This window comes from Robertmurraya sp. FSL W8-0741, from assembly GCF_038004005.1.
In the GTDB taxonomy this organism is placed as follows: domain Bacteria; phylum Bacillota; class Bacilli; order Bacillales; family Cytobacillaceae; genus Robertmurraya; species Robertmurraya siralis.
Window position 1 is genome coordinate 3,993,077 of sequence record NZ_JBBOQG010000001.1, and the last position, 57,671, is coordinate 4,050,747.

A 57,671-nucleotide genomic window follows, 5' to 3' on the forward strand; every position below is an offset into this window, starting at 1 on the left:
TCAAGAAAGCCGAAGTTTATTAAAACTGTTTGGGGGGTTGGCTATACCATTGAATAATCAAGAGGTAAGCACAGGATTAACAGGAAAAATGTTTTTGCGTTTTTTCATTGCGATTACCGTTTTTACAGTAGGATTGATCTCACTCTTTATTGGATCAGCTTATGTATTAAGCTTCTTTACTTGGTATCAAGACGACTTTTTATATCGTATTCTTAACCTTATTAATCAGAACCGAATTGCATTCATCTTAACCGTTTGGGTGATTGGTTTTCTGTTCATTTTCCTTTATTATTGGAGAAAGACATTAGCCTATATCGATACCGTTGTCAACGCGAGCAATATGCTCGTTTCTAATAATGATGAATACATCTATCTTCCTGCTGAGTTAAGACAAGTTGAAGAACGAATGAATTCGATTAAACAGGAGTCTATTCGCAATGCCAGATTGGCGAAAGAAGCAGAACAGCGCAAAAATGATTTACTTGTATACTTAGCACATGATCTAAAGACTCCGTTGACCTCTGTTATTGGCTATATCACATTGCTGAGGGATGAGCAGCAAATCTCTCCAGAGCTTCGAGAAAAATATTTAGCCATTTCTTTAAACAAAGCTGAGCGACTGGAAGATTTAATTAATGAGTTTTTTGAAATTACAAGGTTCAATTTAACTGAGCTTAGCCCAGAAATGAGTCAAGTTAATTTAACAAGAATGCTTGAACAAATAACGTATGAATTTAATCCACTTTTTGCTGAGAAGAACTTAACTTATCAATTAGAAATTGAGGCAAATCTTGAAATTGCATGTGATATCGACAAAATGGAGCGGGTCTTCGATAATTTAATCCGTAATGCGATTAACTACAGCTATGAGCATAGCACGATCTTGATCCGCTCAACGAAGGATGAGAAGTTCGTCCAGCTCCATTTTATCAATCATGGGCGAACAATTCCTCAAGATAAGCTCGCTCGCATCTTCGAACAATTTTATCGCCTCGATACTTCCCGCGCCACAAAAACGGGGGGAGCGGGGCTTGGTCTTGCAATCGCTAAAGAAATTGTTGAATTACACGGAGGCACTATCCTGGCCAACAGTGAAGATGAAAAAGTCGAATTTATGGTAAAACTGCCTATCGAATCGTAAGAAATTCGTAAGATTTTTTTCAGAAAAACGTATTAATTCCTTGATAATAAACGAAAAAATAACACTTTATGTTTTAGTACGATAAATGTGCGAAACATAAAGTGTTTTTATTTTTAGGAGGAATGAATTCAATGGAAAAAATAAGTGTAGCAGTTATTTTTGGCGGCTGTTCAAATGAATACGAAGTATCCCTTCAATCTGCCTATTCGGTCCTGTCCCATATGGATCTTGATAAGTACGAACTGACTTTAATCGGTATTACGAAAGCTGGAGCTTGGTACAAATATAACGGCAGCTTAGATAATATTCAGCAAGATAAATGGTGGAGCGATAAAGAAAATTGTATATCCGTTTCCTTCTCACCAAACAGATATGACAATAAATTAATCGAATATAAGCAAGGGCAATTGATAGAAACAACGATCGATATCGTTTTTCCAGTTCTGCATGGTAAAAATGGCGAAGATGGTACACTACAAGGATATTTAGAATTAATTGGAATTCCGTTCGTTGGTTGTGATACCTTCTCGTCTGCATTATGTATGGACAAGGATAGCGCTCATAAATTAGTGGAACATGAAGGAATTCGCACACCAGCCTCCATCGTTTTTACAAAAAGGCAAATAAAAGAGCAGATCGCCACAGCAACTAAGAAGCTTCATTATCCACTTTTTGTTAAACCAGTAAAATCTGGTTCCTCCATCGGGATCACCCTTGTGAAGGAAGAGAAAGAATTACCTAAAGCGATCGCGGCCGCATTTTGTCATGATGAACGTGTTATTGTTGAAGAATTGATTGAAGGGTTTGAGGTTGGGTGTGCGATCCTAGGAAATGATGAACTGCTTATTGGTGAAGTCGATGAAATCGAATTAGAAAAAGGCTATTTTGATTTCAATGAAAAATACTCGCTTGCAACTTCCCGTATTCACATGCCCGCCCGCATTGACGCTGATACTGCATTAAAAGTTAAAAGAACAGCGAAAAAAATCTATCGCACTCTTGGATGTAGAGGATTAGCGCGGGTAGATATGTTTATTACAAAAAATCAAGATATTGTCTTTAACGAGGTCAATACATTTCCTGGCTTCACAGACCATAGCCGCTATCCAAATATGATGAAAGGAATTGGATTAACGTTTTCAGCCATCATTGATAAAGTGATCCAATTAGGGTTAGAGCGATGAGAACATTAACATTGCATAAAGCTGATGTCTTCAACGGATATTTAGTGTTAGTCAATCGCGCTCACCCCATTAAACCTTCACGACTAAAAAGCGCAAACACTCTCGCACCTTGTCTCGCAATGAACGATGAGGTTTTGCTTGAAAGAAGAGCCGCCGCCTCCCTCAACCAATTAATCGATGAGGTAGGCTGTCGAAAACAAATCGTTTCCGTCAGCGGATTCAGAAGCAAAGAAGAACAGGAAGCACTATTCTCCAATTCTCTCAGACAAAATGGCAGGACATTTACTGAACAATATGTTGCTTATCCGAATTGCAGTGAACACCAAACAGGGCTTGCGATTGATTTAGGAGAAAATCAAGATGTCATTGATTTTATACGCCCTTCTTTCCCTTATACTGGAGTTTTTGCGCAATTTCGAACACTTGCTCCAGATTACGGATTTATAGAAAGGTATGGACAAGGAAAAGAAGCAATAACAGGAATATCTCACGAACCGTGGCATTTTCGCTATGTCGGCTATCCACACGCAAAAATTATCAAGCAACATGATTTTTGCCTTGAAGAATATATTCAGTTTCTTTATGATTATCCATTCAGCGGGCAGCCTTATACATTTTCAGAAAGAGAAACACAATTTGATATTTCTTATATTAGGGCAATTGAACCATTTACAACCATAGAGATACCGGAACGCAGCTTATACCAACTCTCTGGCAATAATGTTGATGGCTTTATATTAACAACTTGGAGTGCACCGCAATGAGATTGAAAAATGACACAGGTGCATTGGATCCATTCAGATTAATCGCTGCTTTCCTAGTGATCGCAAACCATACCTCCCCCCTTCTTTCATTTGGGGAGAATGCTGATTTTATTTTAACGCGAATCATCGCTAGAACAGCCGTTCCATTTTTCCTTATGGTGAGCGGATATTTTCTCTATAAATATATTAAAAATGGAGACAACTCGTATATTCTTGCCTTTTGTAAAAAAATTGCCCTGTTATATGCTTTCTCCATTATATTATTTTTACCGCTTAATCTATATGCTGGGCATTACAAAGGAGAGAATTGGTGGATCACCTTCATAAAAGATCTTTTCATTGACGGCACTTTCTATCATTTGTGGTATTTCCCAGGCTTGATCCTCGGAATATTGATCGTTCGTTTATGTATGAGAAGGCTTGGGCTCCAATTAACCTTTCTATTGTCAATTTTTCTTTATTTGCTCGGATTATTTGGAGATAGCTACTACGGCATAGCAACACAAATCACGTTCATTGACACGTTTTACGATGGCATTTTTTCTATCACAGATTATACAAGAAACGGTTTATTTATGGTACCAATCTTTCTAACAATGGGAATGCTGATCTATCAAGGGCGCAAATCTTCATCATTAAAAAATAATTTATTATTGTTCATTGTATCTTTTGTCCTGTTAGTAGTTGAAGGGCTTTGGCTTCATGCTCATTCCTTGCAACGGCATGATAGTATGTATATCATGTTAGTTCCAACCATGTACTATTTATTTCTCATTCTGCTTCAATTAAATGGAAAAAGCAGTAAAAACCTGCGGAACATTGCAACTATTATGTATATTATTCATCCTTGGATGATTGTCGTCGTACGATTCACTGCTGATCTTTTTAAATTGGAGCACTTATTTATTGTTAATAGTTTCGTGCATTATTTGACGGTTAGTGTGCTTTCTTTTGTTATGGCTGCCTTTTTAAGTTGGGGCATTAAGTGGAGAAAACAAACTCCATCCCCAACCGGTAGGGCTTGGATTGAAATTGATTTACAGGCATTGCGAGAAAATATAGAGATTTTGAGAAAGCTCCTGCCGGGAAATACAAAATTGATGGCAGTAGTAAAAGCGAATGCCTATGGTCATGGCGCAGTTAAAGTAGCAAAAGAATTAAACAAGAACGGAATTAACTCATTTGCAGTCGCTACTTTGGCTGAAGGTATTCAGTTAAGAAAAAATAGAGTCAAAGGGGAAATCCTCGTTCTTGGTTATACCAATCCACAGGATATCCGCTTTCTTAAAAGGTACCGATTAACGCAAACAATCATCGGACTTTCTTACGCTAGAGAATTAAACAAATATGGAATCGGGCTAGATGTTCAGGTGAAACTGGACACGGGCATGCATCGACTGGGTGTTGATGCCTCACAGCTTACCGAACTAAAAAGAATTTATCGCTGTCAGCATTTAAAAATTAAAGGGATTTACTCGCATTTATCTGTATCCGATAGCTTAGAGCCGGAAGATATTAACTCAACTAACGAACAGATTGCTAAATATAATCAGACGATTGAATGGCTGCAATCCCAACAGCTGCGTATCGGCAGACGACATATTCAGGCTAGCTATGGTTTATTGAATTATCCCGATTTGCAGTATGATTATGTTCGTGCCGGCATCGCGCTTTATGGTATCTTAAGCAATAACGATGAGGTCGTTTCCAAAGTGGAGCTGAAGCCCGTTTTAGCTATCAAAGCAAGAGTTGCGATGGTAAAGCACGTCCCACCTGGCGAGTTTGTCAGTTATGGCAGAACATATGAAACTAAAGAAATGATGATAACAGCAGTTGTCACGATTGGTTATGCAGATGGACTGCCGAGAAACTTAAATCATGGACATGTTCTCATTCACGGTCAAAAGGCGCCTATTATCGGAAGAATCTGTATGGATCAGCTCATTGTCGACGTAACCGATCTAGCCAATGTCCAGACCAATGACATCGTTACCATTATTGGAAAAGACGGATCAGAACGGATAACTTCCGAAGAGGTTGCCAATAAGTGTGGTACTATTACGAATGAGCTATTAAGCAGACTCGGTTCTAGACTGAATTATATATACAAGAATCCCTTCTTCCATTAAATTGCTTTATTTGTCGGGGTACTGAATTCGTCTTCCATTTATATGATGAATCAAAGTATAACTCAAATTCTCAATTGTTTGGAAAGATCAGTAAAAAGAATACTTTAGTACCTCAACTTTAATTGTTTCTTGTCTGCAAGCTCCTAAGAAATATAGATGTTCTGCTATTTTCAAGCTCATTTTAACTCTGATTTGATGAAATGATAGGAGAAGGCTCGCTTTCTCTTTCATTTCATCTTAGACAGAGCCATCAGCATAGCTGAAAGGCGTGAGAAACCATGTTTTTTTGATAAATGAGCCAGAATCATATACATGGCCTATATAAGAAGAGGTGACTTCGATTAACATTCACTCTCGTCTTCTATATGCGAAAAGGGAAAATCGATATGATAAAAACAGGATTGCACAACTTATAAAAAAACCACCAATAACAAGAAAAACTTGATGTGACAGTATAGTTTCAACAACCCCCGACAATACGGACGTAAAAGATGGGATAATCAGTAAAGCCAATATACCTACAAATGGAATCATTGTCCATATTTTCGCTTTTGTATAGCCCATTTTGAAAAACATAGGAACCTGTATTCCTATAATAAGGGAATAGACCAATAATGACATGCTGAATCCCAATAGAATGTCAAGCAATTCCAAAGCTTTGATTTCTAGTAGTATCATAAAGACATATATAATCGAAATAGTTATGAAAGATATGACGAAACTAAAAATATAAAAAATATACCTCCCCATGACAATATTGCTCAAACTGATGGACACTGATCCATATAAACGATGAAGTCCATTCTTTTCCTGTATAGCGAATATATTAGACGATAGCAGAGCTGTGAACCAAGAACCGGTAATGCACATAATCATAAAGGATGAACCCATAAATCCAAATATCATGACAATAGCTGCTAATGTCAAATAGATAATGACTTGAGACTTCATCGTATAATAATCAAGTCTTGCCATTTTTAGATATCCTGCCATGCATGTCACTTCCTTTTGCCAATGTGTATCATAATATCGTCAATCGATGCTGCATCAAGGACCAAATGTTTATATTTAGTAGCTTCCTTAATATCGATAAGCCCTTCGAAACCCATATCCGTAATACGTAAACCGATAATCCTTTCCTGTAGAGCCGATGTCAGCTCTTTATGCCTTCCTTTGATAAGGCGAAATCTTCCCAGAAAGTCATCCATTTTCCCGGAGCATACGATCTGCCCTTGATGAATGAAGGTAATATAATCGGCGATTCTTTCTAAATCTGACGTGATATGCGTAGAAAACAATACACTTCTCTCACCATCCTGGATGTATTCTTGCAGCATTTCCAAAAGTTCATCCCGAGAAACGGGGTCTAGCCCACTAGTCGGCTCATCAAGTATAAGCAGTTTTGGATCATGTGACATCGCGCAAGCAAGCATTAATTTCATCTGCATACCACGTGATAATTCGCCCACTTTTTTTTCCAGAGGCAGATCGAAGCGTCTTAACATTTCGTTGAAAACATCATGTCTCCAATTATGATAGAAGGAAGAAATAGCTCTTTCCGTATCCTTAACCGTCCAACTATCCACATAGAAAACATGGTCAAATACAACACCAATATATTGTTTGGCAACATTTTCATATTTCACGTGGTCATGACCAAATATCTGTATTTGTCCACAATCCATTTTAAGCATATTAAGGATAAGCTGTATTGTAGTTGTCTTACCAGCTCCATTAGTTCCAACGAGACCCATGATATAGCCTTTAGGCAAGGAAAAACTAATGTTGTCCAACTTGAAACCAGAAAAAGTCTTACTCACACCATTTAACTCCAAATAATGATTAGTCATTTTCAACCTCCAGCAAAAGCTGTAATAATTCGAGCATTTCTTCATTCGTCATTGATGCTCGTTGCGCTGCTTGAATAGCATGGTTCAAATTAAGCTCCACTTCCTTAATAAGTTGTTCACGAATCAATTCAGAGCCGCTCGACATTACAAAGAAGCCCTTGCCGTGCTGGCTTGTGATGTATCCCTCCTGTTCAAGTTCATTATATGCTCTCGTAGTTGTTAACACGCTTATTTTCAAATCCCGGGCCAATTTACGGAGAGAAGGAAGCATTTCATTTTCCTCTAATTCCCCTGATAAGATCTGATCTTTAATTTGATCTTTAATCTGTTCATAAATCGGCAAACCAGAACTGTTGGAAATAACAATGTTCAACCTATCACCCCAAAACTGTATTACTATCAACATATACAGAATATACAGTTTTAGATGTACTTGTCAATAAGTAATCATCATAGTTTCATGATTCCAAAAAAATCGATCCCCATTTATTTTTATCTTAGTTTAAATGGAGTCACAGGTTTTTTAAAGGAGTTCACCACTATACAGATTCCCCCTTGCCCCCGCCGTTACGTCATATGCTACGCTGTATATGTAAGTACGAAAAGGAGGCTTTTAACTATGAAAAAACAGGAACCTGTTTATACGATTAGTGAGTTTGGACAGAAAGCACGAATTACGGTACGGACGCTGCGATTCTACGAAGAACTAGGTTTAATCATTCCAGCGCAAAAAAATAGTGCCGGACATCGGCTCTATGGGCTGGAGGAATTGGCAAAGCTTCAGCTGATTCAATCATTAAAATTCATCGGCTACTCTTTACAGGAAATCAAAAACTTACTTGAAGATGATGTTAAAGGATTACCACAACTAGAAAAATCTTTAGCGTGGCAACATCAATTATTGACTGAAAAAAGGAATGAGTTAAATCGGGCAATTGAAGCGGTAGAACGTATTCAAATGCTAATGTCGGAAGGGAAGCCCATCACTTGGGCACTATTGCGTTCACTACTTTATGAAATGGAGCATGAGCAAGAACAGGAGCAATGGGTTAGAGAATATTTTTCCGAGGATATCGTAAACCATTTCTTTTCACTTTCAAAAGAGCAACGAAAACAGATTGATTTAGAAATGTTAGAATTGCTATCCACAATCAAAGAATTAATAAAAAATGGAGCATCTCCTCAATCCCCTGAAGCGTTTGATGTTCTCACAAGATTGACAGAGATGGTCACTCGACATATCGATGATCATGAAGCATTCGCGGAGCAACTCGAAAAAGCACAGCAATCGATGGAAACCGAAGAATTAGACTTTAAGTTTCCTAACTTCTTCACAGAAGAAGAAGAAGCTTTTTTGACAGCTATCGGAGAGGCGATGGAGGAGATGTACAAAGAGGAGAATAATCTTTAAGGCATATAGTCTCTAAAACGAGGGAAGTGGAGAAAAACAAGTTCGTTTTTTCCACTTCCCAATCCTGCATCGACGTTAACCGTTTCAGGCATGGGGAAAACTAAACCCTAATCTCTCAAAAGCAGAATAAAGCAACGAACATCGTTGGTCGTTGATAGGGTGTAAACGAAATAAACGGGTTTTCCGATTTAGGGAAATCCGGAATATCTTCAAAAATACCACATTAATTGGAAAATCCCCGCACCCAACTAGTAAATTCCTTTTATTCTTTGCAAAATCCTCGCATTAACCAGATCGTCGAAAAAAATGTTCTCTTTTTAGAGAGCCTTTTAAATAGTATAAGTGAATCATTTTGAATTTTTTGTTACATTATCTCTAAAAATGCTTGTAGCAAAATAAATGGATTATAATAAAAATAAGTATGTATTGTCGTTTTAAATACTGGAAGCACTCACTTAACGGACCTCATCATTATCATTCTCTTCATATTTTAAGTGGGACCTTAAAGGAGTTCAAATTATGCCATTAAAAACTGGACGATTCTATGAAAGTGCTGACGTTGTGATTGATGGAGACAAATGCATTACCTGTGGGCTTTGTGTAAAGGTGTGTAAAGGGGCGCCTTTATTTGTTGAAGATCAAATCATCAAAGTTGACCAAAATCGTGTCTTTGGCTGTATTGCTTGCGGTCAATGTATGGCAGTTTGCCCAACGAAAGCAATTAAAATAAACGGCAGGGGCATGACCCCAGATGATCTCATTGAGCTTCCGAAAATGGAAGAGATCGCTAATTACGAGCATTTAATGTCATTAATGCTCTCCCGTAGAAGTGTGCGAAACTTTAAAAATCAACGAATAGAGCGAGAGAAAATAGCAAAAATTTTAGAAGCAGCAGCAACTGCACCAAATGGACTTGGAAGTTCTGATGTCGAAGTTTTAATTTTAGATGGAAATGATAAAGTTGAAGAATTCACATTAGATTTAGTTAATCTTTTAAAGAAAAATAAGTGGGTTTTCTCGCCACTGATGTTAAAAGCTTATAAGCCTTTTATGAGCAGGGAAACTTATGAATCGATAGAAAGTTTTGCTTCAACTGCAATTGATACCTTTTTAAAAAAATATGAAGAAGGGCAGAACTGGTTAACATATTCGGCACCATTAGCAATGTATTTCCATTCATCCCCATATGCTGATCCTATTGATCCTTATATTCCTGCAACATATGCTATGTTGGCTGCACAAACATTAGGATTAGGAAGTTGCATGATTGGTACGCCTCAATTTATATTAAATTTTTTTGGCAAAAGAACAAAGAAAAAATATGGTATTCCATTAAAAAATAAAAATGGGCTAATGATCATTTTTGGTTATCCCAGTGTAAAATATAGCTTTGCGATAAAAAGAACATTTTCTGATATTAAATTTTATTAACAAGCTGATCTACTGTAACTGAGATTACATGCAAGCTCATCGATTAATTTTTCGCAATCAGACAGTTTATTAGGCAGATAACCTGACTTCTCAAAAGCCCAAAATTTCATTCAATCAATTACATTGTACAAAAGTCAAACTGTAAATTACTCTGTGAATGTTCTTATGATTTACTCCAATTTTTCCCTATGACCTCATACAATATAATGGAAGATTTCATCCCACCCACACTTTTTAAATGGTGAATTATTGTATTTGATGTCTTTGAAATGCCAATCGAGCAAATGGGAGTGGTATCAATATAACAACGATGATTAATGCTCACGCTCATTATTGGGAGCTTGCACACTACTGTGCAGTGATATTAATATTAATTCACCTTCTAATATTAGCCGCTTAACTTCACAAAATTAGTTTCACAATACTTTTAAAGCAATGTCATGGAATAACAAGCTTAATAGTCTAATTGACGTAAGTACAAAAGAAGCTCACCATCAGCTAATTTTTTCACTGTATATTTTCTGATCCTACTGTCAATTTGCTTTTGTTGCTTACTTCCATCACTAAATTTATTAATTAGTTGATAAAAAATCTCGCTCAAGATTCCTGCATTACCACGAAATCCTAAATTAAATCCTAATTGTTCATTCTCAGATAATGGCAGTTCTGTATTATCTTCAAATTCTTTAACATAATCCTTCGTAATTAAAATATAAGATTCCTTGTTCGTTAATCCACGAAGAAGTTCTTCAGCATTATTGGCAACAAAATAGCTGTCATCATTCTTCGAACTCATTTCTATTCCCTCCTATAAATTAGTGCATCCACTTTTATCAATGCCTTAACTACTTTTTAATAACTGATTCATTCTGCTTTCATCTGCTAAATAATTTATTCCCCCTTTCAAACAACTTTCAATATAAACATACCATAATTAAGCGCATCATTCTGTAGAAAATTAGTGTGCTTATTCCATAACTTAAACATTACGCTTACAAAATAAAGAAGAAAAAGACGCTCCCGATGGAAGCGCCCCGCTATCTTACATTTATACATTCCCCATTCCAAATATTTTTAACGGATGTATAATAAAAATTATTTTCTTTACTTTAATTTAATGGAAGCTAATTATCAAATTTCCGCCTAATCACTAACACCAACAATTAATTTTTCTGCTGTCCATAATTCTCAAATCTCCCCACCATCATATTCATTTCCTCATCAGGGAGTATAACCGGTTCTCCAAATGCTCTGGCTTGCCAATATAGCCGTGCGCAAAATTCTATTTGCTCTGTAACAGCGAAGGTTTCTTCCAAACTATCCCCAACAACATTAATTCCATGATTGGCTAGTAGTACCGCTTTTCGATCTTTCATTGCCTCTAGAGCATTTTCAGCTAACTCTTTTGTGCCATATGTTGCATACTTGGCGCATCTTACATTTTTTCCTCCTGCATGTGCAACTAAATAGTCAATCGCCGGTAGATCAATATTTAAACACGATATCGTGGTGGCATAAAGTGCATGGGTATGAATCATTGCAGAAACATCGTCCCTGTTTCGATACACAATCGAATGCATTTGGTGCTCACTTGAAGGTTTCAACGAACCCTCCTTTACATTCCCTTCTAGATCCATAATAACTATATCTTCTTCCTGCAATTGATCATATTCGATTCCACTTGGTGTTATAGCCATAAAGCCGGAATTTTTATTAAAAATACTTATATTGCCACCCGTTCCCACAGTAAGACCTGAATCGACTAATTTTAATCCGTACTTCACCAGTTGTTTCCGTTCATCCATTAATAAAGTCATATCGGTTCGCTCCTTTATTATCTCATCCTTGTCCATCCAGTTAAACCTTGCCCACCAACAAAAAAACATTTAATGCCATACATTTTATTTATCTTTTTGTATAATATAATGTTGAATGCCATAAGCTACACCGTCTTCATCGCATGATTTTGTAACATAAGTTGCGATATTTTTAATTGCTTCCACTGCATTGCCCATTGCAATACTCGTGCCTGATACACAAAACATAGAAATATCATTTAGATTATCTCCGATCGCTGTTACACGATTTAGCGGAATTCCTATGAAATTGGCAAAAGCTTGTAAGGCATTGCCTTTACTAACTTTTGGATGAGCAATTTCAAATTTTTGAATGTCCGATTTAATCACAGTTAAGTCCGCTCTTTTCTCTAATTCCCTCTCCAGCCATTTATGCTTTTCCAGATCAAAAGAAATCATAAAAAACTTTGTTACTGCCAGGGATTTTTCCAGTAGAATTTCTTGCTTGTCTAACACATTGATGATCCCTTTTTGTTTATATTGAGTCACCATCATTTGATTTGCTTTATGCTCAGAAAATGCTGGGTCCTTTTTTCTCAAAGAGGATATTTCCTTCATAATGTTCATCTTTTCATTTTCTAACTGATAGATTCCTTTGTTCGTATAAAGTTCATAATATATTCCTAACTTCTCTGATATTTTTAATAAGTCTTTCACGGTGTTACCATCTAAATAAAGATTTTGGATTACTCTTCCGTCATGATATATTAGTGCGCCATTTGCAGCAATGATTGGGCATTCAAGCTTGGCATCTTTTAAAATCTCTATTATATCTTGAAAGGCACGCCCCGAAACAATAACAACGATATTCCCTTCGGCCTGTGCTCGGCGGACAGCCTCCCTGTTGTTATGACTAATCGTTCCTTTGCCAGATAACATCGTACCATCTAAATCTATTGCAATAAGGTTCATACTCTCTCCTCCAGCCTTAAACATACGCAAAAAACCTCAGCAAGAGCTTCAAACTAGAAGAATACGAGTCATACCAAATACAACCCGTATTCTTGTTTTATCAGCCGTTATTCTTCTAAATTATATTTAAGCTCATTCTCTATCGTTAATTTTTTTATATTTAATGCATCAAATAATAATGCTTTTTGTGCTACATATGCATTATATTCAATTCTTTCGAGCATATCGTATGCTTTTTTTAGCGTTTTATCTAAAACTAGAATACCGTGTTTATTTAAAAGCATGACTTTTGGCAATGAAAAATTTTCCTCTAAATCTCTCACATGTGCTCTTACGGTTTCAGCAAGTTCCTCAGAGGTTGCTGGAGCAAAAGGCAAAACCGGAATTTCTCCAACTTTTTGTGTCCCTTCTGTTAAGTTCGGCATATCTACTCCGACTGTCGCAAAAACAAGGGATTCTTTTGGATGAGCATGAATGACACATTGGACGTCCTCTCTTTCACGATAGCATGCCATATGCATGTTGATTTCGCGCGTTATTTCCCCTTCACCTTCCACAAGATTTTCATCCATATCTACAACAAGGATTTCATAGGGTTTTAACACACAATGTTTTTCTTGTGACATTAAAGTTGGAGTCATAATAATATGTTCTTTATTCATACGAACACTGACATTTCCTCCAGCAGTATTCGTTTCAAAACGGTCAAACATCGTCTTAACGACCTGGACAAGTTCCTCTCTTTCTTTGCGATATAACATAATATCCTCCTTTAATTAAAATGATCATGTCAATAATTTTGAACGTAAGAACACTCTATTCTCATGTTTTGCAGCTATGCTGACAGACTGCTCTTATAATGAAACGTTAAGAGAAAGATATTTTAGTCTGAGCTTAAATGAGCCGTTGAACCCCAGGCAATGAATAGATAGATCCTTCGCTTAATCTATCATCTTATGAAGGACCACTTGCTTTCTTAATTCATTTGCTCGCTTTACTTCAAAACCAGAACTCGTGATTTGCATTGCTTTAGATGCACTAATCGCAGTAGCAAAGACTAAAATATCTTCAATAGAGTGGTGGTGGTAAAGACCATAAACGAGACCACCTACAAAAGCATCTCCGCAACCAGTATCATTCACCGTCTCTACTCTAGGTGCTTTGGCATGATAAGCACCATTTTGATGAAATAGAATCGCTCCCTGTTTCCCGAGCGTGACTACTAAGTACTCCATGTCGATACCATCAAATTGCTGATATGCTTTTAAACAATCATCTATTGAATGGATTTTCATTCCAGTTAGTTCAGATAACTCAAACTGATTAGGTTTTATCAATGTTGGTTGGATTTTCAAAGCTGCTTTCAAATAATCCCCTGATGCATCAACAATGACTTTAGCACCTGTCTTTTTAACTTCTTTCAGAATATATAAATATTCACCTGCACTCATATACTTAGATGGGTTGCCCGCAAAAACCACAAAGTCATCCTTAGTTAGTTTTTTCGATAAGTCGTCAACAAAAGATTCCACTTGCTTTTTCGTCACTTCAGGACCAGTATGTGTAATCATGAAGCTACCCGTATTTGATTCGTCCATTAACACATAATTTTCTCTAATTTCTTTCCCTTCCAATATATAAAATTGCGGGTCTACGTTTTGCTCTTTTAATAACTTGTATAAAATATCCTTTTTCCCCTCACCGGCAAATCCGGTTGCAATATTGGGAGTATTCAAAATAGATAAAACTACTGATACATGAGTACCTTTCCCGCCAATATCCAACATATTACAGGATACTCGATTATTTTTGCCTCTCACCAATTGTCCTTGAACACGCATTATACGATCAATTGCAGGATTTAAGGTTACTGTATATATCAATTTTAAGAACTCCCCACCTTTGTTTTTCTGTACTTTTCTCTCAAGCTGTTCACACGATCATCATAGTCTTTGAAGAGAAGATCATATGCGTTATATCTAATTAATAAACCTATCACAAAAGCTGTCATCCACATTGTAAGATCTTTACTTAAGAAACCAAAGATCATAAGTAGTACTCCAATGACAACCATACCTCTCCAAAACCATTTTGAGGAAATAATTCTGTTAATCATCATTGCTCACCTCAATTCGCTTTTTCTTGAAAGTAAGCTGCATTGTCTTTTTTTCGACCAATGTAGAACCAGATAAAAACTGCAATCCATAGAATCGCTAATATAATTCCCCACCATTCACCTGCCATAGCATTTGCAAACGCAAACCGAAATTCCCCATTTTCCATTGTGCTCCAAGCAAGCATCGTTCCTGGGGCAACATTAACAGTTCCAGTTTCCGTTGCCAGCCTCGTAATATGTGGCGCGAAATAGGTTGCAATATAGAAGAATACCGGGGTTGTAATAATTCCATAAAAGATCATTCGGATTAAATTCCCACGGCTCAATAAAAGAACTGCAACTACTATCGAAAGATTCACTATCCCTGCGAATGGCAATACGATATTTCCTGGTAGAATAATAGCAAATAATAATTCTATCGGGATTAATATAATCGCTGTTACCCATAATTCGTTTTTCCCTGCAAGAATTGGCCAGTCCAAACCAATATAAAGTTCTTGACCCCCATATTTTTTTCGCATTAATTCGGAAATAGCATCAGAAATTGGAGCAAGACCTTGCATAAATAACTTAGAAACCATTGGGAATAAAGTTAATGCTGTTCCTGCCTGAATCGCTAAAATTAAGGAGCCCTGAATTCCGTAACCACCCGCAAATCCAAGTAATAATCCGATAATAGCTCCCATTACATGATTTTCTGCGAATACACCAAGCCTCTCTTTTAACGCCTCTGCATCAGCTTTTTTATTCATAAAAGGAATTTTATCCAACACTTTATCAATTGGGTATAGTAATGTTCCAATTAACGTCATATGATGAGGTACAGTAACACCAGGAATCCCGGTGAGATCTTCTACTTCACGAGCCCAAATATCCCCAGCCTTCAGCTCAATAACCGTTTGAATCGCAATTACAACAAAACCAAGAATAACACTATCAGAGATATACGTTACTAACACGGCAGTGAAAATCTTTCCCCAAACATTCCACATATCGACGTTTAATGTTTTAGTCATTTTAAATATCAACATAAGAGCATTAATGCCTATTTGAATAGGAAATGCTAGAAACGCGAGCGGCCAAGCCCAAGTAATTGAGGCTGCAGTCGTCCAACCACCATCAACAGCTGTTAATGAAATCCCAGTAAGTTCTGTAAAGGATTGGGCCGCAGGGCTGATTGTGTCTAACATAAAACCGACAACCAAATTGATCCCGGCAAAAGCAACTCCGAATGTTATGGATGCACTCAATGCTTCTTTAAAGTTCATTCGTGCCATTAACGCGATCATTAACATGATTATTGGTACAAATACAGATGCTCCCATATCTAATACATATTGGACTACACTTTGTAAAACATCCATAAATATCACCTCTTAAATGGTTTATTTCAAAGCATTTATTAATTTCTCAAGTTCTTGCTCCATGCCCATACCTGTTAAAAAAGGGATGCCTTGTACAACAGGAACTCCATAATCCTTTTGCGGGTTTGTCAGTGCGACATACACATCACAGGTTTTAATGAACCTATCCAATGATTTAATATCAATCGCTTCGACTTCCGCTTTAACATTTTTTTCTTTTAATAATTTCGCAACTTTTGATGCAACTGTTTGACTTGTTGCCACCCCTGAGCCACATGCCACTATCACTTTTTTCATTATTCTTCACTCCTAAACTGTTTTTGTAAGAAATCTATCATTTGATCTTGATTAGATATGGCGCTGAAATTATCTATAAAAATTTTCTCTCTGAATTTATCCATTATTGTCGACAGTAATCCCACCTGTTTGGAAGGATTCTTGATGCCCAATATAAAAACTGTATTTACATCAATCCACTTATCAGTCGTTGCCATCTGCAGAAATGGTAAAGATTTTTCCAACTTTATTACATAAATAAACGGCTTTTTCACATGAACAACATCTGTATGTGGGATGGCTATTTGTAAATATTCAGTTGCTAGACCAGTAGGAAAATTTTTTTCTCTATTAATAATCGAGGCTTTAAATGATTGTTCCACAAAATCCCGTGCGACCAATTCATTGCTTACGAACTCAAACATTTGTTGCGATGTTGAAAAATCAGCATTCAACATCATTAAATCTTTATAGAAAAGCTTGTCATAACTCACAGTTCTGCTCAGCTCCTTTCTCATTCAAGATGTTTTCGGTGACAAAGATACTTTTTTCATTGATTATCTGAGCAAGAGTCTTTTCATCTGAAAATATATTATTTAGCTTGATCAAAGTTGGAACATGTTCATTTGTTACTGAAGGAGCTAGAGCGACAACGATACTCACTTTTTCTCCATTTGGTGTGAAGGTTGGATTTTTGAACACTAAAATCTGGAAGTCCATCCTATTTACTCCATTTTCGGGAGAGAAATGGGGTAAGTATACATTTTGTGCAATGATCATTTTGTCATAATTTGCGTAAAACGCTTTTTTCGTCTCTTCGATATAAGCTTCGGTAACACTTTTTCTCCTTAGAAGAGGCTTCATGGAAATGTCGACCAATTGCTCCCAGGATATTTCTTCATTAATAATGCTGATATTGTCAATAGAAAATCTAAATAGCTTTTTCTCGTTATTCAAATCTTCATTGGAAGAAGAGGTATACGGATTTGATAATAAATCTCCAACCTTTTTGTAAACGGTTTCAATATGCTGTTCAGAAATATATGGCTTGATCGCTCTCATTACAGATTGAACCATTTTATCGTTATTTCCTAACATTTCACATTGAACCCGTTCCTTAAGCTCCAGGCGATCTTGTTTATCCAGTATAGGCGGAATAATAAAGGTAGATGTTTTATGCTTCACAGGAACAGTTGTAAAAATAAAATCTACATCTAGATTGTTTTGCTCAAACTGTCTAACCGAATATGCACCAATAAAGTATATTTCCGGAAACATGGATTTTAAATTTACTAGTAACAATTTCGAAATCGATGTACCGCTTTGACAAAGTACGACTGCTTTATAAATGGCTTCTGTTTCTTCAGTTTCATAGATCAGCCCTAAAACAATCATCGACAAATATACAATCTCTTCTTTCGAAAGTTCCTTTTGTGTAATTTTTTGAAAAGGTGTAACAGACTTTTTGACAACCTCGTATATTTCTTGGTATTGGCTTAAAAATTCCTCTGTTAATGGGTTGTTTATCTGAAAACCTAGTAAATTTCGATAAATGGCTGGTCTTACATGTAAAAGAATTTTTTCTTTTAGTTCATTTCTTCTATGAATTTTCATTACTAAATTCGTTTCAATATTCTGCAAAAATTCTTCCGCAGCAATCGCTACTTGATCACCGTCTGTTATTTCTAAAGCTGACTCCACCATGTTCGACGCTAACACTTGCAAGGATAAATATAATAAATCACTTTGAGATAAATAATCAAAATCCCAAAACATTTTTTGAATTTCCGGAAACTCTATTGTATTTTTTATGTCATACTTCTCAATTTTAAAGGACCAGCTTTGATTAAACTTTTTGGCTCTTCTTAAAACAAGTTGTATGATATAAGGCAATTCATCCAACTGTTCATCAGTCAAACGAAAGCCGATTCTTGTTTCTAAACGCTCCAGCCTTTTGCGCAAGCGGAAAATCTCCGACTCTTTGATAAGGCTATTTTCTTCCAACAAAATTCTTCCGGCTTGTGAGTGAAGGATATTTTTAACAGCTGAGACAAGTATATTTCTAATCGTAAACTCAGAACCTTTGATAGAGTAGCCATGTTTCCTTGAGTAATCTATCTCTATCCCTTTCTTGCTTATATCCCTCTTCATACATTTGAGATCATTTAAAATTGTATTTTTGCTAACTAAACAAATATCTGCCAATTCCAATAGAGATAAATATTTGTTTTCAACGGCTAATACAATAATGAGTAAATAATATCGTTCTCTAAACTCGTAATGGGAAAATAATTTTTCACCTTTTAACAGTGTTTTGTAGCATAACATTTTAGAGTTCTCGGTCATGTAAACACCGTCTCGTTGATAAAAAATGACATCTTTCTTAAAAGAACTGTTGATCTTTTTAATTGCATCCTCTACTTCAGATTTTTCTAATTCAAATTCCAATGTCAAATCAGTTACTTGAACACTATCTTTTAGCATCAAGTATTTCAGTATTCTTTTCTCACCTCCCATTTTTCTCTCCTCCTCATCTTCATTTAAAATTGTAGCACCCAAAAATAGGAGTAAAATCATGATCAATCACAATTTAAATAAAGCGCTTTAATTTACACTGTGATGAACTTAGTTATTAATCACTAAAAGACGCTGTTAAACACTATGATTGATAATACGATTTTTGTTCATTTCACGCAAAAACAAAAGTTGCGCTTTGTAATAACACCCCTCGTATACATAAAAATGCAGACACTGGTACGCTGAAATTACTGTAAAAAAAATAAACCCCATTGTGTAAAAGGATTACTTCCTACACAAAGGGGCTCCACCAAGCAAAAACACAGAAATTATAAACATATTCCGAGATAATGATTAAATTTCCTTCAATCAAATTTATATTGCCCTTCACCGATCGTCATCGTTTTTCCTTTCAACTCGAGAACATCAGTATGAAAAACTAGTTGTTGCATACGATTGAGTGGACCTTTTTTAAAAACAAACGCCTGCTTCTCAACCGCTAATCTTACTTCTGGCAAATCGGATTTTTCATATTCAAACCCAAATAACTCATGCCAGTGCTTGGCCACAGCAACTGGGTCTTCCACATCAAACACAGCCTCAGCGATCTGCACATCTCCAGCTGGATGCGCTTGAATGATTCCTGACTCTTTTAATCTTTCTCTCCGTTCTTGCTCAGATCCCGTCCATTGAATCACAAAGGGATATGGCAATCCTTGAAAGTCACCGGCAATCGTCATCATCTTCCACTCAATCAAATTTCCTTGTGCATCCACTCGTTTCCCAACCATAATTGGTGACATTTGTAGCTGAAACGCTGATAACTGCTCTCTCACCGCTTCAATATCATCTGTCCTTAAAGCAGCTCGGCTCAATTCTTCCCGATGAGGTAACAATTTTATCGAATCCTTCACCACGTCATTTGGCTCTTTAACACTCTCTACCAATGAACGATCCTCTACAGCCAGAAATTCAATATAGCAAAGATCAAAATAACTTAACGCATTATACGTTCCCCATAGTTTATGTGATCCGCCCATAAATGCATTTAAACCCACTTCTCTAAATTTTGCCATTGCCTTTTCTAGATCATTGACATAATGAACCGTATGATCCCATTTTATGCTAGCCATTTGAATCCTCCTTATTCTTGCCCTAATTCAGTGGTTCGCTTTACTGCTTTTAAAACGCTGCGCTGCAAACCAGCAGCAAAATCTGAATTGTTCAACTCATGAAGTGCGTTAATGCCAACCCCACCAGCAGAATTATTAATATCTAACAACTGCCGAGGATGCTTTCCAGTTTGCCTCAACATTTCAACCGCGCCCTGCACATTTTCCAAAGCAATCTCCCACGATTGTTGACGGGGCAATCCGGCCAAAACACCCGCATCAGCAAATGATTCGATAAAATAATAAACATAATTAGGTCCAGCAACGCCAAAACCAGTAAAAATATCAATCAATCGCTCTTCTACATACATCACCTTGCCAAATCCACTTAAAAAGCGATCCACTTGTTCTTCTCTAGCGTATTTATTTAAAGAAACACCGCTGTAACCCAATCCAGTATCAGTCAACGTATTAGGGATCACTCGCGCAATAGCCCGGTCCTCACCAATAAAGTTCGTCAGTTTTTCGATTGTCACACCAGCAACAATGGAAACGACAACCGCCTCCTTGCGACTATGCTCACAAATCAGTGTTCCAACAGAGGCCAAATCGTCTTGTGGCCTGACGCCAATTACAATAATATCCGCTTGCTTTAACGCAGCAGACTGCTCTACATTAGCTGAAACCTGATAGTTTTTTGTTAAATATGTATTCCTTTGTTCAGATATATCTGCAACAGTAATTTCCTCTTTACGTGCCGTTTTATTTGCTAAAACAGCGCGTATGATTGCTTCTGCCATCTGTCCGCCACCAATAAAATGAATCATGCTCATACCTCCTACTGATTAATTACTTTTTTAACAACGATGTAAATGGAATAAGCAGAGACCTTAGCCCCTACTTATCCAGTAAAATTTAATTGTTCTCCCAAGCCTCTGGTAAAATAAATCCATCATACTTTTCTTGCGATAAAATATATTCCTCGAATTCAGGCGACTCGTAAGCTTCTTTTACATCCTTCGCCCATTGTGTATTTAAATCTTCCTCTAATATCGAAACGATAATGCGGTGTTCCTCTGGTGTATTTTCAATTTTTAATGCATCGGATATTTTCATACCAGCATCAGCAATATAGTTTCCGTTTACGACGCCAAAATCAACATCCTTCAATGATACTAAAATTTGTGCTGGATCTAGCACTTGGAATTTAACATCATAAGATGCCGGTGTTACACTATTTAAATTAAAATCGGTCGTTCCAGCTCCATCAGCCACATTCACCCAACCAAGCTCCTCCAAAATTCGTACAGCACGTTCCTGATTTACCGGATCATTGGGCACCGCCACTGTTGAGCCGTCCTGAACAGCATCAAGCGAGTCATGGTTAACAGAACGCAAGCTTTGCGGTGCACCTGGAGAAAATGCAAGGCGAACCATCTTAATTCCTAATTCCTCATTAATGCCTTCCATGTAGGCTGTACTTTGAAAGACACTGGCATCAATCGCTCCCTCAGCCATCGCCGGGTTTACTTGCATATTTTGCGAGAACACTTTAATTTCAACATTGTAGCCTTTTTCTTCTAAAATTGGTAAGATCCCATTGCGGAACTGTTCCTCATAAGTCCCTACCCCAAAACCAAAGACGAGATCTTTTTTCTCTTCACCGCTGTCACCTTGAGATTCCTCGTTTCCACAAGCAGTTAAAACAAACAGTGTAAACAAGACAAGTATGGATAATAATTTCTTCATTTTTAATAGTCCCCCCATATTTCTCCTTTATTAAACCATCAGCCTTACATGTAAATTACATCACGCTCTTCCGTAAAGTATTTAATGCCTCCTCTGCTGCTTTCACTGAAACTGCACAGTTCGGCACCAATACAAAAGGTTCATCGTGCATAAGGTCTAGCGCTTTTTTTGCTTGTTGCTCAATTAATCCATTGTCACCCCCTTCAAAAATGGTATGATCAACACCTGCCACCTTTGTTTTGTTTATTTTCAGCTCCAAACCAGGGTTTCCTTCTGCTTCAGTATCCCAACTAATCCCTTCAACCGGATAATCAACAAATCTTGCCGGCTGAGCATGTGCGCCGCACGTATGAAGGATCCGTTTTCCTTTTTTCATTGCATTTAAAACGAGTAGATCATAAGGTCTAGAAAACTCATTAAAGGTCGATTCATCAAATAAATCCGGATGTGCCGTGCCCGTTACGGCATAAAACAATCCGTCAATCCCGACACCTGCCAATTCCTTCACATATTGTGCCATCGTAATCGCAATCGCATGTAACGCTTGATGGACACCCGAACGCTCTGATTTTAAAAGTTCTTTAAAATCGACAGGCTCATCACTTCCATACATAGTCTGATTAACATACGAGGAATTTCCAGTTAAAAACATTAAAATCGTTAACGGTGAAAAGATAGTCTGAATGAGCGGCATTTCCGGTAAACCCTTTCGGAGCAACCGCATTGCTTCTAGCTGTTCCTGAAGGGGAGCGGATGTCGCTACTTCTACAGCTTCCACATGCCAAACATCTGCAGGCTGATTAATAACCGCATAAGTTTGTCTTGGAAAGACCCAACGATAATCTTCGAAATCATACTTATTACCAAAAGCTTCTGCTAAATATGTAGCTCTTGGGTTGATTTTAATCCAATCCCAATCGTACTTATTCGCAAACGTTATAGTTGCTTCTGCTAAATCAACTGCGGTTTGCTCTTTATTTAAAAAATGATGCCAACTGCTGACTATGGGGCGATCTGCTTTTTTGCCCGTTAAAATTTGTTCAAAGCGCTGTTTCTTCGTAAAACTCATAAACCATTACACTCCCTCTCTATTCCTTCCTTGCTTTTCGAGCTAATGCATTACCAGTTGATTGAATGATTTGTACAAAAATAACAAGAATAATAACAGTAGTTACCATGGCGAATGTATCAAAACGTTGATAACCATAGACAATTGCCAAGTCACCAACCCCACCGCCACCGACAGTTCCTGCCATCGCAGTCGCACCAATTAATCCTATCGTTGCAGTTGTAATCGATAAAATGAGTGAACCAAATGCCTCCGGTAATAAAAAATGCCAAATAATTTGAAATGGTGTCGCTCCCATTGATTCCGCCGCTTCAATAATACCGGGATTTACTTCGAGCAATGAATTTTCAACTAATCTAGCAATAAAAGGCGATATAAAAATAATAAGTGGGACAATTGCTGCATTTGTGCCAATCGACGTTCCAACAATCATTCGTGTAAATGGAATGATCGCCACCATTAAAATAATGAAAGGCAATGAACGAACGATATTTATAAGCGGATTCAAGATCGAATAGAAAATTTTATTTTCCAATATCCCACCTGGCCGTGTTACAACGAGCGCTATTCCGAGCGGGATGCCAACCAATGAACCAATTAAAAGCGACATTCCAACCATATACAGCGTATCTATACTTGCCTGTAAAAATTGCTCTAGTGTAATGACGGTCTCAAACATTATTCAACAACCTCCTCAACGCCAGCACCTTTATCTTTTAAAAATTGCACTGCTTTTTCAATAGCAGATGCCTCTCCAGCAATTTGCAAGTACATAATAACGAGTGTCGTTTCCTGAATCTCCGTCATATTGGCAAATAAAATATTTACCTCGATATCATGAGCTTTCATAACCTGATGAACAATTGGCTCGGAAGCAACCTCACCTTTTACCTCAACTCGGAACACTTTGCTGTCGCCTGTCTTCTTCAAAGAACGCTTGACACTCTCTGGAATGCTGTTATGAATCACTGTTTTAACAAAGTTTTTCGTCGTTGGATGCTTCGGATGACCAAAGACGTCCAGCACTGAGCCTTCTTCAATGATTTCTCCCGCCTCCATGACGGCAACTCGATTACAAACTTCCTGAATTACTGACATTTCATGAGTAATAATCATAATCGTTATGTTATATTCCTGATTGACTCGTTTCAGCAATTGCAAGATTGATTGTGTTGTTTGCGGATCCAGCGCCGATGTCGCCTCATCACAAAGTAATATTTTCGGGTTTGATGCAAGTGCACGGGCAATTCCGACACGCTGTTTCTGCCCTCCCGACAGTTCTCTCGGATAACTCTTTGCCTTCTCACGTAAGCCAACGAAGTCAAGTAGTTCCATTACTCGTTGCTTAATCTCTTCTTTCGGTTTTTTCGCTAATACGAGCGGAATCGCGACATTGTCAAAAATAGTCTTTGATTCTAGTAAATTAAAATGCTGAAAGATCATCCCGATCTGTTTCTTCATGGCACGCAATTGACTGTCCGATAGGTGATTGAGCACCTGCCCATCAACGATTACCTCACCATCTGTTGGCCGTTCTAAATAATTTACAAGGCGTACTAATGTACTTTTCCCTGCACCACTGTAACCAATAACCCCAAAAATATCCCCTTCTTCAACCTTTAAATCAATCCCTTTAAGGGCTTCCGTAGTCACATCTTTCCTTTTATAAGTTTTATAGACACTCTTCATCTCAATCATCTTAATATCCCCCTGCAATTTCTCTAATCTACAGTGTTTCCTATTTTAGAGCTTGCTTTATCTTCAATTCTATTAATCACGTCTTTTAAAGTGCTTAAAATATGTTTTTTCATTGCCAACTCTGCGAATGCACCATCCTTATTTTTGATTCCCTCTAGAATCAGAGCATGTTCATCAACCTGATTGCTCCATTTCCCATACATCGAAACGAAGTGACAATAGCGATTGGCATGATCTTTTATCATACTAAGAAGCTTAACCGACGTTTTTAAACCACTAATCTCCGCCAAATAGTCATGAAAATCATTTCCATACGCAACAAACTCTTGAGTGTAGCCAAAGTGATAGGCTTGGCGCAATTTCTCCAATATTTCCGTAAGAACTTTAATATCGTCACTAGAAGCGTTCGCTGCAGCATTTCTTGCAATACTTCCTTCCAGCATGCTGCGAATCTGAAAAATTTCTTCCACTTCCTCTTTCGTAATGGAAGCCACTTTTAATCTTCCATTCGGCTGGCGAATGAGGAATTCTTCCATTTCTAGCATCTGAAGTGCCTGACGCAGCGGTGTACGACTAATCTCCAACATTTCAGACAGTTGCTCTTCACGAACCACCTCATCCGGGTTAAATTCGCCATATATAATTTTTTGCTTGATCTGGTAATAAGCAACATCCTTCGTCAATCGGCGCTTTGGTACCAAATTCATCTCCTCTTCCTTTTCCATTTTTAATCATGCTTTGGTGCAGGTAAAATGGAGAATCATGAAGTTTAAAATATTTGTATAATTGTATACAATTTTTTCTTTTAAAATTTGAAGCACTTCTCCTCTTTCTTTGAATCGTCTGCGGTTACTCATTACTTTAAATATTCAGAAATCGATTTCTAAATAAAAAGCTTTGATCCTTATATGAAACTTTCGTTTCACACGCCTTTTTAATTTCGTTAAAAAGCCTCCTGATTGCATGGAACGATGGGAGAAAATGAGCGAAATCAAAAGAAATGGCCAGCTTTGCCCATATACAAAATCACTCTATTTTTATAATTCCAATCAGTTTAATCGGTTATTAATCCATACTATACCATATAATAAAGAACATTCAAGCATTTTTCATTGTAAAAAAGAACAATCTTCTATAAATTAGTGATTCATCATCAATTATTTTTTTTAATCGCTTTCTTATCGACTGAGACAATTTGTGACAGTAAAATATTGCAGAAAGTCAAAAAGGAGAAGGGATTTTCCCCCTTTCTCCTTAAGTTTATTTACAGCATTTTTGCTAGTATGGTTGGATTTACTTCTTCCAAGGAATCAATAATTAAATCTGCCAGTGATAAATCGATTTTGATCGAGTGATGCCTTACAGCCACTTTTTTCATAGCTGCCCGGGTCGCTGCTAATAAGCCGTTTGTTGAATCTTCAATGACAATGCATTGTTGCGGGGATTTGCCAAGCAGTTTTGCCGTGTGCAGAAAAATTTCTGGGTGCGGCTTGCTATCTGCAAAATCTTCACCGCTCACAATTGCATCAAAAACATGCTGTAAGCCACAATCGGTTAACACTCGATTGATTCGTTCTTTATCCGAAGAAGATGCCAAAGCAACGCTAATTCCATTGCTTTTCAGTTCCACTATTAAAGGTAGAACACCTGAAAAAAGAACATCCTTAAAATTAAATGGTTTTGCGCGAAAGAATTCGTATTGGTACTGAATCAGGTCCTCCACCGTTTGTGAAAGCCGACAATGCTCCTTAATCAGCTGCCATTTTCGCTTTGTGCTGCCACCGATTAACTGTGCTCTTATTTCTTCAGGAACGGTAATATTTAAGCGTTGAAATAACTCCCGATTCCATATCCGATATACTGGCTCACTGTCTACAATAACACCGTCCATATCAAAAATGACTGCATATGTGTCTTCCACTTTCATCTTTTTAATTCCATTCCAGCCTCAATAATTGTTTCATTTTCTCCACTTCTGTTTTGCCGGTTTCTTGATCAATTAATGATGTATACAAATGGGGAATTACCGTTTCCGCACCATGATCAAGGCAGGTCTGAACAATTCGCTGGACATTTTCCACATCGATTCCACCCGTCGGTTCAAAAATGGCTAGTCCCGCATTGACAGCAGCCTTCACCATTGCTGCAACTTCATCAAGCCGTCTATCACCGTCAATCGGATAGAACTTAACAGAATCTACGCCAAGCTCAGCAAGCATGGTTGCAGCCATTTCACAGGATACCTTTTCTTTGAAACGAGAACTGCTTGGTCCTGTTGAAATGTAGACTTCACCAGGAGAGCCAGAAGGTTCAATAAGGGCATTTACGAGTGTATTAACTGCCCCAAGCTCGTGTATGCGACCGAGTGTATAGCCTGCTGCAGGAAATACTTGGTTTACATGATTCGGCATTGTTTTGGCTGAAACGTCAGCAACCATTTTCCACATTGCCGGATCGCCTGCTCCAAGCCCTACTGAAACAGGGATTTTATTGTCTTTGTAGAGTTCTACTTGTTCGATCGCCGCTTCGACCGAAGGATAATTTTTTACCATAATACCGATAAGCACACGATCACCAGCTAAATCTGCTAGCTCTTTCGCGTTGTCTACATCTTTTGCTAATACATTGAAAATAACTTTTTGCTTCATGATGATTGCACCTCTTTTAATATCCGTTTAATTTCACTTGCGATTATGTCTTCCTGCCCCTCCAATAAAGGACGCGGATCCACTGCCAAAATCCCCACGTTTACATAATGATGCCTTAAAAAAATGGCTGGGTTTCCTGTTTCAAGTCGACTGAGAAGCTCTGCAGCTGTCATGCCCGCTTTACTGGCATCCACCTGAATTTGTGCGCGATAAATTGCTCTTCCGGCTTCGTCCTGTTTGATGGAACAAGACAATCCTTTCACATCTGCCAAAGCTGCGTTCAACCTCGTCATGCGCTCAATTTGTTCTTCTGCATTATCCTTTTTAAACGGATATTGTTTTAAAGCGGCGATAAGCCCGGCAACCCCTTCTTTTCCAACCTTCATTGGACGGCCAATTCCTTTATATTGCATGCGGCAGGCTTCCATCCACTCTTTCTTCCCGCAAATCAAACCAGAAGTTGGACCTTCCAATGCCTTTCCTCCACTGTATATTACGATGTCTGCTCCCATGCGGATGTATTTTTGAAAATCTTCTTCCGCCGCCGCATCGATAATGAACGGTATTTGGTGCTCCTTCGCAATCCGCATCATCGTTTCAATCGACTGCATGCCTTTTTGCACGGCATGATGCGATTTAACATAAAGAAGTGCAGCCGTTTTATCTGTGATTGCCTGCTTGATATGATCAGCCTCTACCTTATTGGCATTGCCGATTTCAACAACTTTTCCACCGCCAAGTCGAACCATTTGTGCGATGCTTGCTCCAAAATGAACCTGCTGTCCCTTTTGAATAATGATCTCATTCCTGAGTCCCTCTGAATCTGGCATTCTTTCAATTAAGGAAAGATTTTTCCCAGTGATGACAGCGGCTGTGGAGATCGCGATTCCAGCGGCGGCGCCGCATGTCGGACATCCATCCTCCGCCCCTGTATATTCAGCTATGACTCGGCCGGCAAATTCCATCATTTCTTCAATATCGACATAGTCCTGAGCTGCTCGCTTAAGCGCATCTGCAACTTCATCACTGACGGCAGAAGCCCCCAGCGCTGTCATTTTTCCACTAGCATTAATGACTTTACGAAGACCGAACTGTGCAAAAATACTCATTGCTTACTCCTCCTATTCTAAAGATATTGGGAATATTGCACCAAAAATCATGGCTCCTAAAATCGCTCCACCTGCTACCGGCTTTTTCCATATATAAAAGATCGCCGCGCCAATTGTTGAACCGATTCCAATTGGAATCGACGCGCTTGCCGCTGAGATGACGATGAGCGGTCCAAGAAAGCGGCCCGATGCATTTCCTGCTCCCATCATGATGTCTGCTCCAAAAGTAGAGTTGGACTGTCCGACTGTTAATTTACGAATCGCTAAAATTGAATAACCGACCAGTGCCCCTAATAGAGCGCCGGTAATTAAAGAAAGAATAAAGTTTTCAACAGGAGCAGTAATTCCCGATGCCAGCAAAATCGCAGGCACACCGATCCCAATACCGGTTTGCAGTGATCCGCCAATATCAAGAATCCCTACAAGCGCACCTTCCAACACTCGGGCGAATAAAAAACTTGCTCCAAAAGCTGCTGCTGCACCGTAGCCAGCTCCTTGAATTCCCGCTTCCAGCATGGCAACAATCGCAACATCATTAAAAGCGCCAATTTTATACACATAATACATATGAGTCCCGGCAAAAATACCTGCCGATAGAAGTGCTACAAAGATTGGAAATGACCAATCTGCATACCAAAATGTTTTATACATATCTTTTTCTAAAGATTCTGTTTGCGTTGTCAATTTACTTCACCTCTAGTCCTAATAGTTTGTGGAAATCTAGCAGCCATTCTGGAGGAGTGATGTACATGCTTTCCAATAGTTGGATATCGAAGCCACGGAAGAATGCGCTTAAAATGAAGAGAACGATGACTGAAATAAGCAATGTCTTCGTCACTTTATTCCAGCCGCTATCATCGACTCCCTTGCCGATTAAGATCCCAAGCACAACGCCTGGTACGGCATTCCCCATAATCAAATGGGCAGCACCACCGAAAATTGTGCCCCAGAAGCCAGAGCGCTTACCAGCGTCTAATGCTGCCAGCCAGAAAATAACCGGCATAACTGGATTGATTAATAAATTCGCTGCCGGCACAAGAACATGGACAGCAATTGCTTGCAATGATTCCGGAATGGCTGACGCCGTCAAATTTAAAAAAGAAACAACCAAAATTCCGATAATTCCGCCTGAGATCGCCATTTTTTTTGGATCATGAAGCGTATCCTCAGGACGTCTGCCTTTTCTCATCAATACTGCCGCTGCCCAGTTCGGAATAATCCGGTGGTCCACATCCTGCGTAAAAGCACCCGCCCCAACAGAGGATGCCCATGCGTTAAAAAAGAAACCTAACCCAAAAGAAAAGTGGGAAGCGGCATCGCCAGCACAGGCATTCAGTTCCCCTAATGTCCGAAATGCCCCCATTCCTTGCGCTTTCGGTGCATGAAACATTCGAGCAGCTCCAGCACCGACGCCAATACCGACAAGAGCACCAATAATAATTGATTTTATTGCTACTTCTATCATTTCCATATGTTTCTCCTCCGCTATTTATCCGCTACTTGCCCATTGCGGAAAATATTATTTACAATACCATCAGGTGATTCGATTTTTTTAAAATCAATGTCTTCAACTTTTAATAGAGTAATCTTCACATCCACATCGATAACGACCTTATAGACACTCCTTTTTCTCGGAAAGAAAAATAGCAAAAAGCGTTCCGTGTACGTATGTTCAATCGCTTCAATCACATCGATGCTCACAGGTTCAATACGGATAATCATTGCTTTAAACTCGTCCATCACCTTTCTCTGAATTTTCCCGAGTGCGGTGTTAATAGCGAGCTCTTTTGACTTTCCCTTACCTTCTACCGAAACCTTAAACTGAACGATCTTCTCCATTCGTTTACCCTTGCACTTTCTTTAAATAGGCTTCCGTAATCCTCTTGCCTAGTTCTTCCGTATCCATAAACCCAAAACCGAGAACTTTTTTGCCTTCATTTATCGCTGTGACTCCTTCTTCAATAGAACGCATGCCATAATGTGCCGGATAGCCGTATTTTGTCTGTGCAGTGATAGCACCAGCTCCACCACTTCCACAGAAAGAAATTCCTAAGTCTGCTTGCTCTGTTTTCATGACATCACCGAGGCGCATATCAGCACCGACTCCAGAAATAACAATGGCTCTCCCTCCTGCAGCTTCAACGCCTTTTGCGACATTTTGTCCTTTTCCTAAGCGATCTCCAATTACAACTACAACTTGATTCATGTTCACATTCCCCCTTATTTCATTGAACCTTCAATTTTTGCTGTTTCAAAATGGATGGAAAGCAGATATTTCTCATCTTCGTGCAAGTGCGGTAATTTCTTGCACACCTTTCCTGCCATTTCAATCGATTGTTTTGACACTTCCTGAAAAAGATTTTTATCAACTGGCTGAATCATTTCCTTATACTTGGAACGATAGACCATTGCTGAAATATGCGATAATAATGAAAGCATTTGCGCATCTGTCATTTTGATCCTTTCTTCCGATAACAGCCTTTCCGTATATTTCATCACTTCCATACATAATTGCGGATTTTCACTTTTCTGGTGTAACTCTAGCATTTTGCCTTCCATTTTCCTTCGTGTATGCCACCTTTCCAGTCTTGATGGTGATATATGGTGTAAGCACTTGATGATAACTCATTTCTTCTCCTTCCGAATCAATAAGGGTAGACATTCCTTCTTCTTTAAGGGCAAATATCGTCACATCAGCGATTGAACCAATCCTAAAAGTCCCCTGCTCCTTTAAATGAAGCGTATCAGCAGCTCTTTTCGTTACGGCGGTGACAATATCTGGCAATGTATACCCTAAGGCGAGAAGCTTGGTCATCGTCGTCATCAGGCTGCCAACTGGATTCGAGTAGTTCTTTTTATAAATATCTGTGCTGATTGTAAATGGGAGATTATAATTGCCCTTAAACTTTCGCATCGTTTTATAACTAAAGCTCGAGGTACCATGTCCAACATCAAAACGCACACCTCTGTCAACAGCACTTCTTGCTTCCGGTATCAATTCTCCCGCTTCATTCAAGATGCCATGCTGCTTTCCGTGGAAAGCATGGGTGACGATATCTCCCTTTAGAAGAAGCGGAAAAATCTCTTGCAAATTAGGTGGAGGGTTTCCGATATGCACCATAATCGGTTTACCAAGTGCATCAGCAAGCTCTCTTGCATGGATTAACGGTTTTATTCCGCTATCCTTCACTACCGAACCGCTCATGCGCGCTTTTAAACCGACAAGACTTTTCTCCTTCTGAAATATCTCTTTTGCTTCTTCCAATGTCATTAACTCTTCTAATCTGGCAAGCTCGGACAGCCCATTACATAGACCTTTCCGTGAAATATTTAAAAAAGCCAATATTTCTGTTCTACTTTTTTCGATTATGCTCTCCTTAAAGACGTGGTAATGATCGTATCCTGCACTACCTGCATCGACAAGAGTGGTAACACCTTGCTCAATGCCGACTAAATCAGGTTCAATTCCAAGTTCAGTGTAATCTTTGAAAACATGCGCATGCAGATCGATAAATCCAGGTGCAACATAGTGATCCGTTGCATCTATGTATTCAATTCCTGCTTCTCCTTGCTCCCTGACCTCTTCCACTGTGGCAAAGACACCGTTTAATATGCCAATCTCTTTTTTGCTAACTGTCGAACTCTCCGGATCGACAACTAAGCCATTTTGAATAATGATTCTCTTACACATACCATCACTTCCATTTTTTCAAGTACTGTATCACTGTAATAATCTCAGCCTCGTGCACATGTAAGTCTTTCTCTTTTAAAATTTGCTGAACACGATGGAACATTTCCTCATCACTATCGAGCATTTGATAATGGGCATATAAGTATTGGTCATATTGCTTATCAAAATAATAGCGATGAACCATTAGAAAAATATGCATCATAAAAGCGTTTTTCCAGTTTTCTTCTTTTTCAATTGGAAAGGCTTCCAATAATGCGTGTGCGACTTCAAAGCCTTTCAAAATAATCTCTTGGCTGAGACTTTCACTATCTTCACTGTTCGTAAAATCATTGTTCTCAAGCAACTGGTTCATTTGATCACCATCTGAACCAATCATTGCCCGCACTTGTTTGCGGATTTCCTCAATATCTCTTTTGACAGGCAGCGGTTCGACCACAATAACAGGTACTGTAGCTTCAACGGGAAAAACACTGATGATTAAGTCTACCTCTTCAGTCTGACAAATTTCTTCCACTTCAAGGAGGGAGCAGTATGATACAATATCGACCGCTGGGATTTCTTTTTCCACCTTGTTTTTGATCAGACGGGCAACACCTCTCCCTGTAGAACATACATACAGAACCTTTACTTTCTTTTTCGGTTTAAATGTATTTTCATAGGAAACGAGAAAGTGCAAAACGATTAAAGAGCTAAAAGAGTCTTGGGCAATCAATGTATGCTGCTTCACAAATTTGCGACATGCCTCTTGAACGGTTTGAAAAAGAGAAGCATGATTTCTTTTCACTTCGTCCTCCATCGGGTTTATTTCGTTCAAATATAATGAGCCATTTTGAAGCCTTAATGACAAATGTGACAGCAAATTGCTATAGAGCTTCGGGTCTTTTTTATAGTCGATTCCTTCCCGGATGCTCACATATTCAATGATCTTCTTTGTGATCCCAACTACATCCGTTTGTTCCGATGCCTTTTCCATATTTCCAGACACATATAGAAACTCTTCCTCAAGCAATGGCAACTGCACTTCTGCATAGAGCTTTTCCATCACAGATACCAGAAAAAGAGATAGCTCATCTTTATATTGAGTGCGTTCTAATACCCGATAGCTGTTAATCGTATGGCCCAAATTTAACCTTGCAACCGAAAAAGTAAGGCGCAGCAGAAACTTTAATAGATCAGAGAGACGAAGCAAAGGAGCCAAGGAAGGGGAATATAACCCACTCATATGTTTTTCAGCAGTTTCATAAATTTGTTTTAGTGGTCTCTCCAATACGGTACCAATCTCCATTTGCCGCTCTTGTTTTGTAATTCGAGTAGTCATTTTATAAATTTGGTAATCATCTAAACTATTGTAAACAATATGCTCCAGCACAAGTCGCAGTTGAAGCTCGTTACCGATCAGCCGGTAACCTATTCTTGGCTTTCGCTCTAATTCAACATTTGACGATGTTAAAAATTCATCAACATGGTTCAAATCACTCAAAATTGTATTTCTGCTTACTTGAAGCAACTCTGAAAGCTCTGCTGCCGTCTTATAACCATTCGTTAATAATAAGGACAGAATAATCCTTTTCACACGCATCGCTTGATCCGGATAAACTTGAAAACGCTTAAATTGACTCAAAACCCTTCTTAGCTCTGCACGCTTCCGTTCATCGCAATGAATCCAAATACCCTTGCTTGTTTGGGAATTTACGGTCAAGCCCTGGATTTTAAACCACTTTCGTACATTTTCAAGATCATACTTGATCGTTCGCGTACTGACTCCAAACTCCGTCGATAAATCTTTAATCCTAATCGGAGCTTTTATATTTAATAGCTTATTCGTTAACTGAAATTCTCTCGCGCTTAGCATCATTTCACCACTCTACTAGTAGTCGTGCTTCATAATCGATTATTAGCTCCATTATAAGGACATTTTCTAATCGGGAACAGACAAAATTACTTCCCTATCGTTAGTGAAATAATTTGAATATTGGATCAATCCCTCGAGCCGTTTTAAAAAACTCCATATTGTTTTGTCGCCAACCTTATCACCAATACCTGCCAAACTTAAAAACCTTCTACGATACAGTAGAAGGTTTGATTTAATATTAGTAATCTGGTCAAAATCGTACTAAGTTTTCATATTACGAGAAATTTGTTTAATGTTTTCACAGGCTTTGTTATATGTCGGTGTTATCTTTACTTCAACCTTACAGAGCATAATTGAAAGACGTGTGAAACCAGAGCTTTACACGATTGGGTCAAAATGCGGTTTAGCAAAGCACTTTCATTTAAAAAAGTATTATAGCTGACCACAGAAGCTAATAGTCTTTAATTTAGGGATTGTTTTGTATAAAAACAAGGTTCACAGCATCAGCATTCCTTCTTACTTTCAATTCATTGAGCGCGGACAAACTTCACAATATTTAGGCAACCCTGTTGTTAAATAGTAAAAGCAGCACGTATGACGCATTCTCGTGGCTCCATTATTATCATTCCTCTGCCTCAGCGGAGTATGAAAGCGTGCCACCGGGTTATAAGCTTCTCCAAAATTAGCTCCGTCACTTAGTGCAAGTAGTGCAGCATAATCGGCCTGCGCTTGTTCCTTTTTACAGTTAGGCAGCTCAAGCTCAGCGATTTTTTTCTCAAATAACGAATAAATGCGCACTGCTGTATTTTCCCACAAGATAATAGGTGGCACAGAAGATGCCAATGACAAACTCCTCCACAATGGAGCAAGATGTAATAAAAAAAGCTGAGAGAGCGAACAAAAATACCAGTCCCTCCGTTCCTCAACTGAGTTGCCAATTGCAGGAGTAAAATTACTTGTTTGCAATATAAGACTCGGCTTCCAGTTCTGCTGCTGATTATTATAAAGCCACACATGCTTCAATGAAATATCGAGCGCCTTGTCATAGACGCTCATTGCATATAGAGCTGGCACAACTAAAAGCGCTGCGTAACGTTTTGCAAATTGTGAGGCTGCGACAGCAAGCGATGGCGCTCCGGTAACTGCACATAAGTACTGCAAATATTGAGTACAGTGTTCTTGCTCCAATAATTCCTCTATGCATATAAGTCGGTTTGATGAAGGAGTTTGTTTCATGAGTTCCAAGCAGCTAGCCGATTTCTTTTCTACCATAAGCTGAAAACGACTGGCCAATTCATCGCACTCCTGTTTGGTCAGTAGATTATTTGACATCACGTTCCTCCTCAGCTCCCACTCATAGAATGCGACAGATGACGTCCTTTGCCATAAGGTAGAAAAAGCGGAGTTCCAAAAATTGGATCGCGCAACAGCTCACACTTCATATCAAATACAGCCTCTACCGTGTTAAGCGTCATTACTTTTTCCGGTGGACCTTCAGCGACAACGGTTTGATCTGCTAAAGCGACAATATGATGAGCATAGCGACAAGCAAGATTCAAATCATGCAACACCATAACAATTGTGCAACGATCCCGTAAATTCAATTCATACAACAAATCAAGAATTTCAACTTGATGAGCCATATCCAGATAAGTTGTCGGTTCATCAAGCAATAATATATTCGTATTCTGCGCAAGAATCATGGCGATCCAAGCCCGTTGTCGTTGTCCCCCTGACAAGGAATCCACTGAGCGATCCGTCAGCTCGCTCATGCCGGTATCAGCTAACGCTTTTTTCACTAAGCGCTCATCCTCTCTCGTCCATTGCGACAACAAACTTTGGTGAGGATACCGGCCTTGACGGACAAGCTCTTTTACAGTAAGCCCTTCCGGAGCAAGAGGTGCTTGCGGCAAAATCGCTAGCTGCTGAGCCACCTCCTTTGTTGACCACTTCGATATTGCTTTTCCATCCAATAAGACTGCGCCTCCGTCTGGTTTTAATAAACGGCTTATTGCTCTTAGCAGAGTTGATTTACCGCATCCGTTCCGTCCAACAAAAACCGTAATTTTCTGAGGTGGAATTTTTAAATCCAGCTCATTAATAATAGGGGATTGCCCGTAGGAAAGTGTTAACGTCCTTGTTTCCAACATCGTCATCATGTACAGCCTCCTTAATTGTTACGATTGCGAAACAACAAATAAATAAAGAAAGGGGCACCAACTGCGGCGGTGAACACGCCCACTGGTATGTCCTTCGGCAAAAATACTGTTCTGGCCAAAGTATCTGCCAACAATACAATGAGTGCACCCGTTAACGCTGAAGCTACCATTAAGCTGCCGTTCGATGCTCCAGTAAGCTTACGAGCTAAATGCGGTCCAATCAGTCCGACAAATCCTACTGCCCCTGCTACCGCAACCGATGATCCTGCTAAAGCCACACTAATAACAAGCAGTACCGCTCGCTGTTGCTGTACAGATGAACCAAGTGCTGTCGCCACATCGTCTCCTAGCTCTTGTAGTCTCAAGTGTCTGCTGTACATAAATGCCAGGGGAATAAAAACAAATGACCACGGCAATAACGAAAGGACATTGACCCAAGAAGAGCCGTAAATACTTCCTGTCATCCAAATATAGGCCTGGCTCGCCGAAGCATTTGGACTTAATGTAATCATGAGCATCGTCAGCGCTCCTGTTATTGCCGAAATCCCGATGCCGATTAGGATTAAACGCACGGGACTGATTCCTTTTTTCCAAGCAAGCATATAGATAACCAGCGAAATTAATCCAGCGCCACAAAAGGCAGCAATCGGTAGAAAATGAATGCTCGCTTTGCCAGAAAACAAGGTAATATAAGCAATTGCCGCCAGCGATCCTCCTCCAGAAATTCCTATTATATCAGGCGAAGCGAGCGGGTTTCTAATGATTCCTTGTAAGATGGCACCTGCCACACTGAGTGAAGCTCCTGCAAGCATCGCTACGATAATACGCGGTAGTCTAAGTTCAAGTACGACAAGATTCATTTCAGCATTTGCTAAGCCAGTTGCTACACGGGAAAGTTCTTCAAGAGATAACCATTTGCCGCCAGCACTTAAACCGATGAGAAAACTAACAAGAAGCAGCAAGATAAGCGCCGCTATCACCTTTAGCTCTCTCAAATGGATGAGAAAACTTACCTTCTCTCGCTTGCTTCGATAGACTCTCTCGTTCATGGTCCTTCCTCCCTTGAGCGCAATCCTTTTCTAGCTATGTAGACAAAGAAAGGTGCCCCAATCAATGCGGTCATAATCCCGATTGGAACCTCCCCCGGCATCACAATATAACGAACTGCTATATCAGCAAGCAACAATAAAATCGCACCAAGAAAGGCACTGTAGGGAATAACCCAGCGATAATCAACCCCTGACAAAAAGCGGGCAATATGGGGCATAACTAAACCAACAAAACCGATCGATCCAGCGACCGAAACGGCGCTACCAGCCAGTGCCACAATCACGGCTGCGGTTGTTCCTTTAACGAGCACCGTTTTTTGGCCAAGTCCTTTAGCAATATCATCGCCGGAATTCAGAATCGTTAACGGTCGCGCCAGTAACTGCGCCACAAAGAACGCAACAAGCAAGTATGGGAACACAATTTGCAAATGCTGAAGCTCTCTTCCGGCGATCGAGCCGGCCATCCAAAAAAGCACGTCCTGCAGGCCCGATTCATTAAGTACGAGCATCCCTTGGGTAAACGATGAAAACAAAGCAGTAGCCGCAGCTCCTGCAAGCACGATTTTTACTGGCGTCATGCCATCGCGACCGAGGGAACCGAGGCTAAAAACAGTCACTGCCGCAACTGCAGCTCCAAGAAAGGCGATCCAAATTAGCGCGCTCATCGAATTGATCTGCAAAAAATTAAGCGCCAGCACAATAAAAAAAACCGCGCCTGCATTGATCCCAAAAATGCTCGGCGAGGCGAGCGGATTGCGTGTCAGTCCCTGCATAAGTGCACCTGCCACAGCTAAAGCAGCCCCAACAAGCAATGCAATAATCGCCCGTGGCAGTCTCGTTGTACGAACAATCATTTGCTCTATCACTGTGTTATCGTAATGAAACACGGCATCCCAAACGGCTGGCCAAGTAATTTGGGTGGTACCGAGCTTTAGATTCAAACCAAATGAAACGGTAAGCAGGATGCCACAGAACAGCAAGCCTGCCCACCGCGTGATTGACCGATTCAGAAACGGAATCACAACTTCTCCTCCACTCCAAAGAAAATCCTTATTTTTCTAGTTCAAAATATTCATATAAATCTTCAAGCATTAAAGTAGCGGCTATTGGACCCGAACCGTTATTCCAAACTGCCGTATCAACTTCATATACCCTGTTATTTTTTACGGCACGTAAATTTTGCCAAAGTGGGTGCTCCATCCATGATGCACGTAAATCCAATCTTCCATCATCGCGGGATGTACTCGTCTGATCAAATAGTATATCCGCATCCATTGAAGGGATATTTTCCTTCGTCGTCAGTTTTACGCCCCAAGACTCTCCCTTTTGATTCTCGGGACGAGGAATACCAAGTTCGTCCAATACTAGAGCGGCAAATCCGGTATAAACAATTCTGACATGATCAGTACGAAAATCAATCACAGCAACCTCCGTGTCATTCAAACGTTCTCCCACTTGCTTCTTAAAATCAGCAACCTTCTCATCCCATTGCTGGAGGAAGCTTGCCTCTTCTTCCTGCTTGTTAAGTGCTTCTGCCGTCAGGTGCAGCGTATCTTTCCAAATATGAACCTCCTCGGTCATCACAGTCGGAGCAATTGCTGAAAGCTGCTCACTTATTTTTTCATGTCTCGTTTTTGAAGCGATAATGACATCTGGCTTCAGTTCAGCAATTTTCTCCAAATCAGGCTGATTTTCATCACCCAAGTTTACAACTCCGTCCATTTGATCGCGAATGTACTCATACCAAGGCTGTTCAATCCATGATTCAACGGCAGCAATCGGCTTGACACCGAGCGCCAATGCGGCATCTGTTGCCCCCTGAAATAATGTGACAGCACCCTGTGGTGTTCCTTGGATATCGGTTGCACCCATTGCATGAGTGATTGTGCGAACCTGTCCATCCTGTGAACCACTTTGTTCAGTAGCTTCTACCTGACTAACAGCCGTTGTTTGCTCTCCCTTTTCTTGCTGATTATTGGATGTACTCGTTTGCTCTCCTCCGCAAGCGGCAAGCATGATTATGGTTAGCAGCACAATAAATATCGTTCCTATTTTTTGCATTTTTGTAACTCTCCCTTTGTTAATTAATTTCTCTCTCATTAAAACAAATGATAACGAGAATCATTATTAATGATAAAACATAGTCAAGCTCAAATACATGAACATTTCTGACATTATGCTGCGCTATACTGCATATTCCAGAACTTTTTTGTGCAAAAAAATCCCGCCAACTTATGCCGAAGCAACAAATGGGCAGGATGACAAAAGGGATAACAAAAAATTAAAAATTATAGTTAAGATGTAATACTCTGTTTTACGATATCTAGCAACAGATTATGGGACCATGGATTGTAGCTCGTATATAAATGACCGCTGCCAATCAAGTTGAATACCTTTCCTTGCCGTACTGCAGGCAATTGTTTCCATTGTGCTCTTGCGAATAATCTTTCAACCTCTTTTGCAAGCTTAAGCTTCGTTAATGACTTTCCATCATATTGGAAGCTCATCAGCAAAATACGTTCTGCCTCATAAGTTGCTAATTGACGAAGGGACACCTGCTGATAATGCGAAATGTTTTTTACACCTTCAGGTATCTCCAATCCTAGATCTTGATAAAGCACAGAGCCAAGATTGCGTTGACCATAGATGTACAATTCGCCAGCCGCATTTATGCCAAGAAGCAAAATACGTTCTGATCCAATCCTCTTGCGAATCGAGCAGCTCATTTGCAGTACCTTTTCCTCATAATGCCCCATCCAATCAGCAGCTTCACGCTGTTTATTAATAGCACGAGCGATTTCCTGAAAATGTTGGCGCCAATCCTGCTCAAAGTCCAGCTTGAGCGTCGGAGCAATCTGATTTAATTGTCGTAAACGCAAAGACAGCTCCTCTTCGCGATTTCCTCTTGTAACAATGATCTCTGGCTTTGCATTCATCAACTTTTCCATTTCCGGATTAAAATAGCCAATCGGTAATACCTGGCTCAGCTTGTCTTCTAATTGAAATGCACGATTAAGGACAGCCGCATATGGCGTTATACCGAGCGCTAACAAATGACCCGTCGTAAGATGATTTAAGGAGGCGATTTTTTCGGTGTTCCGTAAACGTTTGACATACAGAGAAGGCGCCAAACCAACCTGTGATTTAAATTTGCGGCTAAAATAAAATTCATCGCTAAAACCAAGAGAGTAGGCAATCATTTTTGCAGGCTCTGTCCCGTTTAACAGACGACTTTTGGCATGCCGAATTCGCACCTTGGTCAGGTAACGTATTGGACTACAAGCAAAATGTCTCTTAAAAACTCTAGTATAATAATCTGGATGCAGTCCGGCAATCGCCGCTAATTGCTCTCTTGTTATTGCTTCACTATAATGCTCCTCCATAAAGTCAATGGTTGCCTGAAGTCGATCAGCTAACGTATTACAATCTGCACCATTCCTTGTCATTTCATCGCAATTTGCTTGATCGCTCATGGACGCCTACCTCTCCTCATATAAGCATTTTATTTGATAATGATTATCAGTATCATTTTATAAAATTAACTGTACATATGCAAGATGAAATAAACTAAGCATCGGCAACCTGAATATACCCTTGTAACCGTCGGAGTACTTGGAATAAAAATGGTATATGAAAAGCTGATTTCCATAAACTTTGGTGCGTTGGCATCGTTTGCCATTAATCATCAAATACTATATTGGAGCGCGGCTGAGTTATAATATAGGAAATGATTAGAATGATATAGAAAAGGACAGCAATGCTGAGCAATTCAATTGAAGTAATAATATAGGGGGGAATCACATATGAAAATGAACGACCTCGGACTGTTAAACTCTTTATCCTCAATAATAAATTCAGGGAAATCTGCTAATATCGAATATGTTTTAGCAGAATATATTTTAAAAAATCTATATAGAATTTCCAGTATGAGTATTTCAGAGATAACAGATGAATGCTTTACATCCAGATCAGCGATTAGAAGATTCTGTGAACAATTGGGATACTCTAATTTTAGTGAATTAAAAAAGTCTGTGAATAAACTAGTATTCCCAAGTAATTTAAGATTTAGAGACATTAAAGAATATTCCAGCTATCAACACCATATAAAAAACCTAATTGATGACATGATTTTAGATATAGATAAACAATTAAATTTTGAAGACATCAATTATTTGTGCCAGTTAATTCATAAAGATGTAAAAGTAGTACTTTTATGTGCGAATAATACTAGCGGCACGATCATAAAGTTTCAACAAGAATTAATGTTTGCATCTAAAGTTATTCATGTTATATCAACTTCATTTACTACTAATAAAGTCTTAAAAGATTTAAATGATGAAGACATCATTATCACTGTGTCAGCATCAGGGAAATTTGCAGAATTATCATTGGATTTTGTTAAAAGTTTAAAAGGTCATAAATTCTTAATAACAGGAAATCAGGAGCAAAATCTAAAAAATGCTTATGAAAGTGTATTTTATATAAGTAAAAATAGTATTTCAAATGACTATCTAAGCATTTATGGAAAATATGGTATTACCTATATACTGGACTTGATCTCCATGCAATATTTATTTTTATATGCTTGAATCAATTTCAAAATTGTGCTTCTCAACTTAAAAAACGAATAAATTTAACGCTAAACAATAAAAATATTAGAATTTTAGAGTGGGTTCAAATGAATAATGCTAGAATTGTTCGTTTTTTAATTTACCTTCGTACATTGTGAAATCGACTCGCTTAATGAATAGTAAAACCTCCTTGAATAGATGAAAATGATTCAGCTACAAGGAGGTCTTTTAGTTTTATATATATTATTTTGTTACATTCGTAAAATCTCTAAATTCAATTACTATGGTCGTAGCAAAATGCAAGCTTTTTATTTAAAAGGTATGGTCTGAGATAAGCAACGGTACTGCATAATGGTAAAACATCATTACTCAATTTAATTCCGAGAATATCCGTTAGGTATTCCTTTCTTTTACTTATCCTCACCCAAAGCTCCGGATACTTTTCTCTTATTTCCTGTTTTAGGGCATCATCAGCCAGTGTTATGGTACTTTCAGTTGATACTCCATCATATCCAGCGACACGCGGAATAACATCCGTTTGAAAAATCATTCCGCTTTTAATCATTTCATCTGAGTTCTCGTAAATCGGAGATGCCAGCCACTCTTCATCAGCTGTCAAATGCCCTGGGCATAGCTCCCAATGATATACTTCTTTAGGAAGGACGGAATTAATAAAATTATACATTTCTCCACCGGACATGCCGATTCGGATATTCTCAAGCCACGCTACAATAGCTGTGTAATATGGTGCTGCCAAGTCTTCTACATATTTTTTTTTGCTTTCTGGCAACTCGGAACGATCCATTACAGCATAGCCAGCTCTACTGGACAATCCCCCTTTATATCCTACCGTTAGGGAGATTGCATCACCCCGTCTCACTTTTTTAGCGGTTGGATATAAATTGCCGTTTTCAAATCTTTTACCTGTTGATGCGATCGTAACTACGTTATTTCTTTGACCTAAATCATTCAATTCTTTTCCTAATTCAACTTCGGAAACACCGACATCTAGTTTGTTCATAGTACGTAGGATACAATCTGAAGCCAGTGATGCTCCAAATTCGTAATGTGCAATTTCATTTGCATTATTCACCCTCCGTACCCCACGGTTTCCAGCTATGAAAAGGTCTGTCCTGTTAGTAAGGGAACCGTCATTTCCAACAATCTCTCTGACAGTATCCACAATAAAAGCAGGAATATCAAAAAAATGACGATTATCCTCAACCTTACTTGTAAAATGCTTCCATCCCACTAACCCGATTTTCATCGATTCCCGTATTCCTGCCTCAAGAAAAACGCTTGAAAATGGTTTATTAGGCTCCATAGGCTGATTAGGCAGGGAAAAGTGTGGACAATGAATTCCTTGAACTGGAATTCTTGAATATTGTGTCTTATTATAGTTTTCATTTCCCAAAATTAGAAAGGCACTCCCATTTGAATGAAGAACCAATAATGCTTCTTCAAATCTAGGTACAAATCCTATCAAGTATTCAAAATTCCCACCATGTTCAAGGTCTGCATATACCAACAATGCATCCAGCCCGTCAAGTCTCATTTCTTGCAGTACCTTTTCATATCTAGCTTGTATCGTTTCATCATCGACTAATATCGGTTTTCCACTGCAATCAGGAATTGGAGCTTCGATTTCTCTCAACTGTGCATTTCTAGAATTATACTTCATTTATATATTTCCTTTCTCCATTTGCCTTATAAGTAAATTTCCAATGGCTGATTGATAAGAAACAAAGATATATATCACACACCACTAAACTTTACATCTAAAACATTTTATTTATCATACATCAGGTAGATTCTACTATTTTGAATCGATTTCATCATATGCGATCGTTGAAGTGCGAATAATGATTGACTCACTACTACATCATTAACATTCTGCACCTATTTTGCTGTAATAGCTAAGATTGTGTCATTTGCTGCGGTAACTTTTCCTGATAATATTGGCTTATCAATGTTCAGCATATCACTAGTATTCGTAATAATGATTGGTATTACGGTACTTTTTGCTCGCTTCTTGACCATATCTAAATCAACAGTGATAAGTGCATCTCCAACCTTCACTGTTTTTCCTTCTGTAACATGCACAGTAAATCCCTCACCATTCATAGAAACGGTTTCTAATCCAATATGGATTAAAAGTTCAGCACCATTTGCAGTTTTAATGCTGATGGCATGTTTTGTAGGAAACACATGCATGATATCTCCATTCACCGGAGAAAATATACTCCCTTCAGCAGGCACAATGGCAATGCCATCCCCCATCATTTTTTCTGCAAAAACAGGATCAGGGATATCTTCTATTTTCATTACATTACCTGTTACAAATGCTTTTAATTCAATCGTTTTTGTTAATTCAGCCTTTTTACTAAACATATTTTTAAACATAGTCACCATTTCCTTTGTTAAATATTATCAATAGGAAACATCGGGCGCATAATGCGTTTGAATGGCAGTTTTGATGTGTCCTGCAGCGTTGCTCCTTTGGTTAATGACATGACATTTAATTTACCCGCTGCTTTTAATTCAGGAAAAATATATCCCTGTTTTACAACGATAATGTCATAGTCTTTATAATCAAGACCAGCAGCATCAAACTGATGTAATTCCACAAAAGGATGATTGTTTCCTGAAACGATAATATCAATTGGTTTATCTTTAACAGTAATCGTGATGCAGGCTCCAAAATCACCTTCACTTGTGTAAGCATAACCAGCCAAATATCCTTTCGTTTTGACTACAACATCTAAATCTACTTTGGCGGATAATTCATCCAAATTCATCCCTAAAGAAATGGCTGTTGCCTCACCTACTTCACATTTAGCCAACTCATTTAATGTTTCTGCATCATTGATACTGGCAAACAAAAATCTCTTGCCATTGGTATTATTCAGTTCTAATACTTGACGCAATATAAATGTATTGCATCCCACAGACCCGGATGTGACATTGTCACCAGAATCGGTAATAAACACTGGTTTATCTTCAAATTCTATAGCCATTTTCATCGCCTCATCAGGCTGTGCAGTTAACCCGGTATAGTGGAACTCATAACGTTTATTCCATATATATTCTGCCAGTTTATCTGCAATTTCTTTTGCGTATTCTTGATCATCACCTGTTGCCGGGATAACCACAATACCACAGCCGGCAACATCCGTATCATGACGCAGGTAGCCTACATGCCATGAACAGCTGAGGATACTCGGATCTTCCTCCAATTCATCCATATATTTATTGATGGATTTTACAGGTTCATCAGCTGAAACACTCTGTTCCCCACCCAAAATCATAGGCAATTTACGATATACAGGTGTAATATTTTGTCGATTTTTTAACAATGCAATTAGCTTTTCACAAACAAACTCTATTGTTTCCGGAATGTCTGTATGTGGGGAATGTCGATAACTGCGAATCAGCGTTGTGCTTTCCACATATTCTTGGGATAAGTTTCCATGGGGATCACAAACCACCGCAATTGGTAAGTAAGGACCAACTAATTTGCGAATCATCTTCAATATGTGGTGATCCCCTGAGCCACCATCCAAATCTTCAACCTCGCTTGCTCCATGTAGGTGGAGGAAAATACCATCAATTTCATGAAGATGTTTTTTCACATCTTCCAAGATTCTCTTTTCAATGTAATCAAATGCTGGTTTCTCAAGAACACCGCCAGCATTTGCATTTGCATAAATGGAAGGGATGATTTCGACTCCATCTTTTGCAAACACATCTTTACATTTCATTTCCCGAATACAATCCTCGCCAAATAAAAGATTAAAATCCTCCAAGTTGCTTTTATATGGGATGTTAGCATTTGATTCAATAATAAATTGGGCAATCATTACCTTCATTTTTTACACCTCGTAACTTTTGATAGTCGAAAGCTCTTCCTATCTGATTATTTCTATTAAACTGTGTTAAGCAAGATTTTGCTCATACTTTTTTGGCTCATTTAGCTCTGACTCGATAAAATGAAGAGAAAAGTAACCTTCTAGCGGTTCATCGCATCAGTCCATCTTTTTAGCATAGCTGACAAGACGTTAAAACCTGGTTTCTAACGAAATGAGCCAAAATCAACAGGGATTATCTAACATTGCTATCTATTAAAATGTATTTCTTTATTGACAATTAAAAGGGAACTCCGTTCAAATTCCTTTCCTGTACTCATGACGAAAAATTCACCTTAAGGAGATGATCCTAGAATTTAATTCACCTTTATGAAATCACTTCTTTTATTTCTGTCTCTGAATTTGAATTCTTATTTGTTTCTGTTTTAGATAAAATGATCTTGCTTGCAACAAAGGATACTACAATTGCCAAAATTGCAACAATTCCTGCTAAAATTAGATTTCCAAAGCCGCCATCATTATCAATAAAAAACAAAGCTGTTAGTAAGCCGGGACATCCTCCCATGACATAACTCACTAATCCAAAAATTCCAGCAACTAACCCTGCACTTACAGCTCCGATTGCCGTTCCGATCAATACTTTTGGCCTCATGATTAGCGCACCGTAGAAAGCGGGTTCTGTAACCCCACAAAGTGCAGTCACACCAAAAGAAGCGATCATGCCTTTCTTGCTTTTGTCATTTTTAATTGAAGTAGCTACTGCCAAAGCAGTTCCGCCGATACATAAGTTAGAGATGAATCCCATAACCATAACAACCGGGTCATATCCAATTGATGCAACACTGTTAAATCCAATTGGCATGATTGCTTTGTCCAGCCCTAACATAACCATGTAAGGGTAAAGTGCCGCAAGAATCGGCATCGCCACTCCACCAATGTTATCCATCAGATTAGTGACTCCAATCCCCACATAATCACTTAAAACGGTTCCTATAGGACCTAAAGCAATCAATGTAATAGGAACAACAACTATCATGGTAAATAAAGGTTTCAAGAAGTATTTTACTGTTTCAGGTATATATTTTTGGAAGAATTTATCGACAAAATACATAAGCCCTACGCCAAGCATAATAGGTAAGACACTGCTTGAATAGTCAACCACGGGTATTGAAATTCCTAAGAAATCTAGTCCCTCAACACCACTAATATTTGAACTAACCAGAAGGGCTCCTAAGAATGCCCCCATAATCGGTTCCATTTTTAAACGTTTTGCCATTGTGAAACCGATGTAAACTGGCAGGAAGGTGAATGCAGCGCTGAATATGGCATTTAAAATGACTGCAGTTCCGGATTCCATATCAACACCAAAGTAGTTAATCAACAGGTTTCTAAGTGCTAGGATGATCCCTCCTGTAATGAGGGCCGGGACAATTGGCATGAAGATTGTTGCCATGAAACTACCAAATTTGTTTACATAATACATCGCTTTCTTCTCTTCAGGTTCTTCTGCTCCCGAACCTGCCCCACTGTGCTGTTCCTCTTTCCATCCAGATACATCTAAGAAATCGTTATATGCTTCATTAACATTCGGTCCAATAATGACCTGAACTTGTCCAGCTTTGCTTACAATACCGACGACATTTTCAATTCCTTTTAACGCCTCTTCATTCACAAGTTTTTTACTATTGTAATGTAAGCGAAGTCTAGTTGCGCAGTGTTCAACATGATTTAAGTTTTCAACTCCACCAATGTGTTCAAGCACTTGTTTTGACATATTAACGTATTTCATTATTTTCCCTCCAATTCAACCTAATTTCTATCGCTTTCGGTGGTTTTTACATATCTATCAGAATCCATTTTCATAAATTCGAGTTACAAAACGAACATTCATTTGACTTTAAAGGATACTAAGAAGTAGTGCGGATAAATATCGTTCGCTTTTCAATTAGCAGTTGTTCATTATGAAAATCGTTTTTATTCATAAATTCTCTAAAATTAACATAGTTTTAAGAAAAAATAACCTTGCTTATTAATCAGCATTGATGATGGAAAGCGCTTTAATTTTATTTCTGTTAAGTTCCGTATCATTTCCCGATCGGGGGGATCTTCTAATACACTAAAAATTTAATCCACCTACAAGATATCAAAAGCATTTATGAAGCTTTATATATCCTTGTAGGTGCGATTATATTAGAAAAATTTTTCGGCATAAACGAGTGTTTTGTTAAATATTTCTTTTAGCAGCTATTAAATCTTTAAACCAATAATAACTTTCTTTTGGAATCCGTTTATAATTATTCTCAAAATCAACTCGAACTAGCCCATATCTTTTTTCATAACCATTGATCCAGCTATAAATATCCATTGTGGACCACATATAATAGCCTTGGACATTGACCCCTTCCTCACGTGCTTTTAACATGTAGTCAATAAACTCGCCTACTAAGTTAATTCTATCTGTATCTTTAACATAACCATTTTGATCCGGAGTTTCATATTGTCCGTGGCCGTTTTCAGTGATATAAACCAAAATATCACCATATTTTTCTTTCATTTCCATCAAGGCATTGTACATGCATTTTGGATAAACTTCCCTGCCCCAAAGGTTCCTTTTCACATTTGGATCAAAGGATGTTTCAAACATATTCTTAATACGAATACCTTCTTTGGAATTGGAGCCTTTTCCTCTATTATTGTGAAACACCTCTGTTTCACCCTCAGAATAATCCGTTACATACTGACGGTTATATAGGTTTAGTCCAATATAATCAATCTTTCCTTTTGCAAATTCAACAAAATCCTCTTCGTGAATAAACTTTGGTGAAACATTATTATCTTCCAGTACCTTTGTTAATTCGGCTGGTAATTTTCCGAATACAGCAGTATCTAGTATGATTCGATTGTAGAAAATATCTGCTCTTAAGTTTACTAGATCTTTTTCTTTTGTATTTGGATCAAGCTCGACATTACCATTATCATGGACAACACCAATGATTCCGTCCAAACCTAATTTTTTATAAGTTTGGACAGCTTTGGCACTGCCTAACATAAGGTTATAAACTACTGTCCAAAAACGTCCAAAATCTGCTTTGTAATTTGGCGGATAGTTTCCTACTATATAGCTGCAATACGCATAATATCTTGGCTCATTAATAGTAGACCAAATTTTAACGCGATCCCCGAAATGTTCAAAGCAAACTTTAGCATACTCATTAAAGGCATCCACAACTTTTCGATTTTCCCATCCACCTAGCTTTGCCATTTCATTTGGAAGATCATAATGGAATAATGTAACATTTGGCGTAATTCCTTTTTCCAAACAATAGTTGATAACGTTATTATAAAATTCAATTCCCTTTGGATTGACTTCGCCGATTCCATTCGGAATTATACGGGCCCATGAAATTGAAAATCGGTAGGTGTTTTGATTTCCTTCTGCCATTAAATCAATATCTTCCTTATATCTGTGATAAAAATCACTTGCAACATCACCATTTACATTCAAAATATTCAATGGATTCTCATGGTTAAAGATATCCCATTCGTTTAAGCCTTTTCCATCTTCGTTCCATGCTCCTTCGCATTGATAAGCTGCAGTAGCTGATCCCCATAAAAATTCATTCCTATTATTCATCTTTTTCAAGTACTCCTCCCTTTAAGCTCAAATATAACGCTTTCACAATTTCATTATAGTAATTTTAAAAAAAGTCTGTGGTTCAAAAAAAGAACGATTTGAGATTGATATTATCTATTCGTTCAGTTTTTAAAGAGAGTAAGCAAGCTCTCATTCTGACCTTAAATCGTATTTATATCTACATAGATGCGAAAAAATAACTTTAACTTTCATTTTAATCATGATATAATTAGACCGACCGGTCGGGTTAGGAGGTATAGTATGAACAAACATCATGTAAACACGAAGCAACTTATAATGGAGAAAGCCGGCTCTCTCTTTATGACAAAAGGGTACAATGGTGTAAGTGTAAATGATATCTGCAAAGAAGCAGGAGTTAGCAAAGGAAGCCTGTATCATCATTTTCAGAGCAAAGAGCAGCTTCTCTTAGATGTAATCGAGGAGGATGCCAAGAAATGGCAAAAGAAATGGGAACATTTAACGAAATCTAGACAATTGGCCACAGAACAGTTGGTCTTGCTGGCAGAGCATTATGCAGAAGATTTCCAAAATCCCCTATCTACGGCTCTGGAGGAATTTGCCAGAAGTCAGGTCATCACGGAGGAAATTCTTGCAAAAATCACATCCATTAATGAAGTAACCTTACAAGCTTGCCGTTCCGTTATAAAGAAGGGCATGGAGCAAGGAGAGTTTCAAAACAGAAACCTCGAAGATACTGTTCTCATTGTCAGCAGCACTTTGGAAGGCCTTGGAAAAATATATTATACAAATAACAAAAAAGAAAATAAACGCATTTATAGGCAGGCCGTTCAATTACTGCTTGATGGATTAAGCACGCATTGATTAATTAGAGTAAAATTACTTGATTAGGAGCGATGTTGTGTATCATTTTAATTTAGCGCTGATTTTAATCGTACTCTGCATACCGGGCATATGGCTTATGAGCAAGCATACAGCCAGTGATCTTTTTAATAAGCCAGATAACCAGCTATCCAAACAAACACTTTTTAACATAATGGTGTTACAAACTATTGTTATCGTCATCTTGTCCGTTGCAGCTGGGATTTATTTCGGCGGTAAGGTAGGCCTTACGGACCCGTTTCTGGAAAGCTTAAGTCGCGGAAGATTCGATCTAACGAATCTGGTCCAACAAGCGGGGATCGGCACAGCCGCCGGGATCATTTGCGCTTTGGTATGGGTTGTGAGCTATTACTCTTTCATTCGACCTAGAATAGATACGGTCTCCGTGCTGGCTTCTGAGCAAGCCAGACATCAGCTTGGCCTCGCCGCACGAATTACTTCTGGCGGAATTATGGAGGAAATCATATTCCGTTGGGGATTACTTAGCTTAACGATGTGGGCCATTCTACTGCTGACACCGTCTCATAATATTGCATTCTGGATTTCCATTATCACCACCGGTATATTATTCGGCTTGGCTCATTTGCCTGGAAATATTGAAAAAGGCTGTATTCCTTCACCATTTTTGATCGCGTCAATGGTACTCGGAAATTTATGGGTGTCGCTCATATGCGGCTATCTTTTCTGGCAATATGGACTTATTGCGGCTATCATTGTCCATGTGTTATTTCACGTAATCTGGTATCCATGGGAGCTCAAGTATAGAAATTAGCGAACGGGCAAATGAACATGGCGAAATAAGCCATGTAGGGACTCATCAGATAAAATCCGTTCGCAGTATTTCGTCGCCCGACCACCCTCAGTACAAATAAGCGTATCCACTTTCGAAAGAGCTTTTACACTTACAAAATGACTTTAGTCGTTAAGATTAATTTTTCAGTATAACATTATGATAGTACAAAATTGAAAAGGAGATTTGATATGTATAAATATAAATATAAATATATCAAAATAGAATTTAAAAGGTAGTCTGGTAAACCAAACAAAGATTATCGAGAAGTGATTCAAAACCTTGCCCAGGAAGGTTAGTGATTTGTACAAATTTTTTCTCCAGATTTCGCATTTTCAGGAGTAGTTGTAGGAACTTACTACGAATTAATTTTTTTGAAGACTGTTCTTAAATAATTTCACCCTACGAAGAAAGCGCTGTTTGGACGGATCTTTTTTTAGAAAACTTATACAATAAGCACATTGACAGGTCCGTCTAAATCGTTTATTGTTTAATTATGTTTAATAATTAAGGGTGATTAAATGAATGACAAACAATTAACTTTCATTCGCGAACTGAACCAAATTGAATACGACTGCCATGTCATGCTCAATCAGGAATATGCGGCATTGCTTGATGACTCGATCTCAGAGAAGCAGTTGATTACACTAAATCAGCTGGAAAAGAAAGGACGTATGCTGACAGGCGAGTTAGCCACACTGCTGAACATCACCCCCAGTGCGGTCAGTCAAATGTTAAACAAACTGGAAAAAAAACAATTCATCCGCCGCTTTATTAATTCAGATAACCGCCGCGAGATTTTTGTTGAATTGGCTCAGGGCGGAATCGACTACCTGAACTTGAATCGCCAAATCGAATTGTCCATTATTAAACGTTTTTATGCCAAGCTCCCCTGGGAAGACTTGCAGCACTTGAAACGTATTATGCTACAGTTCAAAGCGATTATCATCAAAGAGCAATCCATCGACCACTTACCGGATGATTGAGCTTCATATTTCGCTTAGTGTGCATGTACGGAGAGGCGTCCTCACTTTGGCGCAAAATCTTGCCTCTATTGGATGTCTCTCATAACGATACATAATTTTTTTGTCTTATATTTAAGTTAACTTAAATATTAATAATAGTTGATTATTAAGGAGAGAATTTATCGTGAGATTATTGGAAAGTATCTTATTTTTTTCCTCATTTCTAGGCTGGCTCTATCTGATTTGGTCTTGCTCCCGCTTTCGTCCGCAAATAGGAAAGCTAGTCATCGGCACCTTGCTTGGATTGTTACTACTTCATGCTTTGCTCGAACAGTTGCGTTGGGTCATGCTGCCCGTATACGGAATAGTCATACTGGTACTTATTGGTTATAGCCGCAGGATACGCAGCAATTTTACCCCTCGCAAGAACAGTCGCCTAAAGTCCATTTTATTCAGTTTCCTTGCACTGCTTGTATGCATGCTCTCCTGGACAATTCCCAACCTGCTGCCGCCTTTTCAATTTACCAAGCCAAGCGGGCCTTATGCTATAGGTGTTGTCGATTATACTTGGAGCGATCCCGCCCGCACCGGAATCAATGGAGCAGTCCGCAAACTAAATGTTCGAATTTGGTATCCGGCCAGCGATCAATATACTGCTCCCGCCCACTATATTCCGCAAGCCGATCTATTTATCAAAACGATACAGCGCCAATATGGCCTGTGGGCCAAGCTTGTACGTGACTATCAGCGGATTGAGATTCCCGCCAGCTATGCTCCGCCTTTTCATCCGGATGCAGGGCCGGCCCCTGTAATTGTCTATTTACATGGTAATCATCTTGGCACTCGTTTTACCGGCACTTTTCAAGCACTTGAATTAGCGAGCCACGGCTATATCGTAATCGCACTTGAACATCCGGGCACAGCGTTCCTAAGCGTATTTACTGAAGATGACTACGCCCCATTCACCAATCACTTCCAGAACTTGCCTGACAATTTTAACGACCATAATGCAGTGGCTATTCCAATTATTCGCGAGCAGCAGGCCGATATTTTATTTGCTTTGGAACAGCTTCACAACATCAGCAAATTCAATCAGGGTTCGCCGTTGTCAAATCAGATGGATCGTAGCCGAATTGCTGTAATCGGGCATTCCTTTGGAGGTGCAGTAGCAGCAAATATGTTAGCTACTACCACAACAATCAAAGCAGCTATTAATCTCGACGGCTATCTGTATGGTGAGTACCCCGAACTGCTTCCGGATAAACCACTGTTGATACTAAACGGCAGTCTCAAGATTGAAGGTTTAGAGGAAACCATGACAGGACTGAAGGAGGAACGTGCCTTGCGTGATCGTCTATTGGGCAAATACGGGCTTGAACTCAATCTGCCGAAAGCCGGACACCTCAGTTTCACCGATCTGCCATTGTATTCGCCGCTTCTCGCCCCGCTTGCTCCCGATTTTAAAGAGCAGCACCGCTTAATCAATGAGCAGACACTGCGCTTTCTGCAGGAGCATTTGTAGAATGTACTGCTATGATATTGTTTCATAATTTACTCTGAACCTCTGCGAGCAACGCGGAAGAAATATAGCCGATTTTTAATAAATTCTATAGACCTTCAAACCCACTTTAAACGTAGATTTGAAGGTTTTTTTCGCTTACTAATTAAAAGGCCGAAAACAAAGCCCACAAGCCGTACCCAGCAATGACTATACCGGACAATCGGTTGATCCACATCAATCCGTGCGGCTTTAGCCTTTTGCGCAGGTGCGATGCTGCAGCGGAAATGAACAGCCACCAGAGCAACGAACCACTGAACACCTCTCCAACTAGCAGTATAAGCACCTGATTTGTACCGCAACATCGGCAACTGCTGCTCCCAATTTTAGCATCCGCCATTATCATCACGTAATCTGGCCGGATCAACCGCTGATGAATCTATACAACGGACAAAATCGGGGTTTGGAGGTAAAAATGACAGGGCAGGATGGAAAATGTGCCCTGCAAAGCTTTCCAATCAATCCTTCGTCATATTTTTTACTGCCTGTTCAATTTCTTCTATAGATCTGCCAATGCCAGACTCAACTGCTGCAACATAGGCTCCTTCCAATAAAGGGGCATTAACGACTTTTACATGATCATATCCGCATAGTTCTATGGCAAGCTCCGCATTCATCTTGGCACTGCCCAAGTCATAAAATAAGAGAACCCCTTTTTCACTATATGCCCGCTCAATTGCCTCGTTTATCTTTTCAACACTGGTGCCAATCTCTTCATCATCTGTTCCACCAGCTATTTCAATCGGAACATTATGAACGACCTGCTGAATAATTTCCTGAATACCTGCTGCCACTTTTGAGCTGTGGGAAATAAGAACAATTCCGACCTTGTCCATCTTATTCCTCCCCTTCTTTTATAGCTTCTGCTAATGAAGCAAATAAATAGTAGGAGGAGACAGAGCCTGGATCAAGATGACCGATGGACCGCTCTTTTAAATATGCTGCACGTCCCTTTTTCGCCATTACTTCTTTAGTAGATTCCATCGCATTTCTGGATACTTCTTCTAACGAGGGACTTTCTATAACTTTATGATTTTTAAAAAACTCAACAACCGGCGTCCATACGTCAACAAGTGTTTTATCACCTAGTTGGGCTTTGCCTCTTTGCAAAATACCGTTCAACGCATCCTCAAGAGCATTTTCTAACGCTTGTTTATCCACCGCTTCCTTCCCTTTTACAGACATCGACATTTTTAAAAAGGCGGTACCGTACAGTGGGCCTGAAGCTCCACCTACTTTAGATAATAGCGTCATCGCAACATCTTTTAATAGATCCGCTAAAGAATTATAAGACGTACTGGTGATTTTACCGATTACTTCCTGAAAACCACGGGACATATTAATCCCGTGATCACCATCACCAATTGCTTGATCTAGTGAGGTTAAGTATTCTTTATTTTTTTGAATCTTTTCATTCGTTTTTTCCAGCCAGTTTATCACTTCTTGAATGCCTAATTTCATCGCTCTTCCTCCCATTTACTAGTTGCGAAATGCTGGAGCCTGTGATTCCGCATTAAGCAGCTCTTTTAATTCATCATCAAGTTTTAAGAGGGTCACTGAGCAGCCAGCCATCTCCAACGAAGTCATATATTCACCAACAAAGGTTTTATAAATATTGATCCCTTTTTCCTTTAAGATGTCATTTACTTTTCCGTTCACGATATAAAGTTCCATTTCTGGTGTTGAACCAAGCCCGTTAACCATCACTGCTACTTCATCACCATTGCTCAAATGCATATCGTCTAAAATTTTCTGTGTTAACTCTGTTGCAATCTCATCTGCTGTCGTGATCGCTTTTCGTTCTGTTCCAGGTTCTCCGTGAATGCCCATTCCTACTTCCATTTCATTGTCAGCCAGTTCAAAGCTTGGCTTTCCAGCAGCAGGAACTGTACATGGACTTAATGCCATCCCCATTGAACGAACATTCGCAACCACTTTTTCAGCAATAGTCTTTACATCTTGCAATGACCCGCCAGCCTCAGCTTTTGCACCGGCAATTTTATGAACAAAAATCGTACCAGCAATTCCTCTGCGTCCAGTAGTAAAAGAACTATCCTCTACCGCAACATCATCATTCACAATCACTTGTTCCACTTCAATTCCATCTGCTTGCGCTAATTCAGCAGCCATTTCAAAATTCATGACGTCACCAGTATAGTTTTTTATAATTAAAAATACGCCAGCGCCACCATCTACTGCTTTAATCGCTTCATAAACTTGATCAGGAGTCGGTGAAGTAAATACTTCCCCGCATACCGCTGCATCTAACATCCCTTTTCCTACATAACCTGCATGGGCAGGCTCGTGTCCACTGCCTCCACCACTAACTAAACCAACTTTTCCCGTTGCAGGAGCATCTTTTCTTACAATCACTGTCGTATTTGGAACCTGTTTAAAACTGTTTGGATAAGCTGACACTAATCCTTTCAGCATATCTTGTACTACCAAATTAGGGTCATTAATAATTTTTTTCATTTCTATCCTCTCCTTTGATAACTCCAGGCAAAGCTACCATATTTTATGAAAACCCTTCCAACAACTTCATTCTATTACAAAAGCGATAGAAGAACTACTTTAAAAATCATACTTTTTATGAAATAAAAGTGAAAACTTTAATTGCTGGAGGTTCTGGTTAACAATCATACGAGGAGAAACGTTTATTATCCTGTTCCAAAAAACTCGGTTGCTAGTTTAATAGTTTCTTCCTTTTCAGGCATTACATATGGTTCACTTTGACTTTAATGTCGAAAAACGAAGCTATCTTCCCTAAACAAAAAAGACGGCGAGTGAAGTTAGCATCATACTCATGCAAACATCACAGGCCGCTTTAAAGGCTTTAGACAAAGAATAATCGTTAAAGGCTCTCTACAACTCGTTACTTATCCCGTAAAATAACTGTTCTTAACGGACCATACCAATGGACTTCAAGCCCAAATTCTTCGGAAAAGAAACGGATCGGAACCATAAAACGCTCATCTTTAATATATGGCGCAATATCAAGCTCTTTCGTGTATGTCTCGTTGCCCTTTACAACTTTCATCGTTCGGCTTCCTACCCTCATTTCAATTGAGGTATTTCCTTTTTCCAGAGTAACAGTTTGCTTTTGATAATTACTCGTATAACCAAAAGCTTCAACAACAGCACGAACTGGGACCATCGTCCGGCTGTTATTTTTCAGTTCAGGCTGAGTATCAAATAATATCAGCTTCTGACCGTAAACAACCTTGATCTCATTATTTCGTGGAAGCTCAGGCAATTGATACAGGGACCATTTTTTAATAAGATTATTTCCTGAATCGGCAATGTAAACCTCACCATTCTCATTAACAGCAACATCGGTCGGCTCATAAAATCGGTTCTGACCATTTATACCATCCCGATCTCCTGCTTCTCCTCGCTCGCTGCCGGCAAGTGTCATCACAGTACCTTTAAACAAATAGCGGATCGCATGATTGCGACTATCTGCAATAACAACGCCTCCCTCAGCCGTCACTGCTAACCCTTTTGGTCCATTGAAACGCGCTGTCTGTGACGCTCCATCAACAAAGGCACCTTCAGCAAACTGCTCTTGTCCTCTTTGTGCCTTCTTTACCGCTGCAATATCACCGGCAACAGTGCTCACCTTATTGGTTGTAAAATTAAGATAACGAATGAGATGGTTACCTGTATCACTAACATAAAGATTTCCCGCTGCATCCAACGCCAAGCCGGATGGTTCATTAAATTTTGCCTTCGTTAGCGCACCATCTGCGTAATCACCTGCTAATAAAGGGACACCCTCTACCGCTTCGATATAACGCGCTGAAGCCGCAGTCAACGTTTCCACTTCTCCTGCGACGATTCGTCTAATGAGATGATTACCACTGTCAGCTACATAAATGGTTCCATCCTTAGCAACAGCAACATCGGCAGGATGATTAAAACGAGCCTTTTTACCGGATCCATCACGACTACCAGCAATGCCATCACCGGCTAACGTCGTCACTTCTCCTTCTGGAGATATACGCCGGATCGCATGATTATTTGTATCAGCTACATATACAGAGCCATCTTCTGAGACAGCGATTCCCTGTGGACGCTGGAACGCCGCTTCCTTAGCTGTCCCATCTAACAAAGCCCCAACTGGCAGACCAAAACCGTCGACTGGCAATCCTTCAATTCCAGCATACGTTGTCACCTGCTCTCCTTTTACACGCTTGATTAACTGATTGCGTGTGTCAGCAACAAGCAGTGTTCCATCGGGCGAGAAAGCTATTCCTTGAGGCATTCTTACTCCTGCCTCAAGCAACTGCCCATTTTCATGTGTATACTGTCCACTCCCAAGATAGGTGGCAACATC

Annotated in this window: 58 protein-coding genes (2 of these 58 running past the window's edge); 12 read left to right on the forward strand and 46 right to left on the reverse strand. The window is 39.0% G+C overall.

What is annotated here, in order from left to right; genetic code table 11:
• The 5 genes from vanR to vanT all read left to right on the forward strand — a co-directional run.
• Window positions 1-57, forward strand: the 3' end of a protein-coding gene (gene vanR, locus NST02_RS19460) for a VanR-ABDEGLN family response regulator transcription factor (RefSeq protein WP_137744132.1). It extends 648 nt beyond the left edge of the window; only the last 57 of its 705 coding nucleotides appear in the window; its start codon lies off the left edge, out of view; the stop codon is at window positions 55-57.
• A complete protein-coding gene (gene vanS, locus NST02_RS19465; protein WP_408014803.1) occupies window positions 50-1,141 on the forward strand; it encodes a vancomycin resistance histidine kinase VanS in 1,092 nt (363 codons plus the stop codon). Before vanR ends, vanS begins: the two co-directional genes overlap by 8 nt.
• 131 nt (window positions 1,142-1,272) lie before the next feature.
• The gene (vanG, locus tag NST02_RS19470) at window positions 1,273-2,325 is read left to right on the forward strand and encodes a D-alanine--D-serine ligase VanG (RefSeq protein ID WP_095309313.1); all 1,053 of its coding nucleotides are present in this window, start codon (window positions 1,273-1,275) and stop codon (window positions 2,323-2,325) included.
• Window positions 2,322-3,089 (forward strand): D-alanyl-D-alanine carboxypeptidase family protein, encoded by a 768-nt coding sequence (locus NST02_RS19475; RefSeq protein WP_137744131.1) that lies wholly within the window; start codon window positions 2,322-2,324, stop codon window positions 3,087-3,089. Before vanG ends, NST02_RS19475 begins: the two co-directional genes overlap by 4 nt.
• Complete coding sequence (gene vanT, locus NST02_RS19480; RefSeq protein WP_340949610.1) at window positions 3,086-5,218, forward strand: serine racemase VanT catalytic subunit; 2,133 nt, start codon at window positions 3,086-3,088, stop codon at window positions 5,216-5,218. The genes NST02_RS19475 and vanT overlap by 4 nt, the downstream gene beginning before the upstream one ends.
• A 348-nt stretch (window positions 5,219-5,566) precedes the next feature.
• Here vanT and NST02_RS19485 read toward each other — a convergent pair whose 3' ends face one another.
• Genes NST02_RS19485 through NST02_RS19495 form a run of 3 tightly spaced genes read right to left on the reverse strand, consistent with a single transcriptional unit; the run spans window position 5,567 to window position 7,441 of the window.
• Complete coding sequence (locus tag NST02_RS19485) at window positions 5,567-6,211, reverse strand: ABC-2 transporter permease (RefSeq protein ID WP_137744129.1); 645 nt, start codon at window positions 6,209-6,211, stop codon at window positions 5,567-5,569.
• A gap of 5 nt (window positions 6,212-6,216) precedes the next feature.
• Window positions 6,217-7,068: an ABC transporter ATP-binding protein gene (locus NST02_RS19490; RefSeq protein WP_212933890.1), complete on the reverse strand. Its 852-nt coding sequence runs from the start codon at window positions 7,066-7,068 to the stop codon at window positions 6,217-6,219.
• On the reverse strand, window positions 7,061-7,441 hold the full coding sequence (locus NST02_RS19495) for a GntR family transcriptional regulator (RefSeq protein WP_340949611.1): 381 nt from the start codon (window positions 7,439-7,441) through the stop codon (window positions 7,061-7,063). Before NST02_RS19495 ends, NST02_RS19490 begins: the two co-directional genes overlap by 8 nt.
• 246 nt (window positions 7,442-7,687) lie before the next feature.
• On the opposite strand from NST02_RS19495, the gene NST02_RS19500 reads away from it, so the two are divergent.
• Window positions 7,688-8,479, forward strand: a complete 792-nt coding sequence (locus NST02_RS19500) for a MerR family transcriptional regulator (RefSeq protein WP_137744126.1) — start codon at window positions 7,688-7,690, stop codon at window positions 8,477-8,479.
• Between the two features lie 519 nt (window positions 8,480-8,998).
• Entirely contained in the window at window positions 8,999-9,910 is a 912-nt protein-coding gene (locus NST02_RS19505; RefSeq protein ID WP_340949612.1) for a nitroreductase family protein, read from the forward strand.
• 454 nt (window positions 9,911-10,364) lie between these two features.
• Here NST02_RS19505 and NST02_RS19510 read toward each other — a convergent pair whose 3' ends face one another.
• The 33 genes from NST02_RS19510 to NST02_RS19670 all read right to left on the reverse strand — a co-directional run bounded on the left by NST02_RS19510 (window position 10,365) and on the right by NST02_RS19670 (window position 40,560).
• Complete coding sequence (locus NST02_RS19510) at window positions 10,365-10,706, reverse strand: hypothetical protein (RefSeq protein WP_137744125.1); 342 nt, start codon at window positions 10,704-10,706, stop codon at window positions 10,365-10,367.
• Between the two features lie 367 nt (window positions 10,707-11,073).
• Window positions 11,074-11,727 (reverse strand): L-fuculose-phosphate aldolase, encoded by a 654-nt coding sequence (locus NST02_RS19515; protein ID WP_137744124.1) that lies wholly within the window; start codon window positions 11,725-11,727, stop codon window positions 11,074-11,076.
• Between the two features lie 84 nt (window positions 11,728-11,811).
• On the reverse strand, window positions 11,812-12,678 hold the full coding sequence (locus tag NST02_RS19520; protein WP_170211333.1) for a Cof-type HAD-IIB family hydrolase: 867 nt from the start codon (window positions 12,676-12,678) through the stop codon (window positions 11,812-11,814).
• A 107-nt stretch (window positions 12,679-12,785) separates the two neighbouring features.
• On the reverse strand, window positions 12,786-13,439 hold the full coding sequence (locus NST02_RS19525) for a class II aldolase/adducin family protein (protein ID WP_137744122.1): 654 nt from the start codon (window positions 13,437-13,439) through the stop codon (window positions 12,786-12,788).
• A 180-nt stretch (window positions 13,440-13,619) separates the two neighbouring features.
• Window positions 13,620-14,561, reverse strand: a complete 942-nt coding sequence (locus NST02_RS19530) for a 1-phosphofructokinase family hexose kinase (protein ID WP_137744121.1) — start codon at window positions 14,559-14,561, stop codon at window positions 13,620-13,622.
• 2 nt (window positions 14,562-14,563) lie between these two features.
• Window positions 14,564-14,797 carry a hypothetical protein gene (locus NST02_RS19535; protein ID WP_340949614.1) on the reverse strand — a complete coding sequence of 78 codons (234 nt, stop codon included), beginning with the start codon at window positions 14,795-14,797 and terminating at the stop codon, window positions 14,564-14,566.
• An 8-nt stretch (window positions 14,798-14,805) separates the two neighbouring features.
• Window positions 14,806-16,158, reverse strand: a complete 1,353-nt coding sequence (locus NST02_RS19540) for a PTS galactitol transporter subunit IIC (protein ID WP_137744119.1) — start codon at window positions 16,156-16,158, stop codon at window positions 14,806-14,808.
• Window positions 16,159-16,179: 21 nt separating this feature from the next.
• Window positions 16,180-16,455 (reverse strand): PTS sugar transporter subunit IIB, encoded by a 276-nt coding sequence (locus tag NST02_RS19545; protein WP_137744118.1) that lies wholly within the window; start codon window positions 16,453-16,455, stop codon window positions 16,180-16,182.
• Complete coding sequence (locus NST02_RS19550; RefSeq protein ID WP_212933883.1) at window positions 16,455-16,928, reverse strand: PTS sugar transporter subunit IIA; 474 nt, start codon at window positions 16,926-16,928, stop codon at window positions 16,455-16,457. Before NST02_RS19550 ends, NST02_RS19545 begins: the two co-directional genes overlap by 1 nt.
• On the reverse strand, window positions 16,918-18,951 hold the full coding sequence (locus NST02_RS19555) for a BglG family transcription antiterminator (RefSeq protein WP_340949615.1): 2,034 nt from the start codon (window positions 18,949-18,951) through the stop codon (window positions 16,918-16,920). Before NST02_RS19555 ends, NST02_RS19550 begins: the two co-directional genes overlap by 11 nt.
• Window positions 18,952-19,316: 365 nt before the next feature.
• Window positions 19,317-20,084 (reverse strand): VOC family protein, encoded by a 768-nt coding sequence (locus NST02_RS19560; RefSeq protein WP_137744115.1) that lies wholly within the window; start codon window positions 20,082-20,084, stop codon window positions 19,317-19,319.
• Between the two features lie 11 nt (window positions 20,085-20,095).
• The gene (gene proC / locus NST02_RS19565) at window positions 20,096-20,890 is read right to left on the reverse strand and encodes a pyrroline-5-carboxylate reductase (RefSeq protein WP_211344124.1); all 795 of its coding nucleotides are present in this window, start codon (window positions 20,888-20,890) and stop codon (window positions 20,096-20,098) included.
• 88 nt (window positions 20,891-20,978) lie between these two features.
• On the reverse strand, window positions 20,979-21,812 hold the full coding sequence (locus NST02_RS19570) for a MetQ/NlpA family ABC transporter substrate-binding protein (RefSeq protein WP_340949616.1): 834 nt from the start codon (window positions 21,810-21,812) through the stop codon (window positions 20,979-20,981).
• A 55-nt stretch (window positions 21,813-21,867) separates the two neighbouring features.
• Window positions 21,868-22,881: a uroporphyrinogen decarboxylase family protein gene (locus NST02_RS19575; protein ID WP_137744112.1), complete on the reverse strand. Its 1,014-nt coding sequence runs from the start codon at window positions 22,879-22,881 to the stop codon at window positions 21,868-21,870.
• A gap of 19 nt (window positions 22,882-22,900) precedes the next feature.
• On the reverse strand, window positions 22,901-23,560 hold the full coding sequence (locus tag NST02_RS19580; protein WP_170211329.1) for a methionine ABC transporter permease: 660 nt from the start codon (window positions 23,558-23,560) through the stop codon (window positions 22,901-22,903).
• Entirely contained in the window at window positions 23,560-24,579 is a 1,020-nt protein-coding gene (locus NST02_RS19585; protein WP_137744110.1) for a methionine ABC transporter ATP-binding protein, read from the reverse strand. Before NST02_RS19585 ends, NST02_RS19580 begins: the two co-directional genes overlap by 1 nt.
• A 23-nt stretch (window positions 24,580-24,602) precedes the next feature.
• Window positions 24,603-25,286, reverse strand: coding sequence for a GntR family transcriptional regulator (locus tag NST02_RS19590; protein WP_137744109.1), 684 nt, complete (start codon window positions 25,284-25,286; stop codon window positions 24,603-24,605).
• A gap of 557 nt (window positions 25,287-25,843) precedes the next feature.
• Window positions 25,844-26,506: an HAD family hydrolase gene (locus tag NST02_RS19595; RefSeq protein ID WP_340949619.1), complete on the reverse strand. Its 663-nt coding sequence runs from the start codon at window positions 26,504-26,506 to the stop codon at window positions 25,844-25,846.
• Between the two features lie 4 nt (window positions 26,507-26,510).
• A complete protein-coding gene (locus tag NST02_RS19600; RefSeq protein ID WP_137744107.1) occupies window positions 26,511-27,227 on the reverse strand; it encodes a KDGP aldolase in 717 nt (238 codons plus the stop codon).
• On the reverse strand, window positions 27,224-28,336 hold the full coding sequence (locus NST02_RS19605; protein ID WP_137744106.1) for a DgaE family pyridoxal phosphate-dependent ammonia lyase: 1,113 nt from the start codon (window positions 28,334-28,336) through the stop codon (window positions 27,224-27,226). Before NST02_RS19605 ends, NST02_RS19600 begins: the two co-directional genes overlap by 4 nt.
• A 12-nt stretch (window positions 28,337-28,348) precedes the next feature.
• Window positions 28,349-28,987, reverse strand: a complete 639-nt coding sequence (locus NST02_RS19610) for a DUF4310 family protein (RefSeq protein WP_137744153.1) — start codon at window positions 28,985-28,987, stop codon at window positions 28,349-28,351.
• A 34-nt stretch (window positions 28,988-29,021) separates the two neighbouring features.
• Window positions 29,022-29,807 (reverse strand): DUF4311 domain-containing protein, encoded by a 786-nt coding sequence (locus tag NST02_RS19615; protein ID WP_211344123.1) that lies wholly within the window; start codon window positions 29,805-29,807, stop codon window positions 29,022-29,024.
• A gap of 14 nt (window positions 29,808-29,821) precedes the next feature.
• Window positions 29,822-30,175 (reverse strand): DUF4312 family protein, encoded by a 354-nt coding sequence (locus NST02_RS19620; RefSeq protein WP_137744105.1) that lies wholly within the window; start codon window positions 30,173-30,175, stop codon window positions 29,822-29,824.
• Between the two features lie 4 nt (window positions 30,176-30,179).
• On the reverse strand, window positions 30,180-30,542 hold the full coding sequence (locus NST02_RS19625) for a glycine-rich SFCGS family protein (RefSeq protein ID WP_137744104.1): 363 nt from the start codon (window positions 30,540-30,542) through the stop codon (window positions 30,180-30,182).
• Window positions 30,543-30,556: 14 nt separating this feature from the next.
• Complete coding sequence (locus tag NST02_RS19630; RefSeq protein ID WP_170211328.1) at window positions 30,557-30,883, reverse strand: PRD domain-containing protein; 327 nt, start codon at window positions 30,881-30,883, stop codon at window positions 30,557-30,559.
• Window positions 30,858-32,027, reverse strand: a complete 1,170-nt coding sequence (locus tag NST02_RS19635) for an amidohydrolase/deacetylase family metallohydrolase (protein WP_137744102.1) — start codon at window positions 32,025-32,027, stop codon at window positions 30,858-30,860. The genes NST02_RS19630 and NST02_RS19635 overlap by 26 nt, the downstream gene beginning before the upstream one ends.
• Window positions 32,028-32,031: 4 nt before the next feature.
• On the reverse strand, window positions 32,032-33,882 hold the full coding sequence (locus NST02_RS19640) for a BglG family transcription antiterminator (RefSeq protein ID WP_212933874.1): 1,851 nt from the start codon (window positions 33,880-33,882) through the stop codon (window positions 32,032-32,034).
• Window positions 33,883-34,401: 519 nt separating this feature from the next.
• Window positions 34,402-35,211, reverse strand: a complete 810-nt coding sequence (locus NST02_RS19645) for an IucA/IucC family C-terminal-domain containing protein (RefSeq protein ID WP_137744100.1) — start codon at window positions 35,209-35,211, stop codon at window positions 34,402-34,404.
• Between the two features lie 11 nt (window positions 35,212-35,222).
• On the reverse strand, window positions 35,223-36,035 hold the full coding sequence (locus NST02_RS19650) for an ABC transporter ATP-binding protein (protein WP_340950032.1): 813 nt from the start codon (window positions 36,033-36,035) through the stop codon (window positions 35,223-35,225).
• A 14-nt stretch (window positions 36,036-36,049) separates the two neighbouring features.
• Window positions 36,050-37,087, reverse strand: a complete 1,038-nt coding sequence (locus NST02_RS19655) for a FecCD family ABC transporter permease (protein ID WP_212933872.1) — start codon at window positions 37,085-37,087, stop codon at window positions 36,050-36,052.
• Window positions 37,084-38,109, reverse strand: coding sequence for a FecCD family ABC transporter permease (locus NST02_RS19660; protein WP_212933871.1), 1,026 nt, complete (start codon window positions 38,107-38,109; stop codon window positions 37,084-37,086). Before NST02_RS19660 ends, NST02_RS19655 begins: the two co-directional genes overlap by 4 nt.
• A gap of 28 nt (window positions 38,110-38,137) precedes the next feature.
• Window positions 38,138-39,148 carry an ABC transporter substrate-binding protein gene (locus tag NST02_RS19665; protein WP_340949623.1) on the reverse strand — a complete coding sequence of 337 codons (1,011 nt, stop codon included), beginning with the start codon at window positions 39,146-39,148 and terminating at the stop codon, window positions 38,138-38,140.
• Window positions 39,149-39,381: 233 nt separating this feature from the next.
• Complete coding sequence (locus NST02_RS19670; protein ID WP_340949624.1) at window positions 39,382-40,560, reverse strand: AraC family transcriptional regulator; 1,179 nt, start codon at window positions 40,558-40,560, stop codon at window positions 39,382-39,384.
• Between the two features lie 330 nt (window positions 40,561-40,890).
• On the opposite strand from NST02_RS19670, the gene NST02_RS19675 reads away from it, so the two are divergent.
• Window positions 40,891-41,676, forward strand: a complete 786-nt coding sequence (locus NST02_RS19675) for a MurR/RpiR family transcriptional regulator (protein WP_212933868.1) — start codon at window positions 40,891-40,893, stop codon at window positions 41,674-41,676.
• Window positions 41,677-41,932: 256 nt separating this feature from the next.
• On the opposite strand, the gene NST02_RS19680 is transcribed toward NST02_RS19675, so the two are convergent.
• The 5 genes from NST02_RS19680 to NST02_RS19700 form a co-directional block, all read right to left on the reverse strand.
• On the reverse strand, window positions 41,933-43,339 hold the full coding sequence (locus NST02_RS19680; protein ID WP_212933867.1) for a M24 family metallopeptidase: 1,407 nt from the start codon (window positions 43,337-43,339) through the stop codon (window positions 41,933-41,935).
• 218 nt (window positions 43,340-43,557) lie between these two features.
• The gene (locus NST02_RS19685; protein WP_212933866.1) at window positions 43,558-44,061 is read right to left on the reverse strand and encodes a PTS sugar transporter subunit IIA; all 504 of its coding nucleotides are present in this window, start codon (window positions 44,059-44,061) and stop codon (window positions 43,558-43,560) included.
• Between the two features lie 17 nt (window positions 44,062-44,078).
• Complete coding sequence (locus NST02_RS19690; RefSeq protein WP_340949625.1) at window positions 44,079-45,527, reverse strand: M81 family metallopeptidase; 1,449 nt, start codon at window positions 45,525-45,527, stop codon at window positions 44,079-44,081.
• 364 nt (window positions 45,528-45,891) lie between these two features.
• Window positions 45,892-47,313 (reverse strand): PTS transporter subunit EIIC, encoded by a 1,422-nt coding sequence (locus NST02_RS19695; RefSeq protein WP_340949626.1) that lies wholly within the window; start codon window positions 47,311-47,313, stop codon window positions 45,892-45,894.
• 435 nt (window positions 47,314-47,748) lie between these two features.
• Entirely contained in the window at window positions 47,749-49,158 is a 1,410-nt protein-coding gene (locus NST02_RS19700; protein WP_244988943.1) for a glycoside hydrolase family 1 protein, read from the reverse strand.
• Window positions 49,159-49,419: 261 nt separating this feature from the next.
• Here NST02_RS19700 and NST02_RS19705 point away from each other — a divergent pair, with 261 nt between their 5' ends.
• The 4 genes from NST02_RS19705 to NST02_RS19720 all read left to right on the forward strand — a co-directional run bounded on the left by NST02_RS19705 (window position 49,420) and on the right by NST02_RS19720 (window position 53,296).
• Complete coding sequence (locus NST02_RS19705) at window positions 49,420-50,001, forward strand: TetR/AcrR family transcriptional regulator (RefSeq protein WP_212933862.1); 582 nt, start codon at window positions 49,420-49,422, stop codon at window positions 49,999-50,001.
• 37 nt (window positions 50,002-50,038) lie between these two features.
• Window positions 50,039-50,791 carry a CPBP family intramembrane glutamic endopeptidase gene (locus tag NST02_RS19710; protein ID WP_212933861.1) on the forward strand — a complete coding sequence of 251 codons (753 nt, stop codon included), beginning with the start codon at window positions 50,039-50,041 and terminating at the stop codon, window positions 50,789-50,791.
• 539 nt (window positions 50,792-51,330) lie between these two features.
• Complete coding sequence (locus NST02_RS19715) at window positions 51,331-51,795, forward strand: MarR family winged helix-turn-helix transcriptional regulator (protein WP_212933860.1); 465 nt, start codon at window positions 51,331-51,333, stop codon at window positions 51,793-51,795.
• Between the two features lie 163 nt (window positions 51,796-51,958).
• Complete coding sequence (locus tag NST02_RS19720) at window positions 51,959-53,296, forward strand: alpha/beta hydrolase family protein (RefSeq protein ID WP_340949627.1); 1,338 nt, start codon at window positions 51,959-51,961, stop codon at window positions 53,294-53,296.
• A gap of 95 nt (window positions 53,297-53,391) precedes the next feature.
• Here NST02_RS19720 and NST02_RS19725 read toward each other — a convergent pair whose 3' ends face one another.
• From NST02_RS19725 to NST02_RS19745, 5 genes are all read right to left on the reverse strand, one after another.
• Entirely contained in the window at window positions 53,392-53,637 is a 246-nt protein-coding gene (locus NST02_RS19725; protein ID WP_212933858.1) for a hypothetical protein, read from the reverse strand.
• 153 nt (window positions 53,638-53,790) lie between these two features.
• Window positions 53,791-54,168, reverse strand: coding sequence for a dihydroxyacetone kinase phosphoryl donor subunit DhaM (gene dhaM, locus NST02_RS19730; RefSeq protein ID WP_212933857.1), 378 nt, complete (start codon window positions 54,166-54,168; stop codon window positions 53,791-53,793).
• Window position 54,169: 1 nt separating this feature from the next.
• Complete coding sequence (gene dhaL / locus NST02_RS19735; RefSeq protein WP_212933856.1) at window positions 54,170-54,793, reverse strand: dihydroxyacetone kinase subunit DhaL; 624 nt, start codon at window positions 54,791-54,793, stop codon at window positions 54,170-54,172.
• A gap of 18 nt (window positions 54,794-54,811) precedes the next feature.
• Window positions 54,812-55,807 carry a dihydroxyacetone kinase subunit DhaK gene (gene dhaK / locus NST02_RS19740; RefSeq protein ID WP_212933855.1) on the reverse strand — a complete coding sequence of 332 codons (996 nt, stop codon included), beginning with the start codon at window positions 55,805-55,807 and terminating at the stop codon, window positions 54,812-54,814.
• A gap of 400 nt (window positions 55,808-56,207) precedes the next feature.
• Window positions 56,208-57,671 carry the 3' portion of a stalk domain-containing protein gene (locus tag NST02_RS19745; RefSeq protein WP_095309254.1) on the reverse strand. It continues 114 nt past the right edge of the window, so 1,464 of the gene's 1,578 nt are visible here — the last part of the coding sequence; its start codon lies off the right edge, out of view; it ends in the stop codon at window positions 56,208-56,210.

Coding starts and splice junctions, on each gene's coding strand:
- NST02_RS19570 (WP_340949616.1), bottom strand. CDS start 21,812: ATGAAGAAATTATTATCCATACTTGTCTTGTTTACACTGTTTGTTTTA.
- NST02_RS19685 (WP_212933866.1), bottom strand. CDS start 44,061: ATGTTTAAAAATATGTTTAGTAAAAAGGCTGAATTAACAAAAACGATT.
- NST02_RS19585 (WP_137744110.1), bottom strand. CDS start 24,579: ATGATTGAGATGAAGAGTGTCTATAAAACTTATAAAAGGAAAGATGTG.
- NST02_RS19490 (WP_212933890.1), bottom strand. CDS start 7,068: ATGACTAATCATTATTTGGAGTTAAATGGTGTGAGTAAGACTTTTTCT.
- NST02_RS19595 (WP_340949619.1), bottom strand. CDS start 26,506: ATGAAAGTGGAAGACACATATGCAGTCATTTTTGATATGGACGGTGTT.
- NST02_RS19590 (WP_137744109.1), bottom strand. CDS start 25,286: ATGAATTTGGTACCAAAGCGCCGATTGACGAAGGATGTTGCTTATTAC.
- NST02_RS19680 (WP_212933867.1), bottom strand. CDS start 43,339: ATGAAGTATAATTCTAGAAATGCACAGTTGAGAGAAATCGAAGCTCCA.
- NST02_RS19560 (WP_137744115.1), bottom strand. CDS start 20,084: ATGGCTAGCATAAAATGGGATCATACGGTTCATTATGTCAATGATCTA.
- NST02_RS19510 (WP_137744125.1), bottom strand. CDS start 10,706: ATGAGTTCGAAGAATGATGACAGCTATTTTGTTGCCAATAATGCTGAA.
- NST02_RS19520 (WP_170211333.1), bottom strand. CDS start 12,678: ATGAACCTTATTGCAATAGATTTAGATGGTACGATGTTATCTGGCAAA.
- NST02_RS19500 (WP_137744126.1), top strand. CDS start 7,688: ATGAAAAAACAGGAACCTGTTTATACGATTAGTGAGTTTGGACAGAAA.
- NST02_RS19615 (WP_211344123.1), bottom strand. CDS start 29,807: ATGGAAATGATAGAAGTAGCAATAAAATCAATTATTATTGGTGCTCTT.
- NST02_RS19555 (WP_340949615.1), bottom strand. CDS start 18,951: ATGGGAGGTGAGAAAAGAATACTGAAATACTTGATGCTAAAAGATAGT.
- dhaL (WP_212933856.1), bottom strand. CDS start 54,793: ATGAAATTAGGCATTCAAGAAGTGATAAACTGGCTGGAAAAAACGAAT.
- vanG (WP_095309313.1), top strand. CDS start 1,273: ATGGAAAAAATAAGTGTAGCAGTTATTTTTGGCGGCTGTTCAAATGAA.
- NST02_RS19475 (WP_137744131.1), top strand. CDS start 2,322: ATGAGAACATTAACATTGCATAAAGCTGATGTCTTCAACGGATATTTA.
- NST02_RS19625 (WP_137744104.1), bottom strand. CDS start 30,542: ATGAATCAAGTTGTAGTTGTAATTGGAGATCGCTTAGGAAAAGGACAA.
- NST02_RS19535 (WP_340949614.1), bottom strand. CDS start 14,797: ATGATGATTAACAGAATTATTTCCTCAAAATGGTTTTGGAGAGGTATG.
- vanT (WP_340949610.1), top strand. CDS start 3,086: ATGAGATTGAAAAATGACACAGGTGCATTGGATCCATTCAGATTAATC.
- NST02_RS19515 (WP_137744124.1), bottom strand. CDS start 11,727: ATGACTTTATTAATGGATGAACGGAAACAACTGGTGAAGTACGGATTA.
- NST02_RS19575 (WP_137744112.1), bottom strand. CDS start 22,881: ATGAGTTTTACGAAGAAACAGCGCTTTGAACAAATTTTAACGGGCAAA.
- NST02_RS19600 (WP_137744107.1), bottom strand. CDS start 27,227: ATGAAGCAAAAAGTTATTTTCAATGTATTAGCAAAAGATGTAGACAAC.
- NST02_RS19655 (WP_212933872.1), bottom strand. CDS start 37,087: ATGAACGAGAGAGTCTATCGAAGCAAGCGAGAGAAGGTAAGTTTTCTC.
- NST02_RS19705 (WP_212933862.1), top strand. CDS start 49,420: ATGAACAAACATCATGTAAACACGAAGCAACTTATAATGGAGAAAGCC.
- NST02_RS19540 (WP_137744119.1), bottom strand. CDS start 16,158: ATGGATGTTTTACAAAGTGTAGTCCAATATGTATTAGATATGGGAGCA.
- NST02_RS19505 (WP_340949612.1), top strand. CDS start 8,999: ATGCCATTAAAAACTGGACGATTCTATGAAAGTGCTGACGTTGTGATT.
- NST02_RS19620 (WP_137744105.1), bottom strand. CDS start 30,175: ATGGAGAAGATCGTTCAGTTTAAGGTTTCGGTAGAAGGTAAGGGAAAG.
- NST02_RS19725 (WP_212933858.1), bottom strand. CDS start 53,637: ATGTTGCGGTACAAATCAGGTGCTTATACTGCTAGTTGGAGAGGTGTT.
- NST02_RS19640 (WP_212933874.1), bottom strand. CDS start 33,882: ATGATGCTAAGCGCGAGAGAATTTCAGTTAACGAATAAGCTATTAAAT.
- dhaK (WP_212933855.1), bottom strand. CDS start 55,807: ATGAAAAAAATTATTAATGACCCTAATTTGGTAGTACAAGATATGCTG.
- NST02_RS19580 (WP_170211329.1), bottom strand. CDS start 23,560: ATGTTTGAGACCGTCATTACACTAGAGCAATTTTTACAGGCAAGTATA.
- NST02_RS19525 (WP_137744122.1), bottom strand. CDS start 13,439: ATGTTATATCGCAAAGAAAGAGAGGAACTTGTCCAGGTCGTTAAGACG.
- NST02_RS19665 (WP_340949623.1), bottom strand. CDS start 39,148: ATGCAAAAAATAGGAACGATATTTATTGTGCTGCTAACCATAATCATG.
- dhaM (WP_212933857.1), bottom strand. CDS start 54,168: ATGGACAAGGTCGGAATTGTTCTTATTTCCCACAGCTCAAAAGTGGCA.
- NST02_RS19715 (WP_212933860.1), top strand. CDS start 51,331: ATGAATGACAAACAATTAACTTTCATTCGCGAACTGAACCAAATTGAA.
- NST02_RS19700 (WP_244988943.1), bottom strand. CDS start 49,158: ATGAATAATAGGAATGAATTTTTATGGGGATCAGCTACTGCAGCTTAT.
- NST02_RS19650 (WP_340950032.1), bottom strand. CDS start 36,035: ATGACGATGTTGGAAACAAGGACGTTAACACTTTCCTACGGGCAATCC.
- NST02_RS19635 (WP_137744102.1), bottom strand. CDS start 32,027: ATGTGTAAGAGAATCATTATTCAAAATGGCTTAGTTGTCGATCCGGAG.
- NST02_RS19485 (WP_137744129.1), bottom strand. CDS start 6,211: ATGGCAGGATATCTAAAAATGGCAAGACTTGATTATTATACGATGAAG.
- NST02_RS19645 (WP_137744100.1), bottom strand. CDS start 35,211: ATGTCAAATAATCTACTGACCAAACAGGAGTGCGATGAATTGGCCAGT.
- NST02_RS19675 (WP_212933868.1), top strand. CDS start 40,891: ATGAAAATGAACGACCTCGGACTGTTAAACTCTTTATCCTCAATAATA.
- NST02_RS19610 (WP_137744153.1), bottom strand. CDS start 28,987: ATGTATAAAACATTTTGGTATGCAGATTGGTCATTTCCAATCTTTGTA.
- NST02_RS19695 (WP_340949626.1), bottom strand. CDS start 47,313: ATGAAATACGTTAATATGTCAAAACAAGTGCTTGAACACATTGGTGGA.
- NST02_RS19605 (WP_137744106.1), bottom strand. CDS start 28,336: ATGAGTATTTTTGCACAGTTCGGTCTTCGTAAAGTCATTAATGCTAGT.
- NST02_RS19670 (WP_340949624.1), bottom strand. CDS start 40,560: ATGAGCGATCAAGCAAATTGCGATGAAATGACAAGGAATGGTGCAGAT.
- NST02_RS19690 (WP_340949625.1), bottom strand. CDS start 45,527: ATGAAGGTAATGATTGCCCAATTTATTATTGAATCAAATGCTAACATC.
- NST02_RS19630 (WP_170211328.1), bottom strand. CDS start 30,883: ATGCTAGAGTTACACCAGAAAAGTGAAAATCCGCAATTATGTATGGAA.
- NST02_RS19545 (WP_137744118.1), bottom strand. CDS start 16,455: ATGAAAAAAGTGATAGTGGCATGTGGCTCAGGGGTGGCAACAAGTCAA.
- proC (WP_211344124.1), bottom strand. CDS start 20,890: ATGATTCATTTTATTGGTGGCGGACAGATGGCAGAAGCAATCATACGC.